The following is a 56,649-nucleotide window of genomic DNA, read 5'->3' as shown; positions in this document are numbered from 1 at the left end:
CTGGCTGATCCCCGAAGGCGGCAAGCCCATATCGGTGGGCGTCTTCGCACCCTCCGATCCCAAGCGCATCCACCTGGACAAGTCGTTGCTCGACCGACTCGGCCCCACGGCCGCCCTGGCCGTTTCGCTGGAACCGTCGGGCGGCTCGCCCACCGGCCAGCCCACGGGCCCGGTCATCGCCAAGGGCGCCATTCGCGCGGCGTAGCCACCCGCAGGCGCTCAATCTTCCCTCATGCCTGCCGTTACCACTACTGCGTCGCAGGCCGGGAGAAGCACGCCAATGAAAGCGCTCATCGCCGCGGTCCTCATCGTCGCGGCCCACGTTGCCGGCCTTGCGCTGATGCCCTCGCGCGGCATGACCGTGTCCTACGTGTTCTTTTTCGCCGTGGCGTCGCTGGCCGTGGCTGGCACAGTGCGCGCGTTCCGTCGCTCGGGCACGCCCGGCGACCGCCGCTGGTGGCTGCTCACGGCCAGCCTGCTGCTTTGGACCATCGGCATGGGATTGTCCGCCCGGCAGGACTACACGCTGGACAACGCCAACCTGGCACCCGGCGACAGCATGTTCTTCTACATCCTCTACGTACTGCCGGTGCTGGTGGCGGTATCGTCCGCGCCGGTGGCGGCCCGCAAGTACTGGGCGCTGGGCATCGACCTGGTACTGGCGTCCCTGCTGGGCGTGCTGTTCTACGTGCGCACCTTCTCCATCGTTTCCCTCCAGGGCGCCATAGGGCCGCAACAAGCCATCGACGTGGCCTACATGCTCGACTTCGAGAACGCCTGCCTCGCGGTGGCGGCATCGTTGCGCTTCCTGGCCACGGACCGCGCCGACGACCACGCCTTCTTCCGTTCGGTCACCGCCTTCTTCGTCACCTATGCGCTAGCCGGCTTCTTCTACAACCACTTCGTCGCACTCGGCGGCAACCCGAATTTCGGCACGTCCCTGTGGGATGTCCTGCTCGACGTGCCCTTCCTTGCGCTCGTGACGACGATGGCGGCCCGCCTGCCGCAAAGGCACTGGCACGCGCCGGTCTACCTCGTCCGCTTCGTGCAGAGCGCCAGCCCCACCTTCCTGGCCATGAGCGTGCTCGGCTTCGGCCTGATGGTCATTCCCGGTTATCCCTCGCTGGGCATCGCGGGGGCGATCGCCGCGGTCATCGGCATCGGCCTGCGCGGTACCCTGGCGCAGGTGGACCTGGTGGAAGAGGAGTACCGACTCTCACGCAGCCGCGAGGAACTGCAGGGGCTGGTATTCATCGACAGTCTTACCGGCCTGGCCAACCGGCGCGCGCTGGACGAGCGGCTGTTGCGCGAGTGGCACCGCCCCGGCCAGCGCGAACCCATCGCCCTGCTGATGATGGACGTCGACTATTTCAAGGAATACAACGACCGCTACGGCCACCTCGCCGGAGACGACTGCCTGCGTGCGCTGGCGGACACGCTGACCGCACGCGGCCTGCGTCCCAGCGACTTCATCGCCCGCTTCGGCGGCGAGGAGTTCGCGGTCGTGGCCCCCGGCACGCGGCTGGACGATGCGCTGGCGCTCGCCGAGGATCTTCGTTCCCAGGTGGAGGCCCAGGCGATCCTGCACCCGACCAGTCCCTTCGGGATATTGACCATCACGATCGGCGCAGCGGCGATGCATCCGACCGCGAACAGCGGTCCGCTCGATCTGCTCAATGCCGCGGATCGCGCCCTGTACCGGGCCAAGGAAGCCGGGCGCAACCGTGTCGGCGGCGCCGTCGAACCCCGCCCTGCCACCTCGCGGGCCTGACGCATGTCGCGACGCTGGCTCCGGATCGCCGGTGCGGGCATCGTGCTCGTGCTGACCCTCGTGGGGGGCCTCGCCTGGCGCACGCGCGATGCCCGACCGCTGGAGCTGCGTCCCGAGGGGGCCTTGTCGGGATCGCCCGGCATCTCACCGGCGGGAAGCGTGCCGCCGCGGGCGACACCCGCCGTCGAAAGCCGCGCCCCTGTCGGCGGCGCGCCTGCGGCCGGCACGCCGCCACCTTCCAGCGCGGCACCCTTGTCCGGCCTTTCACCCCGCAGCGCAACGCGGGCGGGCGATGGCACGCCGCGGGACGAAGCGCGGTATCCTGCGACACCCGTGCTGCCACCGGACGATGCCGTCGGCGAGATCCGCCGGCTGCTCGGGCGCGGTGAACGCGCCGAGGCCTTGCGCCAGCTGCGTGACCTCCGCCGCCGGCACCCCCGTTACGACCTGCCCCAGGACCTGCTCGATATCCACCCATGAGTGTGCCGCTGGATACCCTCGCCGCATCGTGGCGGCATGAGGAAGACATCAGGAAAAGCCGTTTCCTCGCCCAGGCCGCCCCCGTGGCGTCGGCGGAAGATGCTCTCGCCTGGTTCGCGACCGCCGGTGATGCGAACGCCACGCACAACTGCTGGGCCTACCGGGTGGGCGACGCCTACCGCTTCCATGACGATGGCGAACCCGGCGGCACGGCCGGACGTCCCATCCTGCAGGCGATCGACGGACAGGGCTGCGACCGCGTGGCCGTGCTGGTGACGCGCTGGTACGGCGGCATCAAGCTGGGCGCGGGCGGCCTCGCCCGTGCCTACGGCGGCAGCGCGGCCGAGTGCCTGCGATTGGCCCCGCGCACGCCGATCGTCCCGGTCGGCCGGCTGGGCCTGCACTGCGACTTTGCCGAGCTGGCCCTGGTCACGGCACGGATACGCGACATGGAAGGAACGGTCGAGGACGAAACCTTCGTGGCCGACGGTGCCGACCTGGTCGTGAGTGCGCCGCTGGATCGCCTGGATGCGCTCGCGGCGCGTATCGTGGACCTCTCGCGCGGCCGGATCGCGCCGAGGCGCGTCGACTGAGCCGCGCCCGCACGTTGAATACGCCCTCGCCCGGCCCCATCCGGTGGCGGATGACTCACAGAATGGATCACGCATGACGGTCGAGCGCAGGGAAAAGTCGAAGAAGGTCGGCGTGCTCCGCAACCTCTGGCCATTCCTCCGTCCGCACAAGGGGTTGGCCATCGGCTGGCTGGTGTTCCTGGGGATATCCTCCGGCGCGTCGCTCACCCTGCCCGTCGCCGTGCGACACATCATCGACCACGGCTTCCTTGCCTCCAACCTGGCCTCCATCAACGGCACCTTCCTGGGCCTGTTCGGCGTCGCCATCGTACTGGCCATCGCCACGGCGGCCCGCTACTACTGCATCGCGCTGCTGGGCGAGCGTTCGCTGGCCGAACTGCGCAGCTCCCTGTACCGCCACGTCATCGGCCTGGACGTCGGATTCTTCGAAAGCACCCGCGTGGGCGAACTCACCTCGCGCCTGGGTACGGATACCGAGGTGGTGCAGACCCTGATCGGCTCCGGCATTTCCGTGGCGCTGCGCAGCGCGGTCATGCTGATCGGCGCCGCCGTGGCCATGGCCTGGACCAGCCCGCGCCTTGCAGGGCTCACCGCCCTGGTCATTCCTGCCGTGATGCTGCCCATCCTGGTGTTCGGTCGTCGCGTGCAGAAGCTGTCACGCTCCAGCCAGGATCGTATCGCGGATGCGGCGGCCGTCGCCAACGAAACCCTCAACGCGGCCCAGGCGGTCAAGGCCTATGCGCGCGAGCCCACCGAAAGCCGGCGCTACTCGGAGGCGATCGCCCTGGCGCTCGCCACGGCGCGTCGCCGTATCGGCATGCGCTCGCTGCTCACGGCGGCTGTGATCGTGCTGATCTTCGGCGCGATCACGCTGGTGCTCTGGGCCGGCGCGCGCGACGTCATCGCGGGCGAGCTCGCCCCAGGCGTGCTCAGCCAGTTCGTGCTCTATGCGATCTTCGCTGCCGGGTCCGTGGCCGGGCTTTCCGAGGTGTGGGGCGACGTGCTGCGTGCCGCCGGCGCGATGGAGCGTATCGGCGAGCTGTTCGCCGAAACCGCTACCATCGCCACGCCCGCCGCCCCGGAACCGCTGCCCACGCCCGTCACCGGCGCCTTGCGTTTCGACCACGTGCAGTTCCGCTATCCGTCACGTCCCGACGTGGCGGCGCTGTCGGATTTCGACCTGAGCATCGCGCCGGGCGAAACCGTGGCGCTGGTGGGGCCGTCGGGTGCGGGCAAGAGCACCGTGCTGAGCCTGCTGCTGCGCTTCCACGATCCGGTGTCCGGGTCCATCCGCCTGGATGGCGTCGACCTGCGCGCACTGGCCTTGCCGGAACTGCGCGGCGCCATCGCCCTCGTACCACAGGAGACCGTGATCTTCGGCGGCAGCGCCGCCGACAACATCCGTTTCGGCCGCGAGGACGCGACCGACGACGAAGTGCGCGAGGCCGCACGCCTTGCCGAAGCCGACGGCTTCCTTGCCGCCCTGCCCGACGGCTACGACGCGGCGCTGGGGGAGCGCGGGGTGCGGCTGTCCGGTGGACAGAAGCAGCGCATCGCCATCGCGCGGGCGATCCTGCGCGATGCGCCGTTGCTGCTGCTGGACGAGGCCACCTCCGCCCTCGACGCACAATCGGAAGCGGCCATCCAGCAGGCGCTGGAACGACTGGAAAAGGGCCGCACCACCCTGGTGATCGCGCATCGCCTGGCCACCGTGCAGCGTGCCGACCGCATCGTGGTGATGGACGGTGGCCGCATCATCGCGCAAGGCACGCATGAATCGCTGCTGCGCGAGGGTGGCCTCTACGCGGAACTGGCGCGGTTGCAGTTCGTCGCCTGACCCGCCGCGTTTCCGGCGTGCGCACGTCGCGTTGACGCGCGGCTGCCTAACGTCGGCGGATGGACAGCGACGTGCTGCTACCCCGCCCCCAGGGCCTCTATTGCCCCGCCGGCGACTTCTACATCGATCCGATGCAGCCGGTGCCGCGGGCGGTGGTGACGCACGCCCACGGCGACCATGCGCGCTCCGGCAGCGGCCTCTACCACGTGGCGCGAGCCGGCGGCGGACTGATGCGTGAGCGGCTCGGTGCCGCGTCGGTCATCCAGGAATATGCCTACGGCGAGCGTTTCACGCTCGGCAACACTGTGATTTCGTTGCATCCGTCAGGCCACGTGCTGGGCGCCGCGCAGATCCGCATCCAGACACCCGACCTGGTGGCAGTGGTCTCCGGCGACTACAAGCGCGATCCCGACCCGACCTGCGTACCGTTCGAGCCGGTGCCGTGCGACATATTCGTCACCGAATCCACTTTCGGCCTGCCGATCTATCGCTGGCCGCCGATGTCCCGTGTCATCGACGAGATGCTGGCCTGGCTGGACGAGTGCGCGGCACGCGGCGTGCCCGCGGTGCTGTTCTGCTACGCCCTGGGCAAGGCCCAGCGCATCCTCGCCGAACTGGCCCTGCGCACGGATCGCACGGTGCACCTGCACGGCGCCATGGTGCGACTGGTCGAGGCCTATCGCGACGCGGGTGTCCGCATGGTGCCTACCCAGCCGGTCAGCGACTCGGCCAAGGGCCGCGACTTCGCGGGTGAACTGGTGATGGCGCCGCCCTCTGCGGCTGGCGCCCCCTGGATGAAACGCTTCGGTAAAGCGTCCACGGGGTTTGCCTCGGGATGGATGCAGGTGCGCGGTGCGCGGCGCCGGCGTGGCTACGATCGCGGCTTCATCGTCTCCGATCACGCCGACTGGCCGGGGCTCATCCGCAGCGTCGAGGATTGCGGCGCGAAGCGTATCTACGTGACCCACGGCGACGGCGAGGCGTTGATCCGTTACCTGCGCGACAAGGGTCACGACGCGCGTGCGCTGCGCTCCCTGGGCGGCAGCATGCCCGACGAGCGCAGCAGCGAGGAAGGCGACTGATGCGCCGCTTCGCCCGGTTGTTCGAGGCGCTGGACCGGACGGCATCCACGACCGCCAAGCGCGAGGCCATGGCGGCCTACTTCGCCGATGCGCCCGCGGAAGACGCGGCATGGGCGGTTTACGTGCTGGGCGGCGGCAAGCTGAAGCGCACCGCCAGCTCGACCGAGATGCGCACCGCGCTGGCGATCGAGACCGGGTATGCCGATTGGTTGATCGACGACAGTTACCAGCATGTGGGCGACCTGGCCGAGACCATCGCGTTGATGTTGCCCGGTACCGACGACGACGAAGGTGAGGACACCGCCCTGCACGTATGGATGGAGGCGCGCCTGCCCTCGCTGGGCAAGCTGGAGGCCGGTGAGCGGATTGCCATGCTGCGCGAGTGGTGGCGGTCCACCCCGAAGGAACAGATCTTCCTCGTCAACAAGCTGCTCACCGGGTCGCTGCGCGTCGGCGTGTCGCAACGGCTGGTGGTACAGGCACTGGCCCAGTGGTCGGCGCTTGCCACCGACCTCATCGCCCATCGCATGAGCGGCACGTGGAAACCCAGTGCGGACGCGTTTCGTGCACTGGCCGGACCCGAGCGCGACGACGAACACGCGGGTGAACGTCCTTACCCCTTTTTCCTGGCCTCGCCGCTGGAACAGGACGTCGATGCGCTCGGTGCGATCGACGGCTGGCTGGCCGAATGGAAGTGGGACGGCATCCGCGCGCAGCTCATGCGCCGTGCCGAAGGTGCGCTTATCTGGTCGCGTGGCGAGGAGCGCATGGATGGCCGCTTTCCGGAACTGGAGCTGGCTGCGGCCGCCCTGCCCGATGGCTGCGTCATCGATGGCGAGATCCTGGCCTGGGCGCCGGACGAGGACCATCCGCTGTTGTTCGCCGCCCTGCAGAAACGTATCGGCAAGCTCAAGCCCGGTCCGAAGCTGCTGGCCGACACGCCGGTGCGCCTGATGGCGTACGACCTGCTGGAACTCGACGGGCAGGACCTGCGCGAGCGTCCGCTGGCGGAGCGACGTTTGCTGCTCGAACGCCTCATCGCATCGCATGGCCCCACGCTGGCGCTGTCGCCCGAAGTTCGCGCAAGCGACTGGACGACCCTGGCGCAATGGCGCACCGAATCGCGCGAGCGGCGCACAGAAGGCCTGATGCTGAAGCGGCGCGACTCGCCCTATCGCGTCGGCCGCAAGCGAGGCGACTGGTGGAAGTGGAAGGTGGAGCCATACACGGTAGACGCCGTGCTGCTCTATGCCCAGCCAGGCCATGGCCGACGCTCAGGCCTGTTCACCGACTACACCTTCGGCGTATGGGATGGCGAGACGCTGGTCCCTGTCGCGAAAGCCTATTCCGGCCTGGACGACGCCGAGATCGGCCGGCTCGATCGCTGGATCCGCGCCCACACCATCGACCGTTTCGGCCCCGTACGCTCGGTCGAACCCACGCATGTCTTCGAACTCGCCTTCGAGGCGATCCAGGCCTCCGGCCGTCACAAGGCCGGCGTGGCCGTGCGCTTCCCGCGCATCCTCCGCTGGCGCACCGACCTGGCGATCCGCGATGCCGACAAACTCGACGACCTCCGCCGCCTGGCGGCGGGCTGAGGCACGCCTCGTCGCGTGGTTCGCCACGCAGGAACGAAAACCCGCCGCGTTCCAGCGCGCGGCGTGGCGCGCATGGGCCGAAGGTCGTAACGGCCTGATCCACGCGCCCACCGGCACCGGCAAGACCCTGGCCGCGGCCGGCGGTCCGCTGATCGACGCGGTGCTGCGTCCGCAGACGGGTTTGCAGTTGCTCTGGATCACGCCGTTGCGCTCCCTGGCCACCGACACCGCGCAGCATCTCACCGCCGCCGTCGAGGCGATGGAGCTACCGTGGCGCGTGCTCCGCCGCACCGGCGACAGCGGCAGCGCCGAGCGCGCCCGCCTGCGCCGGGGTGCCTGCGAACTGCTGGTGACCACGCCGGAAAGCCTCGCGCTGCTGCTCAGCTACCCCGATGCGCGCGAGCGTTTCGCCTCGCTGCGCGGCATCGTGGTGGACGAATGGCACGAGCTGCTCGGCAACAAGCGCGGCATCCTGCTGCAACTGGGGCTCACGCGCCTGCGCCACTGGCTGCCGCAACTGCGCACCTGGGGCCTGTCGGCCACGCTGGGCAACCTGGACGAAGCCCTGCACGCGCTATCCGGCGACGGCGTGCTGATCGGGGGCGGTGGCCGCAAGAAGACCGTGATCGAGACTGCCCTGCCGGAAGGCGGCGAGCGCTTCCCGTGGGCTGGACACCTCGGCCTGTCACAACTGCCACGTGTGTTGAAAGCCGTGCTGGACGCCCGCAGCAGCCTGGTCTTCGCCAACACGCGCTCGCAGGCGGAGCTGTGGCACGAAGCGCTGGCCTCGGTATGGCCGGAGGCACCCGAATCGCTGGCGCTTCATCACGGCTCGATCGACCCGAAGCTGCGCCTGGCCACCGAGGAAAAACTGCGCCAGGGCACACTGCGTTGCGTGGTCGCCACCTCCAGCCTCGACCTGGGCGTGGATTTTTCCAGCGTGGAGCGCGTGATCCAGATCGGTAGCCCGAAAAGCGTCGCCCGCCTGCTCCAGCGCGCCGGACGCAGCGGCCACCGGCCCGGGCTGCCGTCGAAGATCCTGTGCGTGCCCACCCACCTGCTCGAACTGGCCGAGATCGCCGCCGCCCGACGCGCGCTGGCAGAAGGCCACCTGGAGCCGCGGCATCCTATGCGCGGCTGCCTGGACGTGCTGGCCCAGCACCTGCTGACGATGGCGCTGGGCGGAGGCTTCACGGCCGACGAGGCCTACACGGAGATCACCTCGTCGCTGGCCTACGCCTCGCTGCCACGCGAGCGTTTCGACGCCGTGCTGGCCTACCTGCGCACCGGCGGCTCGGCGCTGGCCAGTTATCCGGAGTACCGCAAGCTGGCCGATACGGAAGGCCGCTTCCACGTCGAGAGCGGACGCGTCGCGCGCATGCACCGGCTGTCCATCGGCACGATCACCTCCGACGGCAGCCTGGCCGTGCGCTACATGAAGGGCGCGCGTCTGGGCACCGTCGAGGAAAGTTTCCTCTCCCGCCTGCGTCCCGGCGATCGCTTCCTCTTCGCCGGCCGTCACCTCGAACTGGTCCGCGTACGCGACATGACCGCCTACGTGCGCCCCGCACCCAATCGCCGCGGTGGCGTACCGCGCTGGATGGGCGGTCGGCTGCCGCTGTCGGGCGAGCTTTCCGACGAACTGCGCCGCACGCTGGCCGGCGACGGTCGCGAAACCGAGATGCGCGCGCTGGCGCCCTTGCTGACCATCCAGCGCCAGCAATCGAGTGTGCCGGCCATGGACGCCACATTGTGCGAGCGCACGCATACGCGCGAGGGCCATTACCTGTTCGTCTATCCCTTCGCCGGCCGGCTGGCCCACGAGGGCTTGGCCGCCGTCCTCGCGCTGCGCCTGGCCCGCATCCAGCCGGGCGACTACGGCTACGCTGTCAACGATTACGGCCTGACCATCACCGCCGCGCGGATGCCGGCACTGGACGCGGAAACGATGCGCGTCCTGCTGCATCCCCGCGGCCTGAGCAGCGACATCCGCGCCAGCATCAACCTGTCGGAACTGGCAAAGCGCCAGTTCCGCGAGATCGCGCGCGTGGCGGGGCTGGTCTTCAACGGCTACCCGGCGCACAACAAGACGATGCGCCAGCTGCAAGCCTCCAGCGGCTTGCTGTACGACGTGCTGCGTCGCCACGATCCCGAGCATCCCCTGCTGTGGCAGGCCGAGCGGGAAGTGCTCGACCAACAGCTCGATTACACGCGCCTGCGCCGCTGCCTGGTGCGCATCGCGCGCTCGCGGTTGCTGTGGAACGAGCCGAAGCGGCTCAGCCCGCTCGCGTTTCCGCTGTGGGTGGAGCGCCTGCGCGGCGGTATCGCCGCCGACGACTGGAAGAGCCGCGTGGAACGCATGCGGGCCACGCTGGAAGCGGGAGCCGGCGCATGAGTACGCTGGACATCGAGGTGGCCGGCGAGCGCCTCACGCTGCATGGGGAACGCGCGATCCACTGGTCGGCACGACGCATGCTCATGGTCACCGACGTGCATTTCGGCAAGGGCGCGGTGTTCCGCCGCGCCGGTATCGCGGTACCCAGCGGCGACACCGACGACGACCTGGCACGCCTGGACGCGCTGATCGCCACGTTCCAGCCCGATACCCTGGTCGTACTGGGCGACATGGTGCACGGCGCCGCGACGGAACGCAGCGCGTGGGTGTCGCGTGTGCGCGCCTGGCGCGAGGCACATGCCGGGGTGGCGATGATCCTTGTTGCCGGCAACCATGACCGGCACTTCGACGTGGGCACGCTGGGCGTGGAGGTGCGGCCGGATCGCATGCATGCGCCGCCGTTCGTGCTGGCCCACCATCCCGAGCCGCATGCCGACGGATACACGCTATCAGGCCACGTGCACCCAGGCGTCGTGGTGCGCGACGGCTGGCGCAAGCATCGCCTGCCCGCCTTCGTCTTCGACCGCCACGTCGGCATGCTGCCCGCCTTCGGCACCCTCACCGGCCTGCACGAGACGCCACCCGCGCCCGGCCGCCGCATCGTCGCGGTGACGCCGGGTGGACTTTTGCCGGTCAAGGTCTAGAGCGCTGGCCTGGAGATGTTGTGCATGGCCTCGTTCGCTGTAGGTGGGCTGAGGGTTCGCCCACATCGTGGGCTCCTTCGCCCGCCCACATCGTGGGCTCCTACGCCAGCGCGGTGACGATGGCCCTTACCGTGTCCACGTCGGTACGCGTCTCGCCTGCGCCCATGCCCAGTGCGTCGGTCGGCGACCGCATGCCGGAAGGCAGGCGCTGCTTCGCCGACGCATGGAATTCCCGCGCACGCGTCGCCGCCCGCAGGTTGGCGGCGTTACCTGGCTCGATGCCTGCACCGGGCATCACCACGATGCGATCGCCGGCCTGCGTAACCAGCTTGGCGATCGACGACGCGCCCGCCACGGCACTCTGCATGCCGCCTGATGTGAGCACCCGCTCGAAGCCGAGATCGATGATGGTTTCCAGGGCTTCCCGGCGATCGGGCACCAGGTCGAAGGCACGATGGAAGGTGACACCCATCCTGCCCGCCGCACGCACGAACAAGGCGCACGCCTCGGTATCCACGTCGCCCTCCGCGGTGAGCGCGCCGACGACGACGCCGTCGCAGCCCAGGTCGCGGCAGTGCTCGATGTCGTCGAGCATGCACTCGATCTCGCTGTTCTCGTAAAGGAAGTCGCCCCCGCGCGGACGAACGAGGACATAGAGCGGGATGGTCAGCCCCTCGCGCGCCAGTACGATCGTACCGTGCGAGGGCGTTACGCCACCCTCGTCCAGGCTGGCGCATAGTTCGATGCGCGCGGCGCCGCCTTCCTGTGCGGCAAACGCCGAGGCAACGGAGTTGGCTGCCACTTCGAGCAAGGCCATCTCAGTAGGTGCTCTTGCCGGGATGCAGGGCATCCTGCTTCGACGCGTCGCACACCGCGTACGAGAAGCCCTTCTGGATCGACCACGCGCCCACGTTGCCCTTCTTGTCGAGGGCGAGGAAGCCGACCTGGAGATCCTTCGCCTGCGGCTTGCGCCGGAGGATGCGTTCCACGGCCTCCCGGCAGGCGTCTTCGGGGGATCGACCCTGGCGCATCAATTCCACGACCAGGAAGCTGCCGACGTTACGAATCACTTCCTCGCCCACGCCGGTGGAGGTTGCCGCGCCCACCTCGTTGTCGACATACAGGCCCGCGCCGATGATCGGGCTGTCGCCGACGCGGCCGTGCAGCTTCCACGCCATGCCGCTCGTGGTGCAGGCACCGGAAAGATTGCCCTTGGCATCGATGGCCAGCATGCCGATGGTGTCGTGGTTGCTGGCGTCGCCCGGCGTGCCGCCTGGACCGGCGTTGTAACTCTTCACTTCGCTGTTGGCCACCGGCTTGTACTTCGCCGACTTCAGCCACTCGTGCCAGGCCTTGTCCGACTCGGGCGTAAGCAGTTCCTCGCGGGGAAAGCCCTGCTCGAGCGCGAATTGCAGTGCGCCGTCGCCGACCAGCAGCACGTGCGGCGTTCGCTCCATGACGCGGCGCGCGACGGAGATGGGGTGCGCGATGTGCTCGATGGCCGCGACGGCGCCGCAGTTGCCGTTCTCGTCCATGATGCTGGCATCGAGCGTGACCTTGCCGTCGCGGTCGGGGTAGCCGGCGCGACCCACGCTGTGGTTGCGCAGGTCGGCCTCGGGCACGCGTGCGCCGGCTTCGACTGCATCGAGCGAGCGACCGCCGGCGGCAAGCACCTTCCACGCGGCCTGGTTGGCGGCCACGCCGAAGTCCCAGGTGGAGCACACGCGCGGCAGTGTGCCGCCGGCCGGAGACTGCTTCGCCGTACCCGCCACATCCGCCGCCAAACCCTTGGCAGTCAACGCCATGCCCGAAGCGACCGTCGCCCCCTGAAGAAACCGTCTGCGATCCATGGAACCCTCATGTACGACGACGCGCCGGTTGCGCCTTTACCGATGGTCGCATGCGGCGACATCCTCCTGCCAGCGAGCCCGGTCATATCCGCCAGCGACGCAGACGCGGTCCCGATATTCGGCGGCGGCCAGGCGCCGCGAGGCCGCACCGCGTGACAAGCCTGCACCGATCAGGCTGAGAGCGGCCAGCATGACCAAGACGAAGACCAGTACGCAACCACGCGGACGCTTCATTGGCGTTTCGCCACGACGCGAGAAAAACGCGTGCCATCGGCGAGGACCACGCCTACCTCCAGCAGGCGTGCCGTGTCCCTGTGACGTTCCTGGAACGGAAGGCGTCTCACCTGCCCGGCAGCATCGGGCAGGTCGGCCACGACATCGAGGCGAACGATCCCCTCGAGCAGTGACTCGCACTGCTTCACGCACCGTCGCAGCCCGTCACCGACCAACCAGTCCGCGACGTCCGTGTGCAGCAGATACGACCGATACGGGCGATGCCTGACGGTGACATCGCAGTCCCTTGCCTCCGTGCAGGCAAGCCACCGGGACGAGTTGGCAAGATCCTCCGCGAGCACGGCCAGCGCCATACGCGCGGCATCCTCGCGCTGGACCCGATCGAGATGACGACGCGACGCCATACCGGCCGCCCCTGCCCCCGTCGCGACGACCGCTGCCACCATGCCCGCCACGGCGAGCGAGACCAGCAGTTCCACGAGGCTAGACCCGTGCTGGCTCACGGCCGGAACGATGTGGCGGCGACGACATGGCGGCCGAGCGTGACACGCACGACGCAGCCCGAGATGTCCTCGCAACGGACGACAGACACCGTGGACGATCCGACGTGCCGACGCAGGCTGGCACGGAACCGGGCGAGGTCGTCGGCGGCAAGCTGGACAGGCGTGCAGCCAGCCGCGCAATCGGCGATCGATGGCGTGGTGGCGTTGTAGGAACCACCTGACACACCGAGCGGATTGGCGCGCATGCGCTCGCGCAGATCGGCGATGGCAGTCACGGTGGCCATCGTGCGCGATGCCGCCGTATCCATGGCCATCGACGCATGGAACCACGCCCCGCTGGCCGCGCTGCCGACGGCAAACACCGACAAGGCAGTCAGTGATTCAATCAGTGAAGCGCCGTGGCAGTGAGGTTTCATGGACCTAGCGTGAGCCAGTCGCGCCCTGCCCGCTGCGGGTCAACGGTGGGCTATCGCGTCGGCTATGCACCGCAGCCCGCGCGCAACGTTGCCGCAGGGCGACGCACGGCATCGGCCGCAGCGTCATGCCTGGTTTTGGCGTACGTCATGGCACCGCAGGATGGCAACGGGCGTGGGGTTCGCGTATCGCGGACATCGTCCGCTCCTACATGGCGCCATGTAGGAGCGGACGATGTCCGCGATACGAGGTGCAGGATCAGACGATGTCCGCCATCCGCGATGTAAGAGCGGACGATGTCCGCAATCCGCCATGTAGGAGCGGACGATGTCCGCGAAGTACCTACAAGACTGCCAGCAAACGCCCCAGGACAGGCGGAACGTTGGCCGTAGCAGCGGCCAGGTGGGCGAAGATTTCCTCGATGCTGATCTCCGCCTCGTCGCCGGCACCGGCGGCGAAGTTGGCCACCAGGGCCAGGCAGGCGAATTCCAGGTCCAGCTCGCGGGCAAGCACGGCCTCGGGCATGCCGGTCATACCGACCAGGTCGCAGCCGTCCCGCTTCATCCGCGCGATCTCCGCACGCGTTTCCAGGCGCGGCCCCTGGGTCACGCCGTGGCAACCGCCATCGATGATCGCCAGGCCCTCGGCACGCGCCGCGGCCAGCAGGGCCTGGCGCAGCGCGGTACTGTAGGGCTCGCTGAAATCGATATGCCGTACCTCGGCACCCTCGACATCGTTGAAGCTGGTGTAGCGGCCGTGCGTGTAGTCGATGATCTGATCGGGCACCACCAGCGTTCGCGGACCCATGTCGTCGCGGATGCCGCCCACGGCGTTGACGGCCACCACGCGCCGCGCGCCCAACGCGTGCAGGGCCCACAGGTTGGCGCGGTAGTTCACCCGATGCGGCGGCACGGTGTGGCTTTCGCCGTGACGGGCGAGGAAGGCGAGCCGCCTGCCGCGAAAATCGCCCGTCACCACGTCGCCCGAGGCCGGGCCGAACGGCGTCTGCACGGCGTGCCGCTCGGTGTTTTCCAGGCCTTCGAACTGATAGAGGCCGCTGCCGCCGATCACGGCGAGGTCGATGCTCATCGGAATCAGTCCTTCAACGCGTGGATGGCCGGCAGGTTACGCGCCTGCTCGTGGTAATCCATGCCGTACCCGAACACGTAGCGATCGGGCAGGTCCACGCCGTTGAAATCGGCCTCGATGCCATGCGCGCGGCGATCGTGGCGCTTGGTGCAAAGCACGGCCAGCAACACCCGCTTCGCGCCCATCTCCACGCACGCATCGCGCACGGCCTTCAGCGTATGGCCTTCATCGAGGATGTCGTCCACCAGCAGCACCGTGCGCTCGTGCAGCGGCACTTCCGGACGACGCAGCCAGTGCAGGTCGCTGCCGCTGGTTTCCCCGCGGTAACGCGTGGCGTGCACGTAGTCGAACTCGAGGTCCGTGCGTATCGACAGCGCCAGCTGCCCGGCGAACACCAGCGCGCCGTGCATCACGGTGAGGAACACCGGCACTTCGCCGTCGAGCGCGTGGTCGATCTCGCGGCCCATGCGGGCGATCTCGGTGTCGAGCTGTTCGCGATTGAAGAGGATGTCGGAGTGCGCAAGCGCATGGTCGAGCGAGGCGGTGGTGGTGGTCATGATCGGGTCAGGGCTCCAGGGCGGTCACGCGCGCGATGAATCGATCGCGCTGGGGATTGTGGACGAGGCCTTCCCAGGTGGAACCGATCGCACCGCGCAGCGGGGCGATACGTTCGACCGGTGAAGGGCGACGGTGCTGCACCGCCGCGATCGCCTCGGGAACGACATCGGGAAAACAGGCGAGTACGAGGTCGCAACCCGCATCGAGGTTGGCGGCCACGCGGGCGGCCACGCCGCCGACACTGCCGGCGGCGGCCATGCTGATGTCGTCGCCGACGACGCAACCGCCGAACCCGAGCTCACCGCGCAGGATCTCCTCGATCCACACGTGCGAGTAACCGGCTGGCTGGTCGTCCACCGCGGTATAGACGACATGCGCCGCCATGACGGCCTCGGCACGTGCCTCGATGCCGGCGACGAAGGGCTGCAGGTCGGTCGCGAAGATATCGTGCTTGCTGCGCGGATCGACGGCGGATGCGAGATGCGTGTCCTCGCGCACCGAGCCATGCCCGGGAAAGTGCTTGAGCACGGCGGCCATGCCGCCCAGGTGCATGCCGCGCACGTAGGCCTGGACCAGCTCGGCGGCAACCGCCGGGTCCGCATGCAGCGCCCGGTTGCCGATGGCGGCGTTGCCACGTTCGAGGTCGGCCACGGGCGCGAAACTGAAATCGACGCCGATGGCGCGCATCTCGCTGGCCATGATCCACGCGTGTTCCTCGGCACGGTCGATCGCGGCGCCGGGGTCGCTGTCGTGCAGCCTGCCCAGCGCGGACAACGGCGGCAGCCGCGTGAATCCTTCGCGGAAGCGCTGCACGCGGCCGCCTTCCTGGTCCACGCAGATGAGGATCTCGTCGCCGGCCACCTCACGCACGTGGTCGATCAGGGCCGTGACCTGCTCGCGCGAGGCGAAGTTGCGCGAGAACAGGATCACGCCGGAGACGCCGCGGGCCGTCAGCAAAGCGTGCTCGTGCAACTCCAGTTGCGTACCCGAAAGACCGATGATCAGCATGCCATGTCCTCCTTGCCTTCCCGTTCGGCGCCCGACCAGTCGCTGTACGGCCGGTCGATCAGGTTGACGTTGTAGTAGCGCAGCACGCCGCTGACCTCGCGGCCGAGCCATGCCGGTGTCGGGTAGGCCGCGTCCGTGGACGGCAGTTCCACCTCGGCGACGATCAGGCCGGCGTTGGCGCCGACGAACTCGTCGATCTCGAAGTGTGTGCCTTCGACCATGACATGATGACGAATCTTCTCCACGCGACCGTCGGCCAGGTCATCCAGCATGCGCGCGGCATCAGCCACCGGCACGGGGTATTCGTATTCCTGCCGCTCGATACCCAGCGTGGCCGACTTGATGTTGAGCCAGGCCTGCTCGCCGGACACGCGCAGCCGTACCGACGACTTCGCCTGTCCGGACGCCACGGCCGCGCCACTGATGAGGTAACCCTGTGCCATGCGCTCGCTGCGCACGATCTGCTTGCGCCAGGCGTCGCTGGCCAGGAGGAACTTGCGCTCGATCTCGATGCCCATAGGGTCTCCGGGGTCAGCGGCGCTCGAACAGCGCGATGGATTCGACGTGGGCGGTGTGCGGGAACATGTCCATCACCCCCGCGGCGGCGAGACGAAAACCCTTCTGCACGAGGATGCCCGCGTCGCGCGCCAGCGATCCCGGATGGCAGGAGACGTAGACGACGCGGTCGGTGCCCTTGCGCGGCAGGTACTCCAGCAGCTCGTTGGCGCCGGCGCGGGGCGGGTCCAGCAGGATCTTGTCCCAGGCCTGCTTCGCCCAGGACTCGTTGCGCTGGTCCTCGAACAGGTTGGCCACCCGGAACGAGGCATGGCCGAGGCCGTTGCGCGCGGCATTGGCCGCCGCCCGTTCCACCAGCCCGTGCTCGCCCTCCACGCCCACCACCTCGGCGGCGTAGCGTGCGATCGGCAGCGTGAAGTTGCCCAATCCGCAGAACAGGTCCAGCACGCGATCGGCCGGCTGCAGGTCCAGCAGCTCCAGGGTGCGCGCCAGCATGCGCTGGTTCATGCCCGCGTTGACCTGCACGAAGTCCAGCGGGAGGAACTCCAGCTCCACATCCTGGGCGGGAATGGCAAAGGCCAGACGCGGCGCCTCCGGCCACAGGGGATGCACCGTGCTGTGGTTGCCCGGCTGCAGGTAGATGGCCAGGCCATGCGCCTTGCCGAAATCCACCAGCGCCTGGCGATCGGCCTCGGTCAGCGGCGCGAGGTGGCGGAAGACCAGCGCAACGGTGTCGTCGCCGGCGGCGAACTCGATCTGCGGAATGTCGTGCGCGGCGGACAAGCCGCCCACCAGTGCCGCGATCAAGCCCACCTTGGGGCCCAGCGCGGGATGGATCACTTCGCAATGCTCGACGTCGGCGACGAAACGCGGGTTGGATTCCTCGCGGAAACCGACCAGCACGCGCTCCTTCTTCGCCACGTAGCGCACCGAAAACCGCCCCTTGCGGCGATATGCCCACGGCTCGCCGGTCAGCGGTGGCAACCACGCATCCGGCGTGACCTTGCCGATGCGTTCGAAGTTCTCGGCAAGCACACGCTGCTTCGCGGCGATCTGCTCGGCGGGCGCCATGTGCTGCAACGCGCAGCCGCTGCACTGGCCGTAATGGCGGCATTTCGGCTCGACACGCGCGGGGGAGGCCTCGACGATGCCGACGAGATCGGCCTCGTCGTACTTGCGGTGGCGCTTGTGGTAGACCAGCCGTACGCGCTCGCCCGGCAACGTGCCGGGCACGAACGTGGCCTTGTTGTCGATGCGGGCAACGCCCCGGCCGTCGTGGGTGAGGCCGATGATAGTGGCTTCGAATTCGATCATGCGCTCTGAAACGTAAAGCCCGGACGACGAAGGCCCGGGCTGGCTGGGAGGACGCCCGCGCGATGGCGGGCGTTCCTGGCGGGTGCCTTACTTGCGCTTCCAGGCACCGGAGGCATCGCGATAATACCAGCCCGGCGGCGCGCGCTGGACCCAGCCGTCCGCGAACGCCTTGCGGATCTGCGGCTCCCATTCCGGGTGACCGTTGGCCTTGGCGACGGCGGCATACAGGGCATCGCGGTCGCTGTTTTCCTGGTCGACCAGGCCGTTGGCCTGCGAGCGCTGGTCCAGAGGCAACGCGCCGGCATCGCGCACGGCGACCAGGCCGTTGGCCGTGAAGCCCACCGCGCCGCTGTCGAACAACGCCTTCAGCTGGCCGCCGAAGCGGCTGGTCATGCGCAGCCGGATGGCGTCCGTTTCGGGGGTGCGTACCTGGATATCCGGCGACTCCGCCGCCTGCGCGGAGGGGATCATCAGATCCAGCAACGAGGCCGACGGCTGCTTGCCCGGGACGGCCGTCTGGGGTTTTTCCTTTGTGCCGGCGGGCTTGGCGACGCCACTGTCGTCGAGCACCGTGCCGATGAACTGGTCGGCCGCCTTCTGCGCGGCGGCTTCCGGAAAATAGACGTTGATGGTGACGCAGCCGACCAGGGCGACGGCAGTGGCGGCCATGAGGGCGATGAACGATTTACGCATGGTTTTTCCTTGTGGGGGCGGCTTGCCCGCTCAACGGACCACCGGGCCATCGCCCTGGGTGGCGGCTTGCAGGCGGCGCACCAGGGTGGGCCAGTCGACCTCACGCTGGTGACCGACCACGGTCAGGCGGGGCAACCCGCTACCTTCGACGATAGTGTAGCCATCCTTCGCGGCGCCCAGTCCACCCATGGCGCATACATCGCCGCGCAGGCGACACGACAGCCCGATGCGCTTGTAGCCGAACGTCTTGAAGATCTTCAGCACCGTGCCTTGCAGGCCCGCGGCGATGCCGCCCCCGCCGACGGAGGTAAGGTTGTTCACCGCCTTCTGGCTGATCCGGCCGCCACCGCCCGCCAGCAGGCGGGCGTCGAACGCGGCGGGCTGCCAGGCGACGAGGCGCAGGTTGTCGATACCGCCGTCCAAGCGGCCGGTGATGCTGCCGAAGTCGAAGACCGAGGTCATCAGGCCCAGGTCCAGTTGCCGCAGCGAGAGCGTACCGGTGAGGATCGGCGCCACGCCGAAGGGCTGCGCGAGGCTCATGCCGGTGATGTCGACGAAACCGTCGAACACGTTCAGCGACAGGCCGCCAGCCATTTCCACACGGTCGTCCACGTAGCGCAGTGACGGCACCGCGCCGCCCAGCGTGCCCTTGAATTCCGGCCAGCCCAGCGCGCGACAGAACGCAGCCATGTCGATCTGCGTGAGCACCAGCGAGGTCTGCAGGCGGTCGCCCGCGGTGGCCGCCGGCTTCCACGCCAGCCGCTGCACGCGCAGCTGGCCGTCCAGGACGGGTATGACCAGCGGTGCCAGCAGGCCCAGCGTGCCGCCGGTGCTGCGGAGTGCCGCCTCCGCGGCGCCATTCGGAATCCGCTGCATCTGCAAGGCACGCCAGCCGAGCTTCGTGGCGGGGCGATCCTCCGTGGAACTCCAGTCGATCGCACCATGCAGCCCCTGCACCCCGAAGCGCCCTTCGCCGTTGGCGATATCCAGCCCCGTGGTCTGCAACGCGAAGGCCTCGGGGCCTTTCGTACCCATCGTGAGGTGCCCCGTGACATCGCCCTTGGCATCGAGCGCATCGACGCCAAAGCTGCGAGCCAGGCCTTTACCGTAGCGTGCGTAGGCGGCGGGGAAGCGTGCATCGAAACGGTCCAGCCGCAGCGAGGCGAGACTGCCGTCGGCCGCGAGGCCTACCTCACCTTCCAGTTGCAGGGCATCGGGATCGGTCAGCCGCAGCCGCCGGATCGCCATGGCGCCCTTCTGCGCCCGTGCGGAAAACGACACTTGCACCGGGTGGGAGGGAAGAGCGACATACAAAGGGCCCAGCAGCAGCGAGCCGCCGCGCAGTGCGGCGTCGAGTTCGATGACGGTCGCCTCCGCCTGGCTGTCCACACCGAGCCGCCCGCTGCCCGACACCGTTTCACCGGCCAGCGCACCGCCCGGGCTGTCGAAGCCCACGCCGGCCAGCGCGAACTGGCCGCCGGCCTGCACGCCGCCGGGAAGCAGGTCGAGCGCCAGGTCGGCATCCACCCGACCGGTGGTCGTGCGACCGGACCACACCGTCGAGAGCAGCCCCTGCAGCCAACCGGCCGGCAGGTCCTTGAGGGTGATCTGCGCATGGCTGGTCTGGTCCATCGGCATCGCCACGCGGGCCAGCGAGGCATCCTGGCGCACGGTCAGCTCCAGCGTGTTGGCGGCGGTGTCGGCCACCATGCGCACGGTGGCCCGCGGCCAGGGGTCGCCCGCCGCACCGCGCATACGCAGGTTGCCCGCGAACGTCCAGCGACCGGGCTCGTCGCGGGCAAGCGTGCCGTCCAGGTCCAGCGTGGCCTTGTGCCAGCCCATGGCGGCCAGGTCGACCCGTTGCACCGTCAAGGCGACGCCCACGCCGTCGCCCGCCGCGGTCAGGTCGGCATGCAATCCATCCAGCGCCACACCCGGCAACGACACGCCCTCCGCGTCCACGGACACGGCCGCCCGCACCCCGTCCGCGCCCACCAGGGCGACCAGGACGATGAACAGGAAGCTGAACGTGCGGGTTGATACCGGGAACATGCTCCGCCATTCTGACAAATCAAGATGAACGACACGGAACGTTGCATGATCGAGCAGTACCCGTCCGCCCCTTCCGCGCCGAAGCCACGGCATGTCCTGGTGGCCGACGACGACGAAGCCACCCGTGTGTTCCTGGCGCAGGCGCTCCGGTCGCTCGGCTATCGGGTCGAGGTCGCATCCGACGGTGACCGCGCCCTGGACCTCGCCAGGCGACAGCCGTTCGACGCGCTCCTGCTGGATTGCCGCATGCCGGGCGCCGGCGCCGAAGCCTTGCTGCCGGCGCTGCGCGCCGATCCTTCCGCCCGGTCGCGCGACGCCGTGGCCCTGGCCACCAGTGCCGAGATTCCCGCCCGGTTGCGCGCGGCCCTGCTGGCAGCCGGCTTCGCCGGCGTCATCGAAAAACCCTGCCAGCTCGCAGCACTCAGCCATGCGCTGGCCGCCACGCTCGGCATCGAGGGCGATCTGCAGGTGCTGGACGACGACGCCGGACGCGCGGCCAGTGGCGATGCCATCACCCTGCTGGCGCTCCGCCAGTTGCTGCGTGCGGAGCTGGTCGAGCTGGAGGCCGCGCTGGACGACCTGGCACGTCGTCCTACCGACCTGATCGACCGCTTGCATCGCCTGCGTTCCGCCTGCGGGTTCTGCGGTACCGCGCGCCTGGGTGCCCAGGCCAGGGCCTTGCAGAACCACGTGCTGGAAACCCGCACCGTCGTTCCGCCCGCCGCGATAGAGCGCTTCCGCTTCGAACTGAACGAGGCGCTGGCCGCCCTGCCCCGCGACACGCCCGCCGTTTAACGCAGCACGCGCCAGGCCTTCAGCTCGCCGCCGCCCAGGTGGAAGGAAATGATCTGGCGCATCATGCGGCGCAGCGAGGCCAGCCCCGCCACGTCGGGGGAACGGTCCGCGGCCAGCGCCAGCAGATCGGCGCCGCGAATGCCGCGGGCATCGCCCGCGCGTCCGGGGCGTACCCCCGACTCCGGATCGTAGAAGTAGGTGAGCGCCGGATCCAGCGGTTCACCGTCGATGGCGTCGATATCCAGCGGCAGCGCATAACCCAGCGCATCCAGCATGTCGCGCTCGAAGCGGCGCAGCGTCCACGCAAGGGCATCACCCGTCGCCATGCGGCGCAACGTGCGCTCGTAGTGCACGAACAGGGGCGGGTTAGGGTCCTGGCGGCCGGTCAGCCGCACCACCAGTTCGTTGAGATAGAGGCCGGCCATACCCGCGTCGCCCGTCAGGCGTTGCGGCGCGCCCACGTGCTCGGCCGTGCGCAGCGTGGCCAGTTCTCCCTTGAGGATGAGGTCGAGCTCCACCCGCTGGAACGGCTCCAGCTGCGCACGCTGCAATCTCGCGCCTTCCTTGCGCACCCCGCGGGCGACCACGCCCAGGCGGCCGTGGTCGCGGGTCAGGCACTCCACCAACAGGGATGTCTCCCGGTAGGGCCGGGCGTGCAGGACGAAGGCGGGCTGCTGTTCGACGCGCATGACGCGGTACGGCGCGCCGGCTTATTCGTAACCGAAGCGCTTGAGCAGGTTCTCGTCGTCCGCCCAGCCTTCGCGTACCTTCACCCACAGCTTGAGGAACACCTTGCGCTCGAACAGGTGCTCCATGCCCTTGCGTGCCGAGGTTCCGATCGCCTTGAGCTGGGCGCCGCCGTTGCCGATGACGATGGCTTTCTGGCCATCGCGCTCGACCCAGATCACCGCATGCACCTCGGCCACGCCATCCGGGCGGTCCTCGAACTGCTCGATCTCCACCGTGGTGGCGTAAGGCAGTTCCTGGTCCAGGCGAAGCATGAGCTGCTCGCGGACCATCTCCGCGGCAAGGAAACGCTCGCTGCGGTCGGTGATCTCGTCTTCGCCGTAGACGGCCGGCTGGACGGGCAGCCGCTTGAGGATGCCCTTTTCCAGGCCTTCCAGGCCCTTCGACTTCAGCGCGCTGACGTAATAGACGTCGTCGAACGGATGCTTGGCCATCAGGTCGGCCACGAACGGCAGCATCGCCGTCTTGTCCTTCTGCAGGTCCACCTTGTTGATGGCCAGCAGGCGCGTCATGCCCTCCTGCTCGGCGAGTGCCGCATACATCGCGGCATCCTCGTCGGTCCAGCGCCCGGCCTCGATCACCTGCACCGCAAGATCGACTTCGGTGATGGCGGCGCGCGCGGCACGGTTGATGCTGCGGTTCATCGCACGCTTGGCACCCCGGTGCAGGCCCGGTGTGTCGACGTAGAGGATCTGGCCCGCGGGCTTGGTCGAGATGCCCAGGATGCGGTGGCGGGTGGTCTGCGGACGATGGCTCACGATGCTCAGGCGCACGCCGATCATGGCGTTGAGCAACGTGGACTTGCCGACGTTGGGTCGGCCGGACAGGGCTACGTAACCGCAGCGGAAGTCGCCGTCGACGGGGGTGTCGTTCTCGGGGGTATCGTTATCGTTCATTCTTTTTTTCCAGCAATCGGCGCAGCACCGCTTCCGCGGCGTCCTGTTCGGCGGCGCGCCGGCTGCCGCCGCGCCCTTCCACGCGGATCGGTTCCGGTTCGTCGATGCAGCAGCTGACGTCGAAGGTCTTGGCGTGGTCTTCGCCGTAGCTGTCGGTGAGTTCGTAGACGGGCAGCGGTAAGCCCCTGCCCTGCAGCCACTCCTGCAGGCGCGTCTTGGCGTCCTTGCTGGAGCGTTTGAGTTCGGCCACGCGCGGCATGAAAAGCCGGCGCACGACCTGGCGACAGGCGTCGAAGCCGTCGTCCATGTAGACGGCGGCAATCAGCGCCTCGAAGGCGTCGGAGAGGATGGAATCACGGCGGAAACCGCCGCTCTTCAACTCGCCCGGACCCAGCTTGAGCACCTCGCCCAGCGCCAGCTCACGCGCGATCACGGCCAGTGCCTCGCCGTTGACCAGTTGCGCGCGCAGGCGGGAAAGCTCGCCCTCGCTGGCATTGGGGTGCACTTCGAACAGCAGCTCGGCAACGATCGCGCCCAGCAGGGCGTCACCGAGGAATTCCATCCGCTCGTTGTTCGGCTTGCCGACGCTCCGGTGGGTGAGCGCCAGCGCCGCGAGGGTCGGATTACGGAAGGAATGCGGGAACTGCACGAAACCTCATTATTGCCCGACGGCACTCTTGAACGGGACCGAATGGTCGAAATGCAACAGGAAGGAAATGTTGTAGAGGAACGGGATTTCCTTGTCGTAGTTCACGTGCAGCACCGCGCCGTTGTTGGCGCGTTCCACCGTCACGTCCTGCGGCTTGATCGTCGAATCGTCGACGTACTGGAAGCTCATCTTGAAGGCGAGCTGGCGGCGTGCCTCGCCGACGTCCTGGTTGCCACCCTCGGTCGACATCTGGTTCATGGCCTTCACCACGCCCATGTACTCGATGTACGACGGCACCAGCTTCATCGCCATGAATGCAAAGAAGCCCAGCACCGCCAGGAGGATGACGAAACCGATGAGGGTGATACCCGATTGCCTGGATTTCATGCGTGTGTTCCGCCGTGGCCGGCGGCTCCCCTGTTCAAGACCGTGAATGGCGACGGGGCGCGCACGGGCGCCCCGGAGCGGAGATTACCTTGTCCACGGCCATCCGCAACGTCCTGCCGCGCGACGGAGCCATGCCGCCGTCAATGGATGACCTTGCCCATCTTCGATAAGTCGAGGATACCGTTGCCCAGACCACGCCAGGCCATCCAGACGAAGAACGCCTTGCCCACCAGGTTTTCCTCGGGCATGCAGCCCCACCAGCGGCTGTCGGTGCTGTTCATGCGGTTGTCGCCCATGACGATGTAGCAGCCCTTGGGCACCTCCGACGGCACCATGGCATTGGGGATGTCCATCGGCACGTTGTAGGCCGGGGTCAGGGCGATCGTGTGGTTGATGCTGCCCAGGTGCTCCGTGTACAGGTGCGAACCGTAGGTCATCAGCATGCGGTCTTCCGGGCGATTCATGTTGCCCTTGAACGCGCCGAGATCGTCCGCGCCGACCCGCTCGCCATTGATGTAGAGCTCGCTACCGCGGGTCTCGATGCGGTCGCCCGGCAGGCCGATCACGCGCTTGATCCAGTTTTCGCCGGGCACCGGCGCGTGGGGATCGGCGCAGGAGACATCGCCGCTGCGGATGGTGCGGCCACTTTCGTCCCGGCACAGGTAACCGGGGAAACGGAAGACCACCACATCGCCACGACGCGGCTCGCCGTTTTCCAGCAGCTTGTTGTTGAACGCGGGCATGCGCAAGCCATAGGCGAACTTGTTCACCAGGATGAAATCGCCGACATCCAGCGTGGGCATCATCGAGCCGGAGGGAATCCGGAACGGCTCCGCCACGAACGAGCGCAGAAGCAGCACGACGAGGATCACCGGGAACAGCGACCGTGCCCAGTCGACCGGCCACGGCTCGGGTTGCTCGGTACCGGAGGCTTCGGCGCGCGCGCGCCGCGCCTTGGCGAGGAACAGCCAGTCGATCAGCCAGACCACGCCGAACAGCACCGTGAGGCCGAGGAGAATCGCCGAAAAATCGAATGACGCCATGCCAACTCCGTAAATCGTGTCGAGGGGCCCGGTGGCCCGTTCCGGCGCGTCCGGCGCCGGCTATCCGTGATGAAACGCCGTCGCAGCCGGTAAGGCTACTTGTTGTCCTGCCTGAGCACCGCCAGGAAGGCTTCCTGGGGGATTTCGACGCTGCCGACCTGCTTCATGCGCTTCTTGCCTTCCTTCTGTTTCTCGAGCAGTTTCTTCTTGCGCGAGACATCGCCGCCGTAGCACTTGGCCAGCACGTTCTTGCGCAACGCCTTGACCGTGGACCGCGCGATCACCGCCGCACCGATCGCCGCCTGAATGGCCACGTCGAACTGCTGCCGGGGGATCAGGTCCTTCATCCGCTCCACCAGTTCCCGCCCGCGGCGGTCGGCGTGCGAACGATGCACGATGAGGCTGAGCGCGTCCACGCGATCGCCGTTGATGAGCACGTCCACGCGCACGAACGGGCCCGCGTCGAAACGCTCCAGCTGATAGTCCATCGAGGCATAGCCGCGGGATACCGACTTCAGGCGATCGAAGAAGTCCAGGACCACTTCGGCCAGCGGCAGCTCGTAGGTGACCTGCACCTGCGTCGCCAGGTACTGGATGGTGCGCTGCACGCCGCGTTTTTCCTCGCACAGCTTGATGACGTTGCCGACGTACTCACCGGGGGTGAGGATATTGGCGACGATGATCGGCTCGCGGATCTCGACGATCTGCTGCGGCGGCGGCAACTTGGCCGGGTTATCCATCGCCAGGATGGTGCCGTCGGTCTTGGCCACCTCGTACACCACGGTGGGCGCGGTGGTGATCAGGTTGAGGTCGTACTCGCGCTCCAGGCGCTCCTGCACGATCTCCATGTGCAGCATGCCGAGGAAGCCGCAGCGGAAGCCGAAGCCCATCGCCTCCGAGCTTTCCGGCTCGAAGAACATGGCGGCATCGTTCAGGCGCAGCTTGTCCAGGGCCTCGCGCAGGGCCGGGTAGTCGTCGGCGGACACGGGGAACAGGCCCGCGAACACGCGCGGCTGCATGGTCTGGAAGCCGGGAAGCGGCTCGCTGGCCGGCTTGCCCGCCAGCGTCAGCGTATCGCCCACAGGGGCGCCGTGGACATCCTTGATCGACGCGTTGATCCAGCCGACTTCGCCGGCGCAGAGTTTTTCGAGCTTCTTGCGCTTGGGCGTGAACACGCCTACGTCGTCGACCAGGTGGGTGCGACCGGTGGACATGACCAGGATCTTGTCGCCCGGCTTGATCTCGCCTTGCATCACGCGGACCAGCGAGACCACGCCGAGGTAGTTGTCGAACCAGGAATCGATGATCAGCGCCTGGAGCTTGTCCGTATTGCCCGGCTTCGGCGCCGGAATACGGTGGATGATGGCCTCGAGCACCTCGATCACGTTCTGCCCGGTCTTGGCGCTGACCGCGATGGCGTCGCTGGCGTCGATGCCGATCACCGCCTCGATCTCGGCCTTGGCCTTTTCAGGATCGGCCGTGGGCAGGTCGATCTTGTTGAGCACGGGAATGACTTCCAGCCCCTGTTCGATCGCCGTGTAGCAATTGGCGACCGACTGCGCCTCCACCCCCTGCGCGGCGTCGACCACCAGCAGCGCGCCTTCGCACGCGGACAGCGAGCGGCTGACTTCGTAGGAGAAGTCGACGTGGCCGGGCGTGTCGATGAAGTTCAGCTGGTAGGTCTTGCCGTCGCGCGCCGTGTACGGCAACGACACGGACTGGGCCTTGATCGTGATGCCGCGCTCGCGCTCGATCGGGTTGTTGTCGAGGACCTGCGCTTCCATTTCGCGCTCGGACAAGCCTCCGCACAACTGGATGATGCGGTCGGCCAACGTCGACTTGCCATGGTCGATGTGGGCAATGATGGAGAAGTTGCGGATGAGTTCCATGGAGCGCCGTGGTCACGTTCACCATCGCTCGCGGCGCGAACGACGCGCAGCGGCCCTGGGGGCCGGTGCGAATCCGGCATTATCGCATGGAAGGCCACCCGCCGCCGATCGGCGACGGGTGGCCGGCGCGCGATCAGCGATCCTGGGGCACCGTGATGCCCATGAAACGCGTGGTGTCGTCACGGCGAACCAGCAGCATGGCCGTGTCGCCCGGCTTGATGCCCTGGGTAGCCTCACGGAACGCCGCGACCGAACCGACCCTTTTCTGGTTGACCATGAGCACGATGTCGCCTGCCTGCAGCCCCGCCCCGGCGGCCGCGCGACCGGTGACGCGGCTGACCACCACGCCCTCGCCGGCCTTCAGGCCCAGCTCGGTGCGCGAGGAGGCATCGATGTCCTGCACCGCCAGGCCCAGCGCCGCGGCCGAGCCGCTCGCGGATTGGCCCGCATCGCCGGCCTGGGCCAGCGCGTTCTTGTCGCGCGGCAGTTCGCCGACCTTGACCTCGACCGCCTGCTTCTTGTGATCGCGGAGGATCTCGACCTTCGCGATGGAACCCGGACGGATGATGCCCACCAGCGGCGGCAGGTCCGCCGACTGCGTGACGGGCGTGCCGTTGAACGAGAGGATGACATCGCCCTGCCGGATGCCGGCCTTGTCCGCGCCACTGCCCGGGGTGACCTGGGCGACCAGGGCACCGTTGGCGTCCGGCAGGTCGAGGTTTTTCACGAAGGGGTCCACCGGCTGTACGGTGACGCCGAGCATGCCGCGGGACACGTAGCCCTTGTCCTTGATCTGCTGCACGACGTTCATCGCCACGTCGATCGGGATCGAAAAGGACAGGCCCTGGTAGCCACCCGAAGTGGAGTAGATCTGCGAATTGATGCCGATGACCTGGCCCTGCAGGTTGAACAGCGGACCGCCCGAATTGCCGCGGTTGATCGGCACGTCGGTCTGGATGAACGAGGTGTAGGGCTGGTCGCCGCTACCCAGGTTGCGCCCGACCGCGCTGATGATGCCGTGGGTGACCGTGGCATCCAGCCCGAAAGGCGAGCCGATGGCCAGGGCCCACTGGCCGCGCCGCACGCTGCGGGAATCGCCGATGGTCACGGTGGGCAAGGCGCTGCCGTCGATCTTGAGCAGGGCGATATCGTATTGGGGGTCCTTGCCGACCACTTTCGCCGTGAAGGTGCGGCGGTCCTGGAGGCGGATCTTGACCTCGTCGGCGTCGTCGACCACGTGGTCGTTGGTGAGCACATAGCCGTCGGGGGAGATGATGAAGCCCGAGCCCAGCGAGGTCTGGTCGGGCGATGGCGCCGGCATGCCCGGTGGCATGCCCGGTGGCATGCCCGGCATGCCGAAGAAGCGCCGCAGGAGTTCCTGCTGGTCGTCCTGACCGCCGCTGTCGGGCCCGCTCCGCCCCTTGCTCCTGGATGAACCGTTGGTCTTCGCTTCGACATGGACGACCGCCGGGGCGTTCTTTTCCACGATGCCGGTGAAGTCCGGGAGCGATTGGGCCTGCGCTGCCGCGCCGGCCATCACGAGTGCGCCGCCCAGGAGCGCGCGTACCTGCCAGAAAGCCATCTTTTCCTCCTTTTTCCAGCCACGACTGCCCGTGCGGCGATGGCACCGCCGGGGATCAACAGAAGGGAAAGCGCCCGCCGGGGACGGCGGCGGGCGCGAATACGACCGCGGCTCAGCGAGCCTGCGGGACGGACACCGGCTGCGCATAGCGGCTGCCGTCCGGACGGGTCAGCAGCAGGTAGCCGTTGCCCTCGGGATTTTCCGACGCCCGGGCGCGGTGGATCTGGTACGGCATGAAACGCGGCAGGTACGCGGTGCCGGCTTCGCTCGAACCATCGAACGCCGCCTTCTGCGTGAACTGAGACGCATCGTTGCCCGACAGCCACTGGGGTGCGACGGGAGCGGCGGCAGCGGCGGGAACATCCGCCACGGTAGTGCCTTGCATGGCCGGGGCCTGTTGGGCCACGTCGGTCGCCGTGGAGTGGCGACCCGCCGGCTGTGACAGCATCAGCGCGGCGACAGCGACGCTAGCGGCGATGGCGCCACCCGCGGACCAATGCAGCCAGCGACGTCGCGGTGCCGCCGAGACGACCACGGACTCCGCGTCGATCGCCGCCATGACACGACTGGCGAAATCCGGCGACGCCGCCAGGTGGGCTTCGCCGCGCAAGCGATCACGCACCGTGTGATAACGCGACCATGCGCCCGCCAGGCTAGCGTCGGCCTCGACGCGGCGCAGCAAGAAGCGCATTTCCTCCCGTGACAACTCCCCGTCCATGCCGGCGGAGAGAATTTCGCGATTGGTTTCGCTCATGGGGTGTGATCCTCGCGGTCGGATAGCAACGGCCGCAGTTTTTCGTCAATGGCTTCGCGAGCCCTGAAAATACGCGAGCGGACGGTCCCGATGGGGCAGTCCATGAGAACGGCGATTTCATCGTAACTCTTGCCGTCCACCTCGCGAAGGGTGATCGCGACCCGAAGTTCCTCGGGCAAGGCTTGGACAGTGGAAAAGACCGTTTGTTCCACCTGTTCCCGCATCAGCTCGCGCTCGGGCGTAGCGCTTTCGTGCATGCGCGTCGCCCCGGGCACGTAGACAGCGTCTTCCACGTCGATGTCGCCCGTCGGGGGCCGACGCCCCATGGCGACGAGGTGGTTCTTTGCCGTATTGACCGCGATCTTGTAAAGCCATGTATAGAAAGCGCTTTCGCCGCGGAACGAGGCCAAAGCCCGCCAGGCGCGCACAAAGGCTTCCTGCGCGATGTCCTCGCACTCCGTACGGTCGTGGACGTATCGCGAGATGAGCGCGATGACCTTGTGCTGGTACTTGCGGACAAGCAAGTCGAACGCGCGGCGGTCACCCTGCTGCACGCGCTCGACAAGTGCTTGATCCAGTTCGTTTTCGCCCATCCGGGCCGTCTCCTTAACTCATTCGGGGCCAGTCGCGGGCGCAGCTGAGACAAGCGCCGCGCGGGCAAGTTCACTTACGGGCCAGGCCCAGCCGGTGGGAATATGCCCACCAATGGCTGAACGGCACGTTGGACAGAGACCCCGATAACCATCGCCGGCCGCCATGATCATCGGCACCAACATTTTGGCGGTCCATGCCGCCGGCTTCGGCATCCGTCATCACTCGAGAGGTTCACATGCAAGGTGGCAAGCAACCGGGACCGCATCATCCCATCACCGTGGAACCAGCCGCGCAGCGAGTGATCGTCCGGGCGGGCGGCGCGGTGCTGGCCGATAGTCGTAACGCTCTGCTGCTTCGCGAGGGCAGCCTGCCGCCGGTTTTCTACATTCCGCGCGACGAGGTGGCGATGCAGGAACTCATGACCAGCAGGACCCGAACCCATTGCCCTTTCAAGGGCGATGCGAGTTATTTCAGCAGGAAGGACCACAAAGAAGACATCGCGTGGTCGTATGAAGACCCGTTCGACCACGTACTGGCGATCAAGGGGCATCTCGCCTTCTATGCCGGGCGCGTCGACGATATAGAGACATACCCCCGGGATTGATTCGTGCACTACGCCCGAAAAGCGGGCCGATCCTGGGTGCCGTCGCCGACCAGGCGCTCACGCTCGCCCAGTAGCTTGTCGAAGCTGGCGGCCGGCAGCGGGCGGCAGAACAGATAGCCCTGCAGTTCCTCGCAGCCGTTGCTGCGCAGGAACTGCAGGTGCTGTTCGATCTCCACGCCCTCGGCGACTACCGCCCGCTTCAGCTGGTGGGCCACGTCGATCGTGGCCTTGACGATGGCTTCGTCGTCGGGATCGACCCCGATGTTCCGCACAAAACTCTGGTCGATCTTGATCCGGTCTGCCGGCAGCCGGCGCAAGTAGTCCAGTGAGGCGGCACCGGTACCGAAATCGTCGATGGCGATCTGGCAACCCAGGGCATGCAGGGCATCGAGAGTCTCGACGAGCCGGGGCACCGTTTTGACGCTGATGCTTTCGGTGACCTCGAGCTCGAGCAGCTCGGGCGGCAAGCCGCTGTCGTGCAGCGCGGACGCCACCACGCCGGCCAGGTCGGGCTGCATCAGCTGCACCGCCGACAGGTTGACGCCCAGCCGCAGCCGCAGGCCGAACCGGTCCTCCCAGGCCTTCGCCTGGATGCATGCGGTACGCAGCACCCATTCGCCGAGCGGCACGATCAGGCCACTGGCCTCGGCCAGGGGAATGAAGAACGCCGGGCTGATCATCCCCAGCTCGGGGTGCTCCCAGCGGACCAGGGCCTCCATGCCGACGATATCCTCGCTGGCCGCCGCCACCTGCGGCTGGTAGAAGACGCGCAGCTCGTCGTTGCGCACGGCGTGGCGCAAGCGCGCCTTCAGTTCGGCGCTCTGCTGCTGCGCCGCGCCGGTGTCGGTGGCGTACAACTGATAATTGTTGCGACCCAGGCTCTTGGCGCCGTACATCGCCTCGTCGGCATGGCGCAGCAGCGGTTCACCCTGGGTGGCGTCGTCGGGAAAGAACGCGATGCCGACCGAGACGGTGACCTGCAGCTCCGAACCGTCGTCCAGTGCCAGCGGCACCTCCATGGCCTGCACCACTTTCTCGGCGATGCGCAGCACGTCGTCGCGCTTGATGATGTGACGCAGGATCAGCGTGAACTCATCGCCCGCGAAGCGGGCGACCGTATCGGAAGCACGCACGCTGGCGCGTAACCTGCGTGCCACGGCGTTGAGCACCTGGTCGCCCACGGCATGGCCGAGGGACTCGTTGATGCCCTTGAACCGGTCCAGGTCGACCAGGAGGATGGCGAACAACTCGCCCGTACGCTCCGCTTCGCGAATGGTGGTGTCGAGGCGATCGTTGAACAGCAAACGGTTGGGTAACCCGGTCAGCGCGTCGATCAGGCCACGCACGCGGCCCTGCTCACGTGCCCGGCGCAACTCCAGCGCCGCAGCGAAACGTGCCGTCGCCGCACGCAACGCCAGCGCCAGCACGCGACCGTCGCTGGCGAGGCGCCGCCGCCCGGCCAGCATCGCGCCGATCACGTTGCGACGTTCGTCCAGCAGCGGCAGCCATGCGAAAGACGCCAGCCCGAGCGATTCGATCAGCGGATCGCCCAGCGGGACATCGTCGCTTTCGGCCAGTCGCAACAGCGGCGTACCGCCAAGGCATGTACGGAGCAAGGGCAGGTCGTCGGGCGAGGGCCAGTCCACAGGCGCCATGCCGTTGTAAAGATGCGTAAGCAACTCGGGCCCCGACTCGCTTTCAGGCAGCGCCGACCACAAGGCCAACGCGTCCAGGTCGAGCGCATCGGCAAGCATCGCGGCCGCTTCACCCATGCCCTCGTCGTCGCTGGGGCAACCCTCGAGCACGGCCAGGAGGGCAAGCGCCCGGGAGGCCGTGTCGGTGGCGCGCATGTCGCGAAAAGCCACCGCGATGCGATGCTCGCCACCGTCGTTACGATGACGCACGTCGATTTCGCCGACGATCTCCACACCGTCGCGCCGGCGCAGCGTACACGCCATGGCATCCCCATCGGGCAGCGGCCAGGAAGCCTCGTGGACGGGATGGAACAGTTCGGCCAGCAGGCGGCCCTGCACCGGGCCGTCGCCCTCGCACAGCCGCTCCATCGCGTCACCGGTTTCGAGGATGCATCCCTGCGGACTGGACGCCACCACCCACGCTGCACCGGCATCGAAGGCGAAACGGTAGTCACGGTGCGGCGCGACCGGCACGGCAGGACCCGACGACACGGCCTGCCGCACGCGCTGGGCCAGTTCGGTACCTATCGCGCTCTCGCGGAGCCAGTCGACGCCTCCCGCGGGGGCGATGCCAGGGAGGTCGTCCACCACGTACACGGCGGGCAGCGATGCGTACTCCCCGCAGGCACGCAGGATGCGCAGGCCCCGGGCGATGTCCGGATCGCCGTCGGCACCCACCACCACGACGTGCAGCGGCGGTGCGTCTTCGAGCAGCGCCTCCAGTTGCGTGGCGTCGCGTGCACTCAGCAGGACGAAATCGCCGTCCAGGTCCAGGGCATCGAAAACGGCACGGCGAACGTCGCGACGCGGCGTGAAGATGAGGATGCCGAGCGGGTTGGGCACGTTGGACACGGGCTCAGACGATCCAGCGGCCGTCACGCAGCCGCGGCGCGGCGGCCGGTGCCCGCCATTCCGCGTCCACCTGGACCACGTCGTCCTCGAACGTGGCCAGCAGGCTGGCGCTGGCCCCCATCAGCACCACGCGGCGCACGTGCCCGGTGGCCGTGCGGGCCAGTTGCCGCAAAAGCGCACCGTCGGTGGCACTGGGCGGACCCGACGGCATGTCCAGCAGGTACACGCCGAAATGCAGGCTTTGCAAGATGTACCGAAGGGTGTCGCCCAGGCGCACGCAGCCAGGCACGCGCATCTGCGCGTCGCGCAGGCTCACCAGGCCTTCCGCGTGTCGCCAGAGGTAGACGGCCTGGCCCGTGCGCCGCGCCACCAGGCGGAACTGGTCGACCAGCATCGCGGGGTCGGACGACTGTAGGGCAACCAGGGGGCCGGGCGACGCCAGGATGCGGTCGAAGACGTCGGTACCTGCCTGGGTGTCGGGTGCCATGGGGCGTCGCTGCGAGAGGATGCGGGCAGTATCGTGGTAACACCGGGGGTGGCGCCAGCGGATATCTCGCATTCGACGCGACGGAACGGTAAGGTGATGCGCTTACTCGCCAGCGCACGACTTTCCCCATGTTCGAAGGACTCCGATTCAAACACTGGACCACCCAGGCAGGCGACGACGGCATCGTCGTCCTCACGCTGGATCGCGCCGGCTCCAGCGCCAACGCGCTGTCGCGCGAGGTGCTCGACGAACTGGACCGTCTCGTCGAACGCCTGGCCATCGAGGCACCGCGCGGCGTGGTGATCCACTCGGCCAAGCCGTCGGGTTTCGCGGTGGGTGCCGATATCCGCGAGTTCGTCGAATACGCCCATGCCGGCTCGGTCCTGGAAAACATCGAAAACGGCCAGCGCATCTTCGAAAACCTGGCCCGGCTTCCCTGCCCCACCGTGGCCGCCATCCACGGCGCCTGCATGGGTGGCGGCACTGAACTGGCCCTGGCCTGCCGCCTGCGCATCGCCGCGGACGACGACACCACGAAGATCGGCCTGCCCGAGGTCATGCTCGGCATCCATCCGGGCTGGGGCGGTTCGGCGCGGCTGCCGCGACTGATCGGTGCGCCGGACGCCCTTCCGGCCATGCTCACGGGCAAGCCGTTCAACGCGCGACGTGCCCGCGCCGTCGGTCTCGTCGACCGCCTGGCGCGCCCGGAGGCATTGCTGGCCGAAGCCATACAGCTGGCACGGCGCCCCTCGTCGCGTCCCTTCGCGCTGCGGGCCAAGGCCTGGGCCACCAACACCGTTCTGGCACGGGCCATCCTCGCGCCGATGGTCCGCAAGCAGACCGCCGCCAAGGTGCGCAGGGAGCACTACCCCGCCCCCTTCGCGCTGATCGACGTGTGGGCACGCGGCGGCGCCGGTATCCAGCAGCGGCTGAAGCTCGAGGCGAAATCGGTGGCGAAGCTGGCCACGACGCCCACCGCGCGCAACCTGATCCGCATCTTCTTCCTGCAGGAACGCCTGAAGGGGTTGGGCGGCGGCATCGAGCACGGCATCCGGCATGTGCACGTCGTCGGCGCGGGCACCATGGGCGGTGACATCGCCGCATGGTCCGCACTGAAAGGCTTCGACGTCACGCTACAGGATCGCGAGCTGCGCTTCGTCGAGCCAGCGCTGCAACGCGCACGGTCGCTCTTCGAGAAGAAGCTCAGGGCACCGGCGAAGGTCGATGCCGCCGTCGCGCGGCTGCGTGCGGACGTGGAAGGCCACGGGGTCGCGCAGGCGGACCTCGCCATCGAGGCGATCTTCGAAAACGCCGATGCCAAGCACGCGCTTTACGCGACGATCGAACCCCAGTTCACCGCCGAGCAGATCCTGGCCAGCAACACGTCGTCCATTCCGCTGGACGAACTGCGCCAGGGCCTGGCGGCACCGCGGCGCTTCCTCGGCCTGCATTTCTTCAATCCCGTTGCGCAGATGCCGCTGGTGGAGGTCGTTCGTCACGACGCACTGGACCCGGCCATCGAAAAACGCGCCCTCGCCTTCTGCAAGGCGCTGGGCAAGCTGCCGGTGCCGGTCAAGGGCACCCCGGGCTTCCTGGTCAACCGCATCCTCATGCCCTACCTGATGGAAGCGATGCGCCTGTACAACGAGGGCGTGCCCGGCCCGGTGCTGGATCGCGAGGCGAAGAAGTTCGGCATGCCGATGGGCCCGATCGAACTGGCCGACACGGTCGGTCTCGACGTCTGCGCCTCCGTCGGCAAGGAACTCGCGCCCTTCCTGGGCCTGGCTATCCCGCCCGGACTCGACGAGAAACTCGCCGCGAACAAGCGCGGCAAGAAGGACGGTGAAGGTCTCTACGTCTGGAAGGACGGCAAGCCGGACAAACCCGAAGTCGATCCCGACTACGTACCACCGACTGACATCCAGGACCGGATGATCCTGCCGATGGTGAACGAGGCCGTCGCATGCCTTGCCGAAGGTGTCGTGGACGACGCCGATCTCCTGGATGCGGGCGTCATCTTCGGCACCGGCTTCGCGCCGTTCCGTGGCGGCCCCATCCAGTACCTCCGCACGGAGGGCGTCGTCGCCATCGGCGAGCGGCTGGCCCGCCTGGAACAGAAGCACGGCGCACGCTTCGCGAAGAAGGAAGGCTGGGACAACCCCGCGCTGGCCATGCCGCCAGCGTGACCTGACGTCACGCCGGCGCAGGCAGCCGGCGTGTCACCACATCAGGTCGTCGGGAACGCCGTCGTCGGCCGCGGGAGCATCCGGGTCGACCATGAGCGCAATGAACTCCGGCGCGAGCGCACGCAGTTCATCGATCACCGCCTTGTCGACGATGAGGTAACGCCCGCCCTGCTGTACCACGCCCAGTTCGCCGGCGTTGAGCGCCGCCAGCTGGGCCGTGTCCACATAGACGCGACGAATCTTCTCGCCATACGGGAAATGCCTGACCTGGTCCGCGTCGGCCAGGTTCTTCGCCTTGCCCTTCAGGAGCTCCTCGACCTTGCGCTTCTTTTCCTTGCGCAGCCGGGCCACCTCGGCGGCCTCGGCCTCGGCACGGCGACGCTCGGTCGCTTCGGCCTGCGCACGGATGGCGTAAGCCTTGGCCAGGTCCATCTCGCCATCGGTGCGTGCGGGCTTGGCTGCCTGCGGCGGCCGGCCACCGCCACCACCCTGGGGGCGAGCGCCACCGGAGCCGCGACGGCCGTCCTGAGCGCGATTACCGCCGCCTCCGGGACCACCGCTTCCGGCCCGGGCACCGCCACTGCCAGCCGGCCGCTCGCCCTGCGGCCGACCGCCCTGGCCCGACGAGGGCTTGCCGCCGTGACGCGGATTACGGCCCGCATAAGGCTGGCCGCTGCCCCCCGCCTGTTTCGGTGGCGACGGCGCGGCGGTCCTTTTCTCTTCGCGGACCTCCTTGACGAGGCCGCTTTTCAACAACTGGTCGCGCAGGGACTCTGCCATGATCGGTAAGACTCGTTCGGGTGTCAGTAATGCGGAGGCGGCGGTTCGTTCGCCGGGTCGCTGCCGATGCCGGCGCGCATGTTGATCAGGTCGGAACGCAGGTCACGCACGGCACGCTCCAGCCGGTCAAGGCGCCGCGCGATTTCCGTATCGGCCGACGACAGCCCGTTGACGGTGTCGTCGATGAAGGAAAGACGCACCTCGAGCTCGGTCAGGCGGTCGTCGACGGGTTCAGTCATGCGCATGTCCCGCCAGGCTACGGCCGCGGCCGATACCGTAATAGGCGATGCCGGCTTCCTCGACCTGCGCGGGGTCGTACAGGTTGCGCCCGTCGAAGATCACCGGCGTGCCCAGCATCGACTTGATCCGGGAGAAATCCGGGGCGCGGAAGGCCTTCCACTCGGTGACGATGACCAGCGCGTCCGCGCCCTGCAACGCATCGAAGGGCCGCTCCACGAGCACGAGGTCGTCGCGTTCGCCGTAGATGCGCCGTGTTTCGTCCGCGGCCTCCGGATCGAACGCACGTACGCTTGCACCGGCATCCCACAGCAATTCCATCAGGCGGCGGCTGGGTGCCTCGCGCATGTCGTCGGTATTGGGCTTGAAGGCCAGGCCCCAGACAGCGACGGTCAGGCCCGTGAGCTTGCCGTCGAAGTGCTTCGACAGCAGCGCGAACAGGCGCGACTTCTGCGCGTCGTTCACCGCCTCGACTGCATCGAGCAGGCGCGCGTCGTAGCCCACGCCGTGCGCCGTGCGCGCCAGCGCCTGCACGTCTTTCGGAAAACACGAGCCGCCGTAGCCCGCACCGGGATAGATGAAGTGATAGCCGATGCGCGGATCGGCGCCGATGCCCTGGCGAACCAGTTCGACATCGGCACCCACGTGCTCGGCGATGTTGGCGATTTCGTTCATGAAGCTGATCTTGGTGGCCAGCATCGCGTTGGCCGCGTACTTGGTCAGCTCGGCCGAGCGTTCGTCCATCACCACCATGCGGTCGTGGTTGCGGTTGAACGGCGCGTACAGCTTGCGCAGCACCGCGACGGCACGCTCACTGGACGCACCGACCACGATACGGTCCGGACGCATGCAGTCCTCGACCGCATCGCCTTCCTTGAGGAATTCGGGGTTGGACACGACGTCGAACGGCACGTCCACGCCGCGCGCCTGCAACCGCGCGGCGATCGCGGCACGCACGCGGTCCGCCGTGCCCACGGGCACCGTCGACTTGTTGACCACCACGGTGTAACGGTCGATATGGTCGCCGATGGTATTGGCCACGGCCACGACATATTTGAGATCGGCGCTGCCATCCTCGTCGGGCGGCGTGCCGACCGCGATGAAGACGACCTGGCCGTGATCGATACCCGGCGCGGCGTCGGTGGTGAAATCCAGCCGGCCATCCGCGTGATTGCGGATCACCATGGGGTCGAGGCCGGGCTCGTAGATCGGGATGTCGCCCGACTTCAGCCGCGCGACCTTGGTCGCATCCACGTCGACGCAGACGACATGGTTACCCATTTCCGCAAGGCAGGTGCCGGTGACGAGGCCGACGTAGCCGGTTCCGAAGATCGTGACTTTCATGCGACTCCCAGGGTGGCTCCGGCAAGCAATCTAACGGCCGATTGTAACGGGGGCGCACGAAAAAGGGCGCGGATTGCTCCGCGCCCTTTCTTTTTCACCGATGGAACCGGGGGCTTACTTGCCGCCCGGCGCCGGACCGGCGCCCGGACCCTGACCCGCGGGGGTCGGACCGGTCTTGAGCAGCTCGACGTCGAAGATGATGGTCGCATTCGGCGGGAAGCCGTTTTCCGGCTTGGCGCCGTAAGCGATATTCGACGGGATGAACAGCTTGTACTTGCCGCCGGTCTGCATCAGCTGCAGGCCTTCGCGGAAGCCCGGGATGACCGCGGCGAGCGGGATCTGGGCCGGACCGGCCGGCTGGTGATCGGCAGAGGAATCGAACTTCTCGCCGTTCACGAACGTGCCGGTGTAGTTGATGGTGACGGTGTCGTTCGGACCCGGACGCTGACCGGTGCCGGCCTGGACGACCTGGTACTGCAGGCCCGAGGCCGTGACCTTCACGCCGGAAGCCGACTTGTTCTTGGCCAGGAAAGCATCGCCCTCGGACTTGTTCTGGGCGGCGACCTTGTTGTACTCGGCCTCGGCCTTGACCTTCAGCTGGGACACGAAGGCTTCACGAACCGACTTGGCTTCCGCTTCCGACATGGTCGGCTTTTGGCCGGACAGGGCGGCCTGGAGTGCCTTGGCTACCGTGGCGGCATCCACTTCCTTCGCGACGAGCGGCGGCAGCGAGCTGGCAAGGTCCCAACCCACGACGTAGCTGGCCTTCTGCTTATCGACCGGTGCCCCGGAGGCAGCCGGCTTGGCGGCCTGGGCGGATGCGCCCGCAGCCGTACCCAGCGCAACCGCCAGGGCGACGGCCGTCATCGTGGGACGCAAAAAGTGCTTCATTGAATACTCCCTCTCTTGGAAAGATTCGGCGACGCCGCCGGTGTACACCTCCTTGTGGAGGCAGAATCGCCATTGTGCGGTGGTTCGCGTCCTGCTTGCAATGACGGGTCGAAAGACAAGGTTTCACATGGAAAGTTCAGAAACCTTTCAAAAATCGTGACCGGCTCATTCGTGAGGGTCCGCCCCGGGCTTGTCCAGGGTATCGCGCAGGGCCGCCTGGAGTCGGGCGTGCACCTGTACCAGCACCCGCCACATCAGCCAGGCCAGCCCGATCCCGACCAGGATCAGCAGGCCCGCCACCTCGCGCGGAGGCAGGATCGTGGACGCCAGCGCCGCCACCAGCAGTCCCATCACCAGCATCGCCATGAGGGGCACGATCCTCGCCAGCACGGCACGAATCCGGTAGGTGCCACTGCCGAAACGGTCCGGCACCGACAACTCCGCCAGCAGCATGCCCAGGGCTTCCGCTTTGCGGTAGGTGGCCACGATCATCGGCAGTGAGACCAGCGCGGCCATCGACCAGGCCAGGCTGCGCCGGACCGTCGCATCGCCGCTGAGGATGTCCAGGTGGAGGAACCCGCGGCGATACGCGAAGGCCGTGGCAATGAACACCGCCACCACCAGCGCCGTGTTGATGACCACGTGCCAGACGAGCCGGCGGATCATCTTCATCACGATGGCGCCCTGCCCCTGCAGCCCCAGGTTGCCCATCCATTCGGTATAGGCGCCGAACACGCCCGTCACGCGCACGGGCAAGACGCGGGAGAGGACGTTGGCCAGGGGGTCCGACGAGCGGATGAGATAGGGCGTGAGGAAGGTGGTGATGGCGGAGACCGCCACCGCCACGGGATAAAGGAAATTACTGGTGACCTTCAGGGTCAGGCCGAGCGAGGCGATGACGAAAGAGAATTCGCCGATCTGGGCCAGGCCCATGCCTACCCGCAACGAGGTGCGCCCGTCGTTGCCGGCCACGAAGCTGCCGAAACTGCACGTCACCACTTTGCCCACGACCACGGCGATGGTGACGATCGTGATCGGCCACGCATAGGCCGCCAGCAGGGCCGGATCGATCAGCATGCCGATGGCGACGAAGAAGATGGCGCTGAACATGTCGCGCACGGGCATGATGATCCGCTCGATGCGTGCCACGCTGTCCGACTCGGCCACGATGGCGCCGATCATGAAGGCACCCAGCGCCACGCTGTAGCCCATCTCGGTGACCAGCAGGCAGAAACCGAAGCAGATGCCCAGCACGGCCACCAGCAACACGTCGTTGCGACTGACGCGCGCGATGTAATCGACCACGCGCGGCACCAGCAGCAGGCCCACCACGAGCGATACGGCCATGAACAGGCCAAGCCGGCCGACCGCGGCGAACGCCTGCCCCGCCTCGACGCCGCCGGTGCTGGCGATACCGGTGAGCAACGCCATCAGCACGATGGCCAGCAGGTCTTCCACGATGAGGATGCCGAACATCAGCTGGGCGAAGCGCTCGCGCTTCAGGCCCAGGTCTTCCAGCGCCTTCATGATGATGGTGGTGGAGGAAATGGACAGCATCGCGCCGAGGAAAATCGAATCCATGGCCGACCAGCCGAAGAACCGGCCGATCTCGTAGCCGATCCATACCATCAGCACGATCTCGGAAAACGCGGCCACCAGCGCGGCACCGCCGACGGCGCGCAGCTTCTTCAGGCTGAACTCGAGCCCGAGCGCGAACAGCAGCAGGATCATGCCCAGTTCGGACAACGTACGGATGGTCTGCTCGTCGTGGATGAAGATGACCGGCAGCGTATGCGGACCGATCAGCAGGCCGGCGATGATGTATCCCAGCACCACCGGTTGGCGGAGGCGCTGGAAGATCACCGTGGTCAGCCCCGCGACGAGCATGACCGTGGCCAGGTCCTGGATGAAAACGATGCCGTGCATGCCTGTCCCTGTGATGTCGAACCTACAGGTTAACCCGTGCTTGCGCGACGCGACACGCGGCGAGCGAAACGACATGCGCTACGTGACACACGCAAGTGGCCGTCACGCCTCGTCATTCTCGTTTCGTGGAAAAAAAATTCAAAAAAAGTGTAACGAATGCTTGACGAACGGATGGGTCGGACGTAATCTTTGCGGCTTCCAGCAGGGGGCCATAGCTCAGCTGGGAGAGCGCCTGCATGGCATGCAGGAGGTCGCCGGTTCGATCCCGGCTGGCTCCACCAACTTCTAAGACGTCCCCATCGTCTAGAGGCCTAGGACATCACCCTTTCACGGTGGCGACCGGGGTTCGAATCCCCGTGGGGACGCCACTTTCTGGTCCGCCAGGAAGTGAATGGACGAGAAGTTGGTAGTTGTTGGAACGTGTTGGACGGTAAGTGTGGAGCGGTAGTTCAGTCGGTTAGAATGCTGGCCTGTCACGCCGGAGGTCGCGGGTTCGAGTCCCGTCCGCTCCGCCATTACTTCCAAAAGGAATCCGCCATCTGGCGGATTTTTTTTGCCTGGAATTTGGCCGGTCTCCCCATGTACCGGCATAGGCATGTAGGAGCGCACGCACGTGCGCGACATCTTTTCGCGACAATCGACGGTCTGGCGCGCCAGCTCCATCTATCGGCCTCAACACATGTCGCGCACATCGTGCGCTCCTACATGGGCGCTGGCGAGTTATGTCGGCATGCCAAGACACCGACATGTCGGCATGCCCAGGCCCCAGACCATCAGGGAACCGGGGTATCGATCCGCTGAAGCGTGCCGATCGAATGGCCCTGCTCGGCCAGGTACTCCAGCCAGCGGCTGAGGAAGCCGTTCATGCGCAGACGGTGCTGGAAGACCGAATGCGCAGGCGGAAACGGGCCCAGCACCTGCCACAGCTTGCGGCCCGGATGGCAATGCATGGCCTCGGCCACATGGGCATCGGTGTACATGCGCAGCTGTGCCGAGGGCGAGGGATGCCCGGTGGCCTCGTCGACGAAGTCGTAGGTGAGCTCGAGCTCGAGCGTGTACGGATGCTTTTCCTGGACGTCCAGCCGCACCATCAACCCATCATCCACGTCGGATACGTAACGCCCGGGCGCCAGCCGTTCCGGCGCGAACAGGCGCGCCAGCCGATGGTAGTTTTCCGCGTACAGGCCCATCAGGAACTCGAAGCGGCCCGGGATCAGCGCGGTGGGGCGTTCAATCACAGCGGTCATAAAGGATGGCGGTCTCCGTATCGTTTACTCGATCAGTACATGTGTCGTTCGATGCCGAGGTACTCGAAGATCTTGCTGGAAATCTCCTCGATCGATGTGTGCGTCGTGTTGAGGAAGGGGATGTTTTCCCGCCGCATCAGCCGGTCGGCCTGTTCGAGTTCCCAGCGGCACTGCTTCAACGTGGCGTAGCGGCTGCCGGGGCGGCGCTGCTCCCGGATCTGCGCCAGGCGCACCGGATCGATGGTGAGCCCGAAGAGGCGGCTGCGATAGGGGCGGAGGCGGACCGGCAGTTCCAGCTTGTCCAGGTCGTCGTCCGTGAGCGGATAGTTGGCGGCGCAGACCCCGTAATGCAAGGCCATGTACAGGCAGGTGGGGGTTTTTCCCGAGCGGGACACCCCCACCAGCACCACGTCCGACTGGTTGTAGTCGACGTCCAGGCCGTCGTCATGGGCCAGGGCGTAGTTGGTCGCCTCGATGCGTGCCTCGTACCGCTCGAAATCCACCAGGCCGTGCGACCGGTTGACCGCGCCCGACTGCTTGGCGCCCAGTTCGGCCTCCAGCGGCTCGATGAACGGCGCGAAGACATCCAGCATCAGGGCGCCGCTGCCGGCGACGATGTCGCACAGGGCCCGGGAGGTCATCGTGTTGACCACGATGGGACGGTGCCCGTCCTGGGCGTACTTGGTCTTGATCCGCAGCGAGGCCGCCTCGGCCTTCTGCGCGTTGTCGATGAACGGCAGCCGGTGGGTATCGAACTGCACCCCGTCGAACTGGGCCAGCATGCTGTTGCCGATGGTCTCGGCGGTGATACCGGTGGAATCGGAAATGAAGAAGACGGTGCGCCGCATCGAACGGTTTCCTTGGCTGGTTCCCGGCCCTCACCTTAAGACCAATACGTCCTCATAACCATCCACCCCGCAGAATCACTGCGCGTTTGGTGCATCGCGGCTTGTAAGCCGACCATACCACCGCGACAATGCGCCGGTTTTCCAGCGCGGCCCGCCGCCCAACCGATGTGAGGAACTTCCTTTGAGCGACCTGGTACTTTGGCTCGACGCGCTACGCATGACCGACCTCGGCAAGGTGGGCGGCAAGAACGCCTCACTCGGCGAGATGATCGGCAACCTGGCGAAACTGGGCGTCTCGGTGCCCGGGGGCTTCGCCACCACGGCCGACGCCTTCCAAACCTACCTCGAGAAGAGCGGCCTCGCCACGCGCATCCAGCAGCGCCTGGCCAGCCTCGATGTGGACGACGTGGACGAGCTGACCCGGGGCGGCAAGGAGATCCGCGGCTGGATCGTCGACACTGCCCTGCCCGGCGACCTCGAGCAAGCCATCCGCGAGGCGTACATCACGCTGTGCAAGGACGCTGGCGCGGACGACATCGCCGTGGCCGTGCGCTCCTCGGCCACCGCCGAGGACCTGCCGGACGCGTCCTTCGCCGGCCAGCAGGAAACCTTCCTGAATGTCGTCGGCATCGACGACGTGCTGCACAAGGTGAAGGAAGTCTTCGCCTCGCTCTATAACGATCGCGCCATCGCCTACCGGGTCCATCAGGGTTTCAAGCACGAGGACGTCTTCCTCTCCGCCGGCGTGCAGCTGATGGTGCGCTCGGATGTCGGCGCTTCGGGCGTGCTGTTCACGCTGGACACCGAATCCGGTTTCCGCGACGTCGTCTTCGTCACCGGTTCCTACGGCCTGGGCGAGATGGTCGTGCAGGGTGCGGTCAACCCTGACGAGTTCTACGTCTTCAAGCCCACCCTGCGTGACGGCAAGCCGGCGGTGCTCCGCCGCAGCCTTGGCGCCAAGCAGCAGCGCATGGTCTATTCCGACCAGCCGGGCGAGCGCGTTCGCATCGAGGAGACGCCGGCCGAGCTGCGCCACCGGTTCTGTCTCGTCGACAGCGATGTCGAGGAACTCTCCCGCCAGGCGCTGATCATCGAAAAGCACTACGACCGCCCGATGGACATCGAGTGGGCGAAGGACGGCAACACCGGCAAGCTTTATATCGTCCAGGCCCGCCCCGAGACGGTGAAGTCGCGCTCGCACGCCACCACGCTCGAGCGTTTCCAGCTCAACGAGAAGGGCAAGGTCCTCACCGAGGGTCGCGCCATCGGCCAGAAGATCGGCTCCGGCAAGGCGCGTGTGATCAATTCGCTTTCCGACATGAACAAGGTACAGCCCGGCGACGTGCTGGTGGCCGACATGACCGACCCCGACTGGGAGCCGGTGATGAAGCGCGCCGCCGCCATCGTCACCAACCGAGGTGGCCGCACCTGCCACGCGGCGATCATCGCCCGTGAGCTCGGCGTGCCGGCCGTGGTCGGCTGCGGCAACGCGCTGGCCTCGATCCCCGACGGCGCCGAGGTCACCGTGTCCTGTGCCGAAGGCGACACCGGCACGATCTACGAAGGCCTGCTGAAGTTCGATCGCATCACCGCCGACCTGGGCGCGATGCCGGAAGCGCCCCTGAAGATCATGATGAACGTGGCCAACCCCGAGCGCGCCTTCGACTTCGGCATGCTGCCGAACGCAGGCATCGGCCTGGCCCGCCTGGAGATGATCATCGCCAGCCACATCGGCGTGCATCCCAGGGCGCTGCTGGAATACGACAAGCAGGATGCGGAGACGAAAGCGCGGATCGATACGCGCATCGCCGGCTACAAGGATCCGGTCTCGTTCTATGTGGACCGCCTGGCCGAGGGCATCTCGACCATCGCCGCCTCGGTGTACCCGAAGCCGGTGATCGTGCGCCTGTCCGACTTCAAGTCGAACGAATACGCCGGTCTGCTCGGGGGCTCGCGCTATGAGCCGCACGAGGAAAACCCGATGATCGGGTACCGCGGCGCCAGCCGTTACGTCTCGCCGGATTTCGCCGAATCGTTCGCCCTGGAATGCAAGGCCGCCAAATACGTACGCGAAACCATGGGCCTGACCAATGTATGGGTCATGATCCCGTTCGTGCGCACGCTGGACGAGGGCCGCAAGGTGATCGAGGTGCTGCGCAAGAACGGCCTCGTGCAGGGCGAGAACGACCTCAAGGTCATCATGATGTGCGAGGTGCCTTCCAACGCGCTGCTGGCGGACGAGTTCCTCGATATCTTCGACGGTTTCTCGATCGGTTCCAACGACCTGACCCAGCTGACCCTCGGCCTGGATCGCGACTCGAGCATCGTCGCCAACCTGTTCGACGAACGCGACCCGGCGGTGAAGAAGCTGCTGTCCATGGCGATCAAGACCGCGAAGGCCAAGGGCAAGTACATCGGCATCTGCGGCCAGGGCCCGTCGGACCATCCGGACCTTGCCGAATGGCTGATGGAACAGGGTATCGAATCGGTGTCGCTCAACCCGGACACCGTGGTCGACACCTGGCTGCGCCTGGCGAAGAAAAAGGCCGGCTGACCGACCTTCCGATGGGTATCGCAGAACGGCGCCCTCCAGGGCGCCGTTCTTTTTCCAGGTCAGCAGTGCACGGTGACCCCGGCGTCGCGATACGTTGCCACCACCGTCGCCTCCGTATCGGCTGCCACCACCAGATGCGAGATGCCGGTGATGGGCACCGTGTGGTGCGTGGCCGAGGCCACCAGCTTGTCCGGTGTGGCGATCGCCACCGTCTCGCCGCTGGCTTCGATGATCGCCTGCTTGAACACCGTCTCTTCTTCGTCGTAGGTCCACAACCCCCGCTCGGGATCGATGGCGCAGACCCCCGGGAAACAGATGTCCGCGCGGATATCCTGCGCCTGGCGTACGGTACGCGAGCCGATCGCACCGCCGATGGAAGGATCGACCCGGCCACCCAGCAGGATCACCTCGAAACCGGGGCGACCCAGCACGGCAAGGGCGACATCGGGGGCGTTGGTCACGACGGTGAGGTCCCGGTGTTCGGGAAGCATCCTTGCCAGCACCGTATTGGTCGACCCCGCGTCGATGAAGAGGATCTGTCCGGTACCGACCAGGCCGACCGCGATACGGGCCAGTGCGTGCTTCAGTTCCGTGCGCTCGGCGTGACGCTCGCCCAGCGGCGGGATGTTCACCGCGAGCAACGCACCGCCATAGACCCGGCGACAAAGGCCTTGCGCTGCAAGATCGCGCAGGTCGCGGCGAATGGAGTCTTCGGACACCCGGAATTCCTGGGCCAGATCCGCGGCCACCACCCTGCCGTCGCGACGTAGCCGCTGCAGGATCAAGGGTTGCCGCTCACGTGGCAGCGTGGTGTCGGGCGATGCGCTCATGCCGCAAGGAAACCCAGGGCAATCAGTTCGTCACGCAGTTGCCTTGGCGTGTGGAAATGGATGCCGTGGATACCCAATGCCTCGGCGGCGTCGACATTAGCCTTGTTGTCGTCGATGAACACGGCGCGCGCCGGGTCGATGTCGTAGCGTTCGAGGAGTGTCCGGTACAGCTTCGGGTCCGGCTTGATCGTGCCCTCTTCCCCCGAGACCACGATGCCGTCGAACAGGCGGAGGAAATCGAAGCGTTCCCGTGCGAAGGGGAAGGTTTCATGCGACCAGTTGGTCAGTCCGTACAACGGATGGCCGGCCTCCTTCAGTTCCCTGAGGATGTGCAGGCTGTCGTCGATCGCGCCCCCCAGGGTTTCTTCCCAGCGATGCTGGTAGGCGGCGATCAGTTCGGCCTTGGTCGGATGTTCCGACGTGAGCACGCGGACGGCCTCGTCCCACGAACGGCCCGCATCCTGCTGCAGGTTCCATTCCGGTGTGGTCACCTCGGCGAGGAACGTCTCCATGCCCTCGACATCGTCACCGAACAGCTTGCGGTAGAGATAGCGGGGATTCCAGTCGATCAGCACGCCACCGAAATCGAAGATCACGACATCGCGTTTGTTATGCATGGAACACTCCTTTCAGCGGCGAACGATGGATGCGCAAAGGGATACCGCGACAAGCAGGGCGGCCACGCCCGCCAGGGCGATGGACAGGCTGCTGGCGTGGGCGACGAAACCGATGACGGCCGGCCCCGCGAGCATGCCCGCGTAGCCCAGTGAGGTGACGGTAGCGATGGCGATACCGGGTGAGGTGCTCACCTGGCGTCCCGCCGCGCTGAACAGCACGGGCACGATGTTGGACGCACCGATGCCCACCAGCACGAAACCGAGCAGTGCCATCGGGCCCCACGGCAGCAGCGTGGCGAGGAAGAAACCGGCGGCGGCGACCAGGCTGCCGACCCGCACGATGGTCGTGGCGCCCAGCGATGCCGTGATGCGGTCGCCGAGCAGGCGGCCCACGGCCATCGCCACGGAAAACGCCGCATAGCCCAGGCCGGCCGTGGCGGGATCGAAACCGCGCGAGAAGCGCAGGAACACGGCACTCCAGTCGAGCATGGCGCCCTCGGCCAGGAAGACGACCATGCACAGGAAACCCAGCAGGAACACCGCCCCGCCCGGCATACGGAACCGCGCACGCGCCTCGCCCGAGCCGTCGTCGTGACGCACGAGGAAGTGTCGCCACTGGGTGCCGACGATCAGCAGCAGCAGCACCGAGACCGCGATGGCGCTACCGGTCAGCGGCGATCCGAACCGGAGCAACGCCGCCATACCGGCGGAACCCGCCAGGCCGCCAACGCTGAATAGCCCGTGGAAGCCCGACATCATCGGCCGGCCCTGCTGTTTCTCGACATCCACCGCGTGCGCGTTCATGGCTACATCGACCACACCGAGCGATGCACCGAAGAACAGGAGTGCCGCACCCAGCCACCATGCATTCGGCGCAAGGGTGAGCAGGGGCAGCGCGAGGCAGACCAGCAAGCCGCTGACACCGATGACATCGCGGTGACCGAACCGGTGGGTGAAGAACCCCGCGAGGGGCATAGCCGCTGTGGCGCCGCAGCCCATGCAGAGCAAGACGAGACCGAGCGTGGCGTCGTCCAGGCCAAGGCGTTCCTTGGCATAGGGCACCATCGGGGCCCAACTGGCCATGCCGATGCCGGAAAGAAGAAAGATGAGCCGGGTGGCGCGGACGGGATTCATGCGTAGGCCGAAAGCAAGGAATACGCATCAATGTAATTAAACGTGCAAAAACGTGCAAGCCCGATACGCGTTTCGGTCAGATCCAGTGAAACCCCTTGGCCATCAGGGCAGCCATGCCCAGGGCAAGACTGATCATCGCGCCAAATAGCACGCGAAAATCCATACGCGACTGGTCACGTAAATGGCTCATATCGTTACGCGACTGGTCACGCAAATGGCTCATATCGTTACGCGACTGGTCACGTAAATGGTTCATATCGTTGCGAAGGTCGCGGAAATCCGTACGGAGACCGTTGAGGTCTTCCCCGATGTGCTCGAGGGTGACTTCGACGCGCGCAAGGCGGGTGTCGAGTTGGGTCGTGGCGACTTCCAGTCGGCTGAGGCGATTTTCCATGGCGGGATACTCGGCTGTGATGTGCTCGCTTGCAAGTTGCGAAGGTTGGCAGGAGACGACAACCGTTTCGTTTCCGGCACCGGATCGATCCATGATCATGCTGTTCTCCCACGGGAATGAAGGGGCCGGGGCCTGCTGACAGGATCCGAGGTGAGCATTCACCTTGGCTGCCAGAATCGACAGTCGCGCTTGCCCACCGCTTTCTGTAAGCCTGGACGACACGGCTACGTTTCCGGATTTTCTCAACAGGCCTACCCTCTTGCACCGGCGGCCCGACATCTGTACAAATGTACACATGTCGACACCTACCCTCACCGAGCGCCAGCAAAAGACCCTCGCCTTCCTGCAGGAATACCTGCAAACGCAGGGCCTGCCGCCCACATTGCGCGAGATCGCCGATGCCCTGGGCTTCCCCAGCCACAGCTCGGCGCAGGCCTGCGTGGAGTCGCTGGTCCGCAAGGGTGTCCTCGAGCGCTCCCCCCAGCACAGGGGCCTGCGCCTGTCGGCGGGTAACGCGGCCCTCATGCGGGCCGCCGCAGCCAACGATCTTCCGCTGATCGGCCGCGTGGCCGCGGGCTCGCCGATCCTGGCGGAAGAAAACATCGAAGCGCAGCTCGAGGTGGACCCTGCCCTGTTCCGGCCACGCGCGGACTACCTGCTGCGCGTCGTCGGCCTGAGCATGCGCGATGCCGGCATCCTCGATGGCGACCTGCTGGCCGTGCACAAGACGGCCACCGCCACCGACGGGCAGATCGTGGTGGCCCGGCTCGACGACGAAGTCACCGTCAAGCGCCTCCGGCACGAACGCGGCCGCCTCCTTCTTCTGCCTGAAAACCCCGACTTCCAGCCCATCGAAGTCGATCCCCGTCGCCACGCGTTCGCCATCGAAGGGCGTTACGTCGGCATCATCCGCAGGACCTGACCATGAATGCCATCGCTGCCCCGACCCTCGCCCAGGTGCTCGACCATCCCGGTATCTGGCGCCGTTCCGCCGATCGTCAGCCGCGCACGCGCGCGCTTTCCACGGGCTGGACGTCCCTGGACGCAAAGTTGCCTGGCGGGGGATGGCCGCAGGGTGCGCTCAGTGAAATCCTGTTCGAACACGATGGCCTGGGCGAACTGGATCTTGTGATGCCCGCGCTGGCCGCGCTCACGCAGGAACACCGCCGCGTGATCTTCGTCGCTCCTCCTTATCTGCCTTATGCGCCAGCGCTCGCGGCCGCCGGGGTCGATCTGCGCTTCCTGCATGAAATCCATGCCGGCACGACCGAGGCGGCCTGGAGCATGGAGCAATGCCTGCGCTCCGGCTGCTGCGGCGCCGTGGTCGGCTGGCTGCCGGATATCGACTATCGCAGCCTTCGTCGCCTGCAGCTGGCCGCGGAAAGTGGCGACGCCTGCGCCATGATCTTCCGTCCCGCCGCGCATGCCGCGCAGAACAGCCCTGCGGCACTCCGTCTCAAGGTCAGCAACAGCGACGAGGCCACCTATGTGGATGTCCTCAAGTCGCGCGGACTGCTGACCACCACCGCTCCGCTGCTGCGCATGCGGGCCTGATGAACCTCGTCATGACGACGTGTTCCACCCGCCGTCGTGACGAACGCTTCGTCGCCGCCTTTCCTACGCAGCCATGCTTTGGGCCTGCCTCCGTTTTCCCGGCCTGGCGTTCTCCGCCGCCTTCGCCGCGACCTCGGAGGCAGGCCCCTCTGCCTTGCTCGACACCCGGTCACGCCAGCGCCTGATCGCCGCCGCCAATACGGAAGCGGCCACCGCCGGTGTTCGTCGGGGACAGAGCCTCGCCGCGGCGCGCGCCCTTTGCCCCGCACTGGATGTACGCCCACGCGATCGTGCCGCCGAGTCCCGCCTGCTCGCGGAACTCGCCGCCTGGTGCTACCAGTTCAGCGGACACGTCAGCCTGGTACCCCCTGCAGCCATCCTCCTCGAACTCGGCGCCAGCCTGAGGCTGTTCGACGGCTGGCCGGTGATCGCCGAACGCCTCCGTCATGGCCTGGGCGAACAGGGCCATGTCCACACCATGGCGGCAACGCCCTTCCCTGCTGCCTCGTGGGTGTTCGCGGCGCACGCTGATGGCATGGTGCTGCCCGAACCGCAAGGCGTCGTCCGCATGTTGGGCGCCTTGTCGCTGGGACAGGCCGGCCTGCCTGCCGCGACGGTGAAATCGCTCCAGGCCATGGGGTTTCGCCGGCTCGGCGACATTTTCCGGCTGCCGCGCCCGGAGCTCACCCGTCGCATCGGCCGCGATGGCGTGAACTGGCTGGATCGTCTCCGTGGTCAGGCCGCCGCACCGCTGCCCGCGTGGCAGCCACCGGCAAATTTCCGACAGAAGATCGAGTTCGACAGCGAACTGGACGGCAGCCAGCCACTGCTGTTTCCCTTGCGCCGGCTGACCCGCTCGCTCGCCAACCTGCTCGCCGCACGCGACGGTGGCGTGCAGCGTTTCACCCTGACGCTCGAGCATGCCCGCGGCGCCACCACGCGCGTGGTCGTGGCGATGGCCGCACCCCAGCGCGAGGCGGAACGCCTGTTCGAACTGGCCCGCACCCGGCTCGAACGCACTGCGCTGCCCGCACCGGCGCGCGCCATCGAACTCGATGCCGAGGAACTCCCGGTCTTCCGGCCACCGGTGCGCGACCTTTTCGAGCCCATCCGCGGCGACGGACTGGACTGGCCCACGCTCGACGAACGGCTGCGCGCCCGCCTGGGCGATGCGGCACTCCGGCAGATCGCCATGGTGGCCGACCATCGACCGGAGCGCGCCATGCGCTACGGCCCGCCAGATACCACGGTGGCCCTGCCACGCCGCCGACGCCCGTTATGGCTGTTGCCACGTCCACTACCGATGCGTCCCGAGCCCGTTGCCGTGCTGGCCGGGCCGGAGCGTATCGAAAGCGGTTGGTGGGACGGCGACGACACGCGTCGCGATTACTACATCGTGCGCACGCCATCCGGGCAGCAGGCCTGGGCCTACCTGCCGCCGGGCACCCTCGACGGCTGGATGCTGCACGGCTGGTTCGCCTAGGTCGCCGTGCTGCCCTTTACCCTGCCGCCGCCCGCAAACGAGGGCGAAGTCGACCTTCCCGCCTATGCCGAGCTGCATGCGCTGAGCGACTTCAGTTTCCAACGCGGCGCCTCCAGCGCGCGTGAGCTGTTCGAGCGCGCCAGGGACATCGGCTATACCGCCCTGGCGATCACCGACGAGTGTTCGCTTTCCGGCATCGTCCGGGCACTGGAAGCCTCGCTGGAGGTCGACCTGCCAATGATCGTCGGCAGTGAGTTCCGTCTGGCGGACGGCACCACGCTCGTGCTGCTGGTAGAAAACCAGGACGGCTATACCGAATTATGCCGATTGATCACGCTGGGCCGACGGCGCGCCCCGAAAGGACGCTACGAGCTGCACCGTGCCGACCTGGAAAACCTCGCCCATGGCCTCTGCCTGCTGTGGGCACCGGGCCCGTTGGCGGCCGACGATGCCGCCACCCATGACGACCGCGCAGCGTGGGTGGCCACGCATTTCCGCGATCGCGCCTGGCTGGCCGTGGAACTGCACCGCGGCCAGCACGATGCGGCCGAACTGGCGGCGTGGCGTCACCTGGCGGAACGGCATGGGCTGCCATGCGTCGCCGCCGGCGACGTGCACATGCACCTGCGCGGGCGTCGCGCCTTGCAGGATGTGATGACGGCGATCCGCCTCAACCGCAGCGTGGCCGAGGCCGGCCACCACCTCTTTCCCAACGGCGAACGCCACCTGCGTCGGCGTGAGGCACTCGCGCGCATCTATCCCCGCGACATGCTGGAGCAAAGCCTCGTGGTGGCCGCCCGCTGCACCGGTTTCGACCTCCGCAAGATCCAGTACGTCTACCCGCGCGAACTGGTGCCCGAAGGCACCGATCCTGCCGCTTACCTACGCCGTCTCACCTACGAGGGCGCGGCGCGGCGATGGCCCGGGGGCATGAAACCCGACCTCGTCACACGCATCGAAAAAGAACTGGACCTCATCGCCAAGTGCCGTTACGAGGCATTTTTCCTCACGGTGCAGGACATCGTCAGGTTCGCCCGCTCGCAGCAGATCCTTTGCCAGGGCCGCGGCTCCGCTGCCAATTCGGTGGTCTGTTTCTGCCTGCACATCACCGAGGTCAACCCGGACCAGATCACCACGCTGTTCGAACGGTTCATCTCGCTGGAACGTGACGAGCCACCGGACATCGACGTCGACTTCGAGCACGAGCGCCGCGAGGAAGTCCTGCAGTACGTCTTCGAGAAATACGGCCGCGAACGGGCCGCGCTGGCGGCTACGGTCATCAGTTACCGGCCCAAGAGTGCCGCCCGCGATGTCGGGCGTGCGCTGGGGTTGTCCGAAGACCAGCTCGACCAGCTCAGCCGTGCTTATTCGCACGCGCATGGCGAGGTGCCGATCATCCAGCGCCTGCAGGAGCGAGGTTTCGACATCGCCAGTCGCACCATCCGGCAGCTGATCGTGCTGGTGCACGAGCTCAACGGCATGCCTCGCCACCTGTCCCAGCACGTAGGCGGTTTCGTCATCTCGGATACGCCGTTGCACCATCTGGTGCCCGTCGAGAACGCGGCAATGGACAACCGCACCATCATCCAGTGGGACAAGGACGACCTGGAAACGATGAAACTGCTCAAGGTGGATTGCCTGGCGCTGGGCATGCTGACCTGCATGCGCAAGGCGATCGACCTGCTGCGTGCCCGTGGCGGCGAGGATTACACCCGCATGGCCGACATTCCCATGGACGATGAAGAAACCTACGCGATGATCCAGGCCGCCGATACCGTCGGCGTGTTCCAGATCGAATCGCGTGCGCAGATGTCGATGCTGCCGCGCCTGAAACCGGCCATCTACTACGACCTGGTGATCCAGGTGGCGATCGTGAGGCCCGGCCCGATCCAGGGCGGCATGGTTCACCCCTACCTGCAACGACGCCAGCTGCCGCCGGACCAGATCGTTTACGAACCGGGCGTCAAGGACGTCCTGGAACGCACCCTGGGCGTGCCGATCTTCCAGGAGCAGGTGATGAAACTGCTGCAGGTGGTGGCGGATTTCACCGAAAGCGAGTCGGACGACCTGCGCCGGTCGATGGCGGCGTGGAAGCGCCGCGGCGGGTTGCAGAAATTCGAGCCGAAGATCCGTGCCAACATGGCGAAGAACCATTACACCCCCGAGTTCACCCAGCAGATCATCGACCAGATCCAGGGGTTCGGCAGCTACGGCTTTCCCGAATCGCACGCGGCCGGCTTTGCGTTGATCGCCTATGCCTCGTCGTACATGAAATGCCACCATCCGGAAATCTTCTGCTGCGCCTTGCTCAACAGCCAGCCGATGGGTTTCTACGCGCCGGCGCAACTCGTCGCCGACCTGCGTCGGCACGGCGCCGAGGTGCGCCCAGCCGATGTCACCGCCAGCCAATGGGATTGCACGCTGGAAGCGACCCGGACCCCACGTCCTGCCTTGCGCCTGGGTCTACGCCTGATCGGCGGTTTATCGGCCGACCTCGGCGCACGCATCGTGCAGGCACGCGACAGCGCGCCCTTTCGCGATCTTGCCGACCTCGCCCACCGTGCACGCCTTAGCCGTTTCGAGCGCGAACGCCTGGCGGATGCCGGTGCCCTGCGCGTGCTCAGCGGCCATCGTCATCGCGCCCGCTGGGAGAGCTCCGGCATCGAACGCAGCCTGCCGCTACTGGAGGCCGTGGCAGAACAACCTACGCCACTGCGCCCACCCAGCATGGCCGAAAACGTCTTTGCCGATTACGCCACCACCGGCCTGTCGCTGGCGGGCCATCCCCTGCTGCTGATTCGCAAGATATTGCAGTCGCGCCGTGTCCGTCGTGCACGGGACATGGAAGACACACGCAGCGGCACGTGGTTGCGTCATGCCGGTCTGGTCACGATGCGCCAGCGTCCCCAGACCGCCAGCGGGATCACCTTCGTCGCCCTGGAGGACGAAACGGGCCAGGTCAACGTCATCGTGCGACCCGCGGTGGCCGAGGCCTGTCGGCAGGCGCTACTGGAAGCCGTGCTGTTGGCGGTCGACGGCCGCTGGCAGTCGATCGAAGGCGTGCGCCACCTCGTAGCAAGCCGTCTTCATGACTACAGCGACCTCCTGCCGGAACTCGGTGCCGTGTCACGGGATTTCCACTGATCGTGCCAGGAATCGCACGACCTTGCCGTTACTTAACGCCGGCTAATTTTACTCTGAACGGTTAACCGAAATTTGCTGCTTCGCAAGAACACTGTTCAGCGGAAACGCGATAGCGTCTATCCCATCGACACACCCGGATATCCGGTAAGCGATGCTCATGCGCCGTGCATCGCGAAGTTCGACCAAGGCGCCACAAGTTCCAGGAGATTTCGTCATGCGCAACACGAAACTGATCGTCGCCATGCTGGCTGGTTGTATGGCTTTCGGCGGCGCCGCCATGGCCCAGGATGCTTCGCAGTCGGCGTCCCCCACGCCGTCTTCCAGCGCGGGCTCGCAGACGCAGACCACCAGCGATGCCATGAAGAGCACCGGCACGTCCGGCTCCGCCGCCACCAACTCCAATGGCTCGATGAAATCCACCCACAAGAAGCACAAGAAGAGCACCTCGACCACCGGCACCGAACCGGCCAAGTCGTCCAGCTCCGGCATGTAATTCCGCATCCGCGGACAGCAGCCAAAAAAAACCCCGGCGCCGCGAGGCGCCGGGGTTTTTCATGCCGACGAAGTGCGCGTCAGTCCACTTCGGGCAGGACGCTGATCTCGTCGCTACCGATGGTGACCACCTGGCCCGCGCGCACCTTGTAGGTCTTGCGCATTTCCGTCACGCCGTCCACGGCGACCAGGCCATCGGCCACCCGATGCTTGCCCTCACCGCCACTGGCGACGATGCCGGTCAGCTTGAGCAGCAGGTTGAGTTCGACGTAGTCGCCTTCGAGGCGGAATTCATGAAACGGCATGACGGTGGTTTCGCTTAGGTAACGGTGCGCCATTAGAACACGAGTATTCAGTAGAGGATGACCGAGCGGATAGCCTTGCCCTCGTGCATCAGATCGAACGCCCGATTGATCTCCTCCAGCCCCATCGTATAAGTGATCATCGGGTCGATCTTGATTTCGCCTCCCATGTATCGATCCACGTAGCCCGGCAACTGGCTGCGCCCCTTCACGCCGCCGAACGCCGAGCCGCGCCATACGCGCCCGGTCACCAGCTGGAACGGACGGGTGCGGATCTCCTGGCCGGCACCGGCCACGCCGATGATGATCGACTCGCCCCAGCCCTTGTGGCAGCACTCCAGGGCAGCGCGCATCACGTCCACGCTGCCGATGCACTCGAACGAATAATCCACACCGCCATCGGTCAGGTCGACGATCACCTGCTGGATCGGCGTGTCCGGGTAGTCGCGGGGATTGATGCAATCCGTCGCGCCCAGCATCTTCGCCATCTCGAACTTCGACGGATTGGTGTCGATCACGACGATGCGACTGGCCTTGGCCATGACCGCGCCCTGCACCACCGACAGGCCGATGCCACCCATGCCGAACACCGCCACCGTCGAGCCGGGCTCGACCTTGGCCGTGTTCAGCACGGCACCGATACCGGTGGTGATTCCGCAACCGAGCAGGCAGACCTTCTCCAGCGGTGCGTTCTTGTTGATCTTCGCCAGGGAGATTTCCGGCAGCACCGTGTATTCGCTGAAGGTGCTCGTGCCCATGTAATGCAACAGCGGCTTGCCCGCCAACGAGAAGCGCGACGTGCCGTCCGGCATGACGCCCTTGCCCTGGGTCAGGCGGATCTTCTGGCACAGATTGGTCTTGCCCGACAGGCAGAACCGACACTCGCCGCACTCCGGGGTGTACAGCGGAATGACATGATCGCCCGGCTTGAGCGACGTGACACCCTCACCGACCTCCTCGACGATGCCACCGCCCTCGTGACCCAGGATGACCGGGAAGGCCCCTTCGGGGTCGTCGCCCGAGAGCGTGTAGGCATCGGTATGGCACACGCCGGTCGCCACGATGCGGACCAGCACCTCGCC

At 67.0% G+C, this 56,649-nt stretch carries 54 protein-coding genes and 3 tRNA genes (2 of these 57 running past the window's edge); 21 read left to right on the top strand and 36 right to left on the bottom strand.

Annotated elements, in window-relative coordinates; translation table 11 throughout:
- The 9 genes from QRN34_RS02010 to pdeM all read left to right on the top strand — a co-directional run.
- Positions 1-205, top strand: the final stretch of a protein-coding gene (locus QRN34_RS02010; protein ID WP_285401494.1) for an anti-sigma factor. Its footprint begins 533 nt before the window's first position; the window shows 205 of its 738 coding nt (coding positions 534-738); the start codon falls outside the window, past its left edge; the stop codon is at positions 203-205.
- Between the two features lie 75 nt (positions 206-280).
- Positions 281-1,771, top strand: coding sequence for a GGDEF domain-containing protein (locus QRN34_RS02005; protein ID WP_285401493.1), 1,491 nt, complete (start codon positions 281-283; stop codon positions 1,769-1,771).
- A 3-nt stretch (positions 1,772-1,774) separates the two neighbouring features.
- Complete coding sequence (locus QRN34_RS02000) at positions 1,775-2,251, top strand: hypothetical protein (protein WP_285401492.1); 477 nt, start codon at positions 1,775-1,777, stop codon at positions 2,249-2,251.
- Positions 2,248-2,844: a YigZ family protein gene (locus QRN34_RS01995; RefSeq protein ID WP_285401491.1), complete on the top strand. Its 597-nt coding sequence runs from the start codon at positions 2,248-2,250 to the stop codon at positions 2,842-2,844. The genes QRN34_RS02000 and QRN34_RS01995 overlap by 4 nt, the downstream gene beginning before the upstream one ends.
- Before the next feature lie 73 nt (positions 2,845-2,917).
- On the top strand, positions 2,918-4,681 hold the full coding sequence (locus QRN34_RS01990; RefSeq protein ID WP_285401490.1) for an ABC transporter transmembrane domain-containing protein: 1,764 nt from the start codon (positions 2,918-2,920) through the stop codon (positions 4,679-4,681).
- A gap of 59 nt (positions 4,682-4,740) precedes the next feature.
- Positions 4,741-5,763 carry a ligase-associated DNA damage response exonuclease gene (locus tag QRN34_RS01985; RefSeq protein ID WP_285401489.1) on the top strand — a complete coding sequence of 341 codons (1,023 nt, stop codon included), beginning with the start codon at positions 4,741-4,743 and terminating at the stop codon, positions 5,761-5,763.
- Positions 5,763-7,361: an ATP-dependent DNA ligase gene (locus QRN34_RS01980; RefSeq protein ID WP_285401488.1), complete on the top strand. Its 1,599-nt coding sequence runs from the start codon at positions 5,763-5,765 to the stop codon at positions 7,359-7,361. Before QRN34_RS01985 ends, QRN34_RS01980 begins: the two co-directional genes overlap by 1 nt.
- Positions 7,318-9,756, top strand: a complete 2,439-nt coding sequence (locus QRN34_RS01975; RefSeq protein ID WP_285401487.1) for a ligase-associated DNA damage response DEXH box helicase — start codon at positions 7,318-7,320, stop codon at positions 9,754-9,756. Before QRN34_RS01980 ends, QRN34_RS01975 begins: the two co-directional genes overlap by 44 nt.
- The gene (gene pdeM / locus QRN34_RS01970; protein ID WP_285401486.1) at positions 9,753-10,400 is read left to right on the top strand and encodes a ligase-associated DNA damage response endonuclease PdeM; all 648 of its coding nucleotides are present in this window, start codon (positions 9,753-9,755) and stop codon (positions 10,398-10,400) included. Before QRN34_RS01975 ends, pdeM begins: the two co-directional genes overlap by 4 nt.
- A gap of 100 nt (positions 10,401-10,500) precedes the next feature.
- Here the strand turns inward: pdeM and QRN34_RS01965 are convergent, their stop codons facing one another.
- The 12 genes from QRN34_RS01965 to QRN34_RS01910 form a co-directional block, all read right to left on the bottom strand.
- Complete coding sequence (locus QRN34_RS01965; RefSeq protein ID WP_285401485.1) at positions 10,501-11,217, bottom strand: copper homeostasis protein CutC; 717 nt, start codon at positions 11,215-11,217, stop codon at positions 10,501-10,503.
- 1 nt (position 11,218) lies between these two features.
- The gene (locus tag QRN34_RS01960; RefSeq protein WP_285401484.1) at positions 11,219-12,250 is read right to left on the bottom strand and encodes a N(4)-(beta-N-acetylglucosaminyl)-L-asparaginase; all 1,032 of its coding nucleotides are present in this window, start codon (positions 12,248-12,250) and stop codon (positions 11,219-11,221) included.
- 36 nt (positions 12,251-12,286) lie between these two features.
- Positions 12,287-12,484 carry a hypothetical protein gene (locus QRN34_RS01955; protein ID WP_285401483.1) on the bottom strand — a complete coding sequence of 66 codons (198 nt, stop codon included), beginning with the start codon at positions 12,482-12,484 and terminating at the stop codon, positions 12,287-12,289.
- Positions 12,481-12,987, bottom strand: coding sequence for a prepilin-type N-terminal cleavage/methylation domain-containing protein (locus tag QRN34_RS01950; RefSeq protein ID WP_285401482.1), 507 nt, complete (start codon positions 12,985-12,987; stop codon positions 12,481-12,483). The genes QRN34_RS01955 and QRN34_RS01950 overlap by 4 nt, the downstream gene beginning before the upstream one ends.
- Positions 12,984-13,403 carry a hypothetical protein gene (locus tag QRN34_RS01945; RefSeq protein WP_285401481.1) on the bottom strand — a complete coding sequence of 140 codons (420 nt, stop codon included), beginning with the start codon at positions 13,401-13,403 and terminating at the stop codon, positions 12,984-12,986. The genes QRN34_RS01950 and QRN34_RS01945 overlap by 4 nt, the downstream gene beginning before the upstream one ends.
- A 340-nt stretch (positions 13,404-13,743) precedes the next feature.
- Positions 13,744-14,490, bottom strand: a complete 747-nt coding sequence (locus QRN34_RS01940) for an S-methyl-5'-thioinosine phosphorylase (protein WP_285401480.1) — start codon at positions 14,488-14,490, stop codon at positions 13,744-13,746.
- A 5-nt stretch (positions 14,491-14,495) separates the two neighbouring features.
- Positions 14,496-15,047 (bottom strand): hypoxanthine-guanine phosphoribosyltransferase, encoded by a 552-nt coding sequence (locus QRN34_RS01935; RefSeq protein WP_036140860.1) that lies wholly within the window; start codon positions 15,045-15,047, stop codon positions 14,496-14,498.
- Positions 15,048-15,054: 7 nt separating this feature from the next.
- Positions 15,055-16,056, bottom strand: a complete 1,002-nt coding sequence (nagZ, locus tag QRN34_RS01930) for a beta-N-acetylhexosaminidase (RefSeq protein ID WP_285401479.1) — start codon at positions 16,054-16,056, stop codon at positions 15,055-15,057.
- Positions 16,050-16,574 (bottom strand): CYTH domain-containing protein, encoded by a 525-nt coding sequence (locus QRN34_RS01925; RefSeq protein ID WP_285401478.1) that lies wholly within the window; start codon positions 16,572-16,574, stop codon positions 16,050-16,052. Before QRN34_RS01925 ends, nagZ begins: the two co-directional genes overlap by 7 nt.
- Before the next feature lie 13 nt (positions 16,575-16,587).
- Positions 16,588-17,886, bottom strand: a complete 1,299-nt coding sequence (gene rlmD / locus QRN34_RS01920; RefSeq protein WP_285401477.1) for a 23S rRNA (uracil(1939)-C(5))-methyltransferase RlmD — start codon at positions 17,884-17,886, stop codon at positions 16,588-16,590.
- A gap of 87 nt (positions 17,887-17,973) precedes the next feature.
- Positions 17,974-18,579: a YdbL family protein gene (locus QRN34_RS01915; RefSeq protein ID WP_285401476.1), complete on the bottom strand. Its 606-nt coding sequence runs from the start codon at positions 18,577-18,579 to the stop codon at positions 17,974-17,976.
- A gap of 30 nt (positions 18,580-18,609) precedes the next feature.
- Positions 18,610-20,631 carry a hypothetical protein gene (locus QRN34_RS01910; protein WP_285401475.1) on the bottom strand — a complete coding sequence of 674 codons (2,022 nt, stop codon included), beginning with the start codon at positions 20,629-20,631 and terminating at the stop codon, positions 18,610-18,612.
- A gap of 45 nt (positions 20,632-20,676) precedes the next feature.
- Here QRN34_RS01910 and QRN34_RS01905 point away from each other — a divergent pair, with 45 nt between their 5' ends.
- On the top strand, positions 20,677-21,426 hold the full coding sequence (locus tag QRN34_RS01905; RefSeq protein ID WP_285401474.1) for a response regulator: 750 nt from the start codon (positions 20,677-20,679) through the stop codon (positions 21,424-21,426).
- Here QRN34_RS01905 and recO read toward each other — a convergent pair.
- From recO to rpoE, 9 genes are all read right to left on the bottom strand, one after another.
- Positions 21,423-22,115, bottom strand: a complete 693-nt coding sequence (gene recO, locus QRN34_RS01900) for a DNA repair protein RecO (RefSeq protein WP_285401473.1) — start codon at positions 22,113-22,115, stop codon at positions 21,423-21,425. The genes QRN34_RS01905 and recO overlap by 4 nt on opposite strands.
- 21 nt (positions 22,116-22,136) lie before the next feature.
- The gene (era, locus tag QRN34_RS01895) at positions 22,137-23,069 is read right to left on the bottom strand and encodes a GTPase Era (RefSeq protein ID WP_285401472.1); all 933 of its coding nucleotides are present in this window, start codon (positions 23,067-23,069) and stop codon (positions 22,137-22,139) included.
- A complete protein-coding gene (rnc, locus tag QRN34_RS01890) occupies positions 23,059-23,718 on the bottom strand; it encodes a ribonuclease III (RefSeq protein WP_285401471.1) in 660 nt (219 codons plus the stop codon). Before rnc ends, era begins: the two co-directional genes overlap by 11 nt.
- A 9-nt stretch (positions 23,719-23,727) precedes the next feature.
- Positions 23,728-24,105 (bottom strand): DUF4845 domain-containing protein, encoded by a 378-nt coding sequence (locus QRN34_RS01885; protein WP_285401470.1) that lies wholly within the window; start codon positions 24,103-24,105, stop codon positions 23,728-23,730.
- A 140-nt stretch (positions 24,106-24,245) separates the two neighbouring features.
- Positions 24,246-25,148 carry a signal peptidase I gene (gene lepB, locus QRN34_RS01880; protein WP_285401469.1) on the bottom strand — a complete coding sequence of 301 codons (903 nt, stop codon included), beginning with the start codon at positions 25,146-25,148 and terminating at the stop codon, positions 24,246-24,248.
- Between the two features lie 95 nt (positions 25,149-25,243).
- Entirely contained in the window at positions 25,244-27,037 is a 1,794-nt protein-coding gene (gene lepA / locus QRN34_RS01875; RefSeq protein WP_036140848.1) for a translation elongation factor 4, read from the bottom strand.
- A 133-nt stretch (positions 27,038-27,170) separates the two neighbouring features.
- A complete protein-coding gene (locus QRN34_RS01870; protein ID WP_285401468.1) occupies positions 27,171-28,619 on the bottom strand; it encodes a Do family serine endopeptidase in 1,449 nt (482 codons plus the stop codon).
- Positions 28,620-28,731: 112 nt separating this feature from the next.
- The gene (locus QRN34_RS01865; protein WP_285401467.1) at positions 28,732-29,373 is read right to left on the bottom strand and encodes a sigma-E factor negative regulatory protein; all 642 of its coding nucleotides are present in this window, start codon (positions 29,371-29,373) and stop codon (positions 28,732-28,734) included.
- Positions 29,370-29,966, bottom strand: coding sequence for an RNA polymerase sigma factor RpoE (gene rpoE / locus QRN34_RS01860; RefSeq protein WP_036140845.1), 597 nt, complete (start codon positions 29,964-29,966; stop codon positions 29,370-29,372). Before rpoE ends, QRN34_RS01865 begins: the two co-directional genes overlap by 4 nt.
- A 236-nt stretch (positions 29,967-30,202) precedes the next feature.
- Here rpoE and QRN34_RS01855 point away from each other — a divergent pair, with 236 nt between their 5' ends.
- Positions 30,203-30,571 (top strand): DUF427 domain-containing protein, encoded by a 369-nt coding sequence (locus QRN34_RS01855; protein WP_285401466.1) that lies wholly within the window; start codon positions 30,203-30,205, stop codon positions 30,569-30,571.
- A gap of 8 nt (positions 30,572-30,579) precedes the next feature.
- Here the strand turns inward: QRN34_RS01855 and QRN34_RS01850 are convergent, their stop codons facing one another.
- Entirely contained in the window at positions 30,580-33,117 is a 2,538-nt protein-coding gene (locus QRN34_RS01850) for a bifunctional diguanylate cyclase/phosphodiesterase (RefSeq protein ID WP_285401465.1), read from the bottom strand.
- 4 nt (positions 33,118-33,121) lie between these two features.
- Complete coding sequence (locus tag QRN34_RS01845; protein ID WP_285401464.1) at positions 33,122-33,604, bottom strand: hypothetical protein; 483 nt, start codon at positions 33,602-33,604, stop codon at positions 33,122-33,124.
- Positions 33,605-33,732: 128 nt separating this feature from the next.
- Here QRN34_RS01845 and QRN34_RS01840 point away from each other — a divergent pair, with 128 nt between their 5' ends.
- A complete protein-coding gene (locus QRN34_RS01840; RefSeq protein WP_285401463.1) occupies positions 33,733-35,790 on the top strand; it encodes a 3-hydroxyacyl-CoA dehydrogenase NAD-binding domain-containing protein in 2,058 nt (685 codons plus the stop codon).
- Positions 35,791-35,823: 33 nt separating this feature from the next.
- Here QRN34_RS01840 and QRN34_RS01835 read toward each other — a convergent pair whose 3' ends face one another.
- From QRN34_RS01835 to QRN34_RS01815, 5 genes are all read right to left on the bottom strand, one after another.
- Complete coding sequence (locus QRN34_RS01835; protein WP_285401462.1) at positions 35,824-36,570, bottom strand: DUF2058 family protein; 747 nt, start codon at positions 36,568-36,570, stop codon at positions 35,824-35,826.
- A gap of 23 nt (positions 36,571-36,593) precedes the next feature.
- Entirely contained in the window at positions 36,594-36,809 is a 216-nt protein-coding gene (locus QRN34_RS01830; RefSeq protein ID WP_036144230.1) for a SlyX family protein, read from the bottom strand.
- The gene (locus QRN34_RS01825) at positions 36,802-38,151 is read right to left on the bottom strand and encodes a UDP-glucose/GDP-mannose dehydrogenase family protein (RefSeq protein ID WP_285401461.1); all 1,350 of its coding nucleotides are present in this window, start codon (positions 38,149-38,151) and stop codon (positions 36,802-36,804) included. The genes QRN34_RS01830 and QRN34_RS01825 overlap by 8 nt, the downstream gene beginning before the upstream one ends.
- A gap of 114 nt (positions 38,152-38,265) precedes the next feature.
- Positions 38,266-39,042, bottom strand: a complete 777-nt coding sequence (locus tag QRN34_RS01820) for an FKBP-type peptidyl-prolyl cis-trans isomerase (protein WP_036140839.1) — start codon at positions 39,040-39,042, stop codon at positions 38,266-38,268.
- Positions 39,043-39,207: 165 nt separating this feature from the next.
- Positions 39,208-40,968, bottom strand: coding sequence for a cation:proton antiporter (locus QRN34_RS01815; protein ID WP_285401460.1), 1,761 nt, complete (start codon positions 40,966-40,968; stop codon positions 39,208-39,210).
- A gap of 205 nt (positions 40,969-41,173) precedes the next feature.
- Here QRN34_RS01815 and QRN34_RS01810 point away from each other — a divergent pair.
- From QRN34_RS01810 to QRN34_RS01800, 3 genes are all read left to right on the top strand, one after another.
- A tRNA-Ala gene (locus tag QRN34_RS01810) sits at positions 41,174-41,249 on the top strand.
- A gap of 11 nt (positions 41,250-41,260) precedes the next feature.
- Positions 41,261-41,336, top strand: a tRNA-Glu gene (locus QRN34_RS01805).
- A gap of 70 nt (positions 41,337-41,406) precedes the next feature.
- Positions 41,407-41,483 (top strand) — tRNA-Asp (locus QRN34_RS01800).
- A gap of 258 nt (positions 41,484-41,741) precedes the next feature.
- Here QRN34_RS01800 and QRN34_RS01795 read toward each other — a convergent pair.
- Positions 41,742-42,215: a DUF1249 domain-containing protein gene (locus tag QRN34_RS01795; RefSeq protein ID WP_285401459.1), complete on the bottom strand. Its 474-nt coding sequence runs from the start codon at positions 42,213-42,215 to the stop codon at positions 41,742-41,744.
- Positions 42,216-42,247: 32 nt separating this feature from the next.
- On the bottom strand, positions 42,248-43,063 hold the full coding sequence (locus QRN34_RS01790; protein WP_285401458.1) for a pyruvate, water dikinase regulatory protein: 816 nt from the start codon (positions 43,061-43,063) through the stop codon (positions 42,248-42,250).
- Positions 43,064-43,244: 181 nt separating this feature from the next.
- Here QRN34_RS01790 and ppsA point away from each other — a divergent pair, with 181 nt between their 5' ends.
- Positions 43,245-45,617: a phosphoenolpyruvate synthase gene (gene ppsA / locus QRN34_RS01785; RefSeq protein ID WP_285401457.1), complete on the top strand. Its 2,373-nt coding sequence runs from the start codon at positions 43,245-43,247 to the stop codon at positions 45,615-45,617.
- A 59-nt stretch (positions 45,618-45,676) separates the two neighbouring features.
- Here the strand turns inward: ppsA and QRN34_RS01780 are convergent, their stop codons facing one another.
- The 4 genes from QRN34_RS01780 to QRN34_RS01765 all read right to left on the bottom strand — a co-directional run bounded on the left by QRN34_RS01780 (position 45,677) and on the right by QRN34_RS01765 (position 48,691).
- Entirely contained in the window at positions 45,677-46,447 is a 771-nt protein-coding gene (locus tag QRN34_RS01780) for a DeoR/GlpR family DNA-binding transcription regulator (protein WP_036140834.1), read from the bottom strand.
- Complete coding sequence (locus QRN34_RS01775) at positions 46,444-47,064, bottom strand: HAD family phosphatase (protein ID WP_036140833.1); 621 nt, start codon at positions 47,062-47,064, stop codon at positions 46,444-46,446. The genes QRN34_RS01780 and QRN34_RS01775 overlap by 4 nt, the downstream gene beginning before the upstream one ends.
- 12 nt (positions 47,065-47,076) lie before the next feature.
- Positions 47,077-48,198 carry an MFS transporter gene (locus QRN34_RS01770; protein ID WP_285401456.1) on the bottom strand — a complete coding sequence of 374 codons (1,122 nt, stop codon included), beginning with the start codon at positions 48,196-48,198 and terminating at the stop codon, positions 47,077-47,079.
- A gap of 76 nt (positions 48,199-48,274) precedes the next feature.
- Positions 48,275-48,691 carry a hypothetical protein gene (locus QRN34_RS01765; protein ID WP_051938722.1) on the bottom strand — a complete coding sequence of 139 codons (417 nt, stop codon included), beginning with the start codon at positions 48,689-48,691 and terminating at the stop codon, positions 48,275-48,277.
- A 196-nt stretch (positions 48,692-48,887) separates the two neighbouring features.
- Between QRN34_RS01765 and lexA the strand changes: the two genes are divergently transcribed.
- From lexA to QRN34_RS01740, 5 genes are all read left to right on the top strand, one after another.
- Positions 48,888-49,514, top strand: a complete 627-nt coding sequence (gene lexA / locus QRN34_RS01760) for a transcriptional repressor LexA (RefSeq protein ID WP_285401454.1) — start codon at positions 48,888-48,890, stop codon at positions 49,512-49,514.
- A gap of 2 nt (positions 49,515-49,516) precedes the next feature.
- Entirely contained in the window at positions 49,517-50,146 is a 630-nt protein-coding gene (gene imuA / locus QRN34_RS01755) for a translesion DNA synthesis-associated protein ImuA (RefSeq protein WP_036140830.1), read from the top strand.
- 73 nt (positions 50,147-50,219) lie between these two features.
- Positions 50,220-51,629, top strand: coding sequence for a DNA polymerase Y family protein (locus QRN34_RS01750; protein WP_285401453.1), 1,410 nt, complete (start codon positions 50,220-50,222; stop codon positions 51,627-51,629).
- A 6-nt stretch (positions 51,630-51,635) separates the two neighbouring features.
- Positions 51,636-54,773, top strand: a complete 3,138-nt coding sequence (locus QRN34_RS01745) for an error-prone DNA polymerase (RefSeq protein ID WP_285401452.1) — start codon at positions 51,636-51,638, stop codon at positions 54,771-54,773.
- Between the two features lie 214 nt (positions 54,774-54,987).
- Positions 54,988-55,266: a hypothetical protein gene (locus tag QRN34_RS01740; protein WP_285401451.1), complete on the top strand. Its 279-nt coding sequence runs from the start codon at positions 54,988-54,990 to the stop codon at positions 55,264-55,266.
- 79 nt (positions 55,267-55,345) lie between these two features.
- Here the strand turns inward: QRN34_RS01740 and QRN34_RS01735 are convergent, their stop codons facing one another.
- Complete coding sequence (locus tag QRN34_RS01735; protein WP_036144222.1) at positions 55,346-55,570, bottom strand: RNA-binding S4 domain-containing protein; 225 nt, start codon at positions 55,568-55,570, stop codon at positions 55,346-55,348.
- 47 nt (positions 55,571-55,617) lie between these two features.
- Positions 55,618-56,649 carry the 3' portion of an S-(hydroxymethyl)glutathione dehydrogenase/class III alcohol dehydrogenase gene (locus QRN34_RS01730; protein WP_036140827.1) on the bottom strand. Its footprint extends 81 nt past the window's final position, so only the last 1,032 of its 1,113 coding nucleotides appear in the window; its start codon lies off the right edge, out of view — the gene reads right to left on this strand; the stop codon is at positions 55,618-55,620.

This window comes from Luteibacter sp. ME-Dv--P-043b, assembly GCF_030209605.1.
Taxonomy (GTDB): Bacteria; Pseudomonadota; Gammaproteobacteria; order Xanthomonadales; family Rhodanobacteraceae; genus Luteibacter.
Note: the sequence above shows the minus strand (reverse complement) of the source record. Positions and strands in the feature narration are given on the sequence as shown.

Bases quoted from the DNA above. Each gene is read 5' to 3' on its own strand.
- QRN34_RS02005 (WP_285401493.1), top strand. From the start codon at position 281: ATGAAAGCGCTCATCGCCGCGGTCCTCATCGTCGCGGCCCACGTTGCC.
- QRN34_RS02000 (WP_285401492.1), top strand. From the start codon at position 1,775: ATGTCGCGACGCTGGCTCCGGATCGCCGGTGCGGGCATCGTGCTCGTG.
- QRN34_RS01995 (WP_285401491.1), top strand. From the start codon at position 2,248: ATGAGTGTGCCGCTGGATACCCTCGCCGCATCGTGGCGGCATGAGGAA.
- QRN34_RS01990 (WP_285401490.1), top strand. From the start codon at position 2,918: ATGACGGTCGAGCGCAGGGAAAAGTCGAAGAAGGTCGGCGTGCTCCGC.
- QRN34_RS01985 (WP_285401489.1), top strand. From the start codon at position 4,741: ATGGACAGCGACGTGCTGCTACCCCGCCCCCAGGGCCTCTATTGCCCC.
- QRN34_RS01980 (WP_285401488.1), top strand. From the start codon at position 5,763: ATGCGCCGCTTCGCCCGGTTGTTCGAGGCGCTGGACCGGACGGCATCC.
- QRN34_RS01975 (WP_285401487.1), top strand. From the start codon at position 7,318: ATGCCGACAAACTCGACGACCTCCGCCGCCTGGCGGCGGGCTGAGGCA.
- pdeM (WP_285401486.1), top strand. From the start codon at position 9,753: ATGAGTACGCTGGACATCGAGGTGGCCGGCGAGCGCCTCACGCTGCAT.
- QRN34_RS01965 (WP_285401485.1), bottom strand. From the start codon at position 11,217: ATGGCCTTGCTCGAAGTGGCAGCCAACTCCGTTGCCTCGGCGTTTGCC.
- QRN34_RS01960 (WP_285401484.1), bottom strand. From the start codon at position 12,250: ATGGATCGCAGACGGTTTCTTCAGGGGGCGACGGTCGCTTCGGGCATG.
- QRN34_RS01955 (WP_285401483.1), bottom strand. From the start codon at position 12,484: ATGAAGCGTCCGCGTGGTTGCGTACTGGTCTTCGTCTTGGTCATGCTG.
- QRN34_RS01945 (WP_285401481.1), bottom strand. From the start codon at position 13,403: ATGAAACCTCACTGCCACGGCGCTTCACTGATTGAATCACTGACTGCC.
- QRN34_RS01940 (WP_285401480.1), bottom strand. From the start codon at position 14,490: ATGAGCATCGACCTCGCCGTGATCGGCGGCAGCGGCCTCTATCAGTTC.
- QRN34_RS01935 (WP_036140860.1), bottom strand. From the start codon at position 15,047: ATGACCACCACCACCGCCTCGCTCGACCATGCGCTTGCGCACTCCGAC.
- nagZ (WP_285401479.1), bottom strand. From the start codon at position 16,056: ATGCTGATCATCGGTCTTTCGGGTACGCAACTGGAGTTGCACGAGCAC.
- QRN34_RS01925 (WP_285401478.1), bottom strand. From the start codon at position 16,574: ATGGGCATCGAGATCGAGCGCAAGTTCCTCCTGGCCAGCGACGCCTGG.
- rlmD (WP_285401477.1), bottom strand. From the start codon at position 17,886: ATGATCGAATTCGAAGCCACTATCATCGGCCTCACCCACGACGGCCGG.
- QRN34_RS01915 (WP_285401476.1), bottom strand. From the start codon at position 18,579: ATGCGTAAATCGTTCATCGCCCTCATGGCCGCCACTGCCGTCGCCCTG.
- QRN34_RS01910 (WP_285401475.1), bottom strand. From the start codon at position 20,631: ATGTTCCCGGTATCAACCCGCACGTTCAGCTTCCTGTTCATCGTCCTG.
- QRN34_RS01905 (WP_285401474.1), top strand. From the start codon at position 20,677: ATGATCGAGCAGTACCCGTCCGCCCCTTCCGCGCCGAAGCCACGGCAT.
- recO (WP_285401473.1), bottom strand. From the start codon at position 22,115: ATGCGCGTCGAACAGCAGCCCGCCTTCGTCCTGCACGCCCGGCCCTAC.
- era (WP_285401472.1), bottom strand. From the start codon at position 23,069: ATGAACGATAACGATACCCCCGAGAACGACACCCCCGTCGACGGCGAC.
- QRN34_RS01885 (WP_285401470.1), bottom strand. From the start codon at position 24,105: ATGAAATCCAGGCAATCGGGTATCACCCTCATCGGTTTCGTCATCCTC.
- lepB (WP_285401469.1), bottom strand. From the start codon at position 25,148: ATGGCGTCATTCGATTTTTCGGCGATTCTCCTCGGCCTCACGGTGCTG.
- lepA (WP_036140848.1), bottom strand. From the start codon at position 27,037: ATGGAACTCATCCGCAACTTCTCCATCATTGCCCACATCGACCATGGC.
- QRN34_RS01870 (WP_285401468.1), bottom strand. From the start codon at position 28,619: ATGGCTTTCTGGCAGGTACGCGCGCTCCTGGGCGGCGCACTCGTGATG.
- QRN34_RS01865 (WP_285401467.1), bottom strand. From the start codon at position 29,373: ATGAGCGAAACCAATCGCGAAATTCTCTCCGCCGGCATGGACGGGGAG.
- rpoE (WP_036140845.1), bottom strand. From the start codon at position 29,966: ATGGGCGAAAACGAACTGGATCAAGCACTTGTCGAGCGCGTGCAGCAG.
- QRN34_RS01855 (WP_285401466.1), top strand. From the start codon at position 30,203: ATGCAAGGTGGCAAGCAACCGGGACCGCATCATCCCATCACCGTGGAA.
- QRN34_RS01845 (WP_285401464.1), bottom strand. From the start codon at position 33,604: ATGGCACCCGACACCCAGGCAGGTACCGACGTCTTCGACCGCATCCTG.
- QRN34_RS01840 (WP_285401463.1), top strand. From the start codon at position 33,733: ATGTTCGAAGGACTCCGATTCAAACACTGGACCACCCAGGCAGGCGAC.
- QRN34_RS01835 (WP_285401462.1), bottom strand. From the start codon at position 36,570: ATGGCAGAGTCCCTGCGCGACCAGTTGTTGAAAAGCGGCCTCGTCAAG.
- QRN34_RS01830 (WP_036144230.1), bottom strand. From the start codon at position 36,809: ATGACTGAACCCGTCGACGACCGCCTGACCGAGCTCGAGGTGCGTCTT.
- QRN34_RS01825 (WP_285401461.1), bottom strand. From the start codon at position 38,151: ATGAAAGTCACGATCTTCGGAACCGGCTACGTCGGCCTCGTCACCGGC.
- QRN34_RS01820 (WP_036140839.1), bottom strand. From the start codon at position 39,042: ATGAAGCACTTTTTGCGTCCCACGATGACGGCCGTCGCCCTGGCGGTT.
- QRN34_RS01815 (WP_285401460.1), bottom strand. From the start codon at position 40,968: ATGCACGGCATCGTTTTCATCCAGGACCTGGCCACGGTCATGCTCGTC.
- QRN34_RS01795 (WP_285401459.1), bottom strand. From the start codon at position 42,215: ATGACCGCTGTGATTGAACGCCCCACCGCGCTGATCCCGGGCCGCTTC.
- QRN34_RS01790 (WP_285401458.1), bottom strand. From the start codon at position 43,063: ATGCGGCGCACCGTCTTCTTCATTTCCGATTCCACCGGTATCACCGCC.
- QRN34_RS01780 (WP_036140834.1), bottom strand. From the start codon at position 46,447: ATGAGCGCATCGCCCGACACCACGCTGCCACGTGAGCGGCAACCCTTG.
- QRN34_RS01775 (WP_036140833.1), bottom strand. From the start codon at position 47,064: ATGCATAACAAACGCGATGTCGTGATCTTCGATTTCGGTGGCGTGCTG.
- QRN34_RS01770 (WP_285401456.1), bottom strand. From the start codon at position 48,198: ATGAATCCCGTCCGCGCCACCCGGCTCATCTTTCTTCTTTCCGGCATC.
- QRN34_RS01765 (WP_051938722.1), bottom strand. From the start codon at position 48,691: ATGATCATGGATCGATCCGGTGCCGGAAACGAAACGGTTGTCGTCTCC.
- lexA (WP_285401454.1), top strand. From the start codon at position 48,888: ATGTCGACACCTACCCTCACCGAGCGCCAGCAAAAGACCCTCGCCTTC.
- imuA (WP_036140830.1), top strand. From the start codon at position 49,517: ATGAATGCCATCGCTGCCCCGACCCTCGCCCAGGTGCTCGACCATCCC.
- QRN34_RS01750 (WP_285401453.1), top strand. From the start codon at position 50,220: ATGCTTTGGGCCTGCCTCCGTTTTCCCGGCCTGGCGTTCTCCGCCGCC.
- QRN34_RS01740 (WP_285401451.1), top strand. From the start codon at position 54,988: ATGCGCAACACGAAACTGATCGTCGCCATGCTGGCTGGTTGTATGGCT.
- QRN34_RS01735 (WP_036144222.1), bottom strand. From the start codon at position 55,570: ATGCCGTTTCATGAATTCCGCCTCGAAGGCGACTACGTCGAACTCAAC.